The following is a 48,312-nucleotide window of genomic DNA, read 5'->3' on the forward strand; positions in this document are numbered from 1 at the left end:
CGATCAGGGCGGCGCGGCCCGCTTTGGTCACGCAGAAGCCGGGGTAGGCCGCCATTTGGGCGGATTTGACCTGACCGGCAGGCGACATCATGTATTGGATGAAGTCTTTGACCTGATCTGCTTTTTCGCTGCCTTTGCCGATGGAATAGCTTTCGGTGAACTGGATGCCGCCCTCTTTTGGGATTACGGATGCAACGGGTGCGCCGTCTTTTTCCAAAACGCCTGTGATCCAGTCGCCGATGCCAACCATGGCTTGCATTTCGCCGTTTTTCAGCCCGTTGAACGTGCCGCCGTAATCAAAGAACCCGCCGACCTGCTTGCGAAGGCCCATCGTGGTCTCTTGCACGGCGTCCCATTTGGCGTCGTCTAGATCCCAAAGGCTGGCGCCGTTGCCGTTGTACAGGCTCATCATGCCCAATGTTGGCAGATGCCAGTCAAAGTGGCCGACCTTGCCCTCCAGTTCGGGCTTCCAGAAACATTCGTAGCTTGTGGCTTCTTCTGCTGTCACAGAGTTTTTGTTGTAGGACACCCCCAAATGGCCGCCGCGCAGCATCATGGAATACATTTTTCCATCTGCCCAGTGGCCGGGGAACTGTTCAAAATCCTCGTGCAACATATCGTCCAGCGGGTAGTCCGCCGGATTCATTTCGTCGATGTAGCCGGCAAGATTCAACTGCTGCACAAATTCGCCGTCTGACAAAATCAGGTCATAGGTGCCGGGGGGTGATTGTGCGATCAGGGCCAACATGTTGTCACCGCCCGCGTAGTATTTCGGGACAAACTTGACGTTGTTGGCGGCCTCATATTCCGCGACCATGTCTGGTTCGCCGTGGCCGTACCATGCCAGCATGTTGATTTCTGTGGTGGCGGCCCAAGCGCGGCTGACAAACGGAGTTGTCAAAACGGCCGCCCCGCCTGCTTTCAGTAGTTGGCGGCGGGTTGGGGCGCTTAGAAATGATGATGATTTTGCGAGTGTCATGGTCGTCTCCCAGGTGTGGCGCCTTATCCAGAAGACGCTTCTTTTCGCTTTGCACATTCAGTGCGTTCAGTACGGATTAACTAAGACGCTATTGCAAGGGCTGCTCTATTGGAAGTTTATCGTTCCTATGCGTTTATAAGAATTTCTTATGCGAGTGCCTCTTTTAAGGTCATTTCGATCTCGTTTACGACAAGATGACCGCTTTGGCCTAACCGTGTCTGCCTGTAAAATACGCCGATGTGCAGCGGCTCCAAGTCGGGCAATCCGGTGTCGGGCGATAGTGTTTGCAAACCGTCCAGCATTGTCGGCCCGGTCAGGCAAGACACACCCAATCCGTCAACAACAGCCTGTTGCAGACTGCCAATACCCGGACTGGCAAAGGATATGCGCCACCGTCGCTTGGCCTCTTTCAACGCTTCTGTCATGCGGTCGCGATACACGCATCCATAGGGGTGGGCGACCAAAGGAAGTTCTTCGCGATCCGTAAACTCCACGCCATTCGCTGCAACCCAAACCGGTTGTTCAACCCAGTTGCGATGTAAAAACTGCTGATCCCCGCCGGGGTGCAGGCCGACGGCGATATCCAAATCGTCTTTTCGTATCCCCTCAATCAAATTGCGTGACAGGTCACACCGGATTTCTATCGTCATGTCGGGGTTCTGCTGCACAAAGCGGGTCATGCAAGATTGCAGCATGCGCACACCGAAATCGACAGGCAGGCCGATGCGCAGCCGTTTGGTATCGGCATCGTGGCCAAACTGGCTGATGGCCAAGTCATTGAGGCGCAAAATTTGACGGGCATGGACAATCAATGCGTCGCCACGTTCCGTCAGGCGCACACCGCGGCCTTTGCGCATGACCAAAGGTTGGCCAACAAGTTCTTCAAGACGTTTCATTTGCAAACTTATGGCAGGTTGCGTGCGGCCCAAAAGCGTTGCGGCGTGGGTGTAGCTTTCGACTTCGATCACGGTGACAAACGTGCGCAAAAGCTCTGTGGGAAGGTTCACTTGGCCCATGGCTCACCCATTTCAAAAACATATTCTTTCATTAGGAGTATAAATTTTTGTTATCTCAAAATCTATTCTAATTTGGCCACATGAACCGAAATCAATTCCATAAGCTGTTCAAAACGCCCGGTCCCGTTGTGTTGCCGGTCATCCATGTTCTGGACAGTGCCCGCACCAAACGAAACGTCGAAACCTTGTTGGAAGCGGGTGCCCAAGGCTGCTTTCTGATCAATCATGATTTTGCGCCAGAAAGGTTTTTGCCGATCATCCGCGACACGCGCGCGGCCTTTCCGTCGCTTTGGATGGCTGTGAATTTTCTGGGCGTAACAGGCAAGGATGCTTTCGCGGTCTTGGGGCAGTTGCAATCTGAAGGATGTCAGGTCGATGCCTATTGGGCAGATGACGCCTGTATCGATGAAGATGGCATCAACGCCGAAGCCAAGGACATTGAAGCGGCGCGCAAAAACAGCGGTTGGGACGGGCTGTATTTCGGAGGCACGGCTTTCAAAAAGCAACGCGAAGTGGCCCCTGACCGTTACGGCGATGCAGCCCGCGAAGCCTGTGCTTTTATGGATGTCATCACCACGTCCGGCGTGGCCACGGGCCAAGAAGCAGACCTTGGCAAAATCGAAACCTTCCGTGCGGCGATCGGTGATCGCCCTATGGCGCTGGCGTCCGGCATATCGCCCGACAACGCGCAGGCCTATGCCGACGTCGATTGCTTTATGGTCGCCACAGGCATCAACGAGGCCGGTAATTTTTACGACATTGATCCGACGCGATTGGCGGAATTGATGGCAATCACACGCACTCTGTCCAAAGGATCCGCACAATGACACTGCAAGACAAAGGCCCCCGCGACGATCGTTGGTATCTCAATATCATGGCGCCCAACACCAAGGGTGACAAATTTGCGTGGCTTGACCCCACTTCAATCTACATCAATGCGCAAGCTTTCAATGACTTGCTGGATGATCTTTTGGCGGACCTCAAGGCGGGTGAGGTTGAATGTGATGTTGTGGCAGGTTTGGACGCGATGGGTTTTGTGTTGGGCGCTGCTTTGGCGGCACGTCTTGGTGTCGGGTTCTTGCCGATCCGGAAGGCAGGAAAGCTATGTGTAGACACTGATAAAGTGTCCTTTGGCAACTATTCGGGCCGCACCCAAGATATGGAAATGCGCATGCCAGCCTATGGCCCCGGCACCCGTGTGCTGTTGGTCGATCAATGGGTCGAAACAGGTGGCACAATGGATGGTGCGATCCGCTTGGTTGAACGTCAAGGCGGCGTTGTGGCGGGTATGGTTGCTGTCGCCATCGAGGAAAACGAGCGCACCGATGGATACCGTGCCTCTTATCCGTGTGTGTCTGCTGTGATGCAGGGGTCGCGGTGGCAAACCGAATGCAACAGCCAGACGTTGTCCAGCTTCACAACTTACACGCCAGAGGCTGCGTTCCCCCAAACAAAACGCTAGCTTTTACAAGGGGGGCGACCTTTCGGGGGTGGTGCCACTACGGCGCATCCTCAAAGCTTTTCGGAAGAACCCTGCCCAGAATACCAATAAGATAGGCAGTGCTTATTCCAAAGGTAAGAAGGCCCGTGATCGCACAAAAGGTCGCAACAATACGCGCGTCTGCGCCCAGTACAATATCGCCATATCCCAAGGTGGTGTAGGTGACGGTCGCAAAATAGAAACTTGTTGGAAAATCCGGCAATGAACCGATCATCAGAAACACAAGGGCCCAAGTCCATATCTGGATGGTGTGGGCTGCCACCAGGATGCAAATGCCAAAAGTCAGAAACATCGCCGGTCTTAACCTTGGCCAATGATCTTTGGAAAGGCGTTGTGACAGGTGACCAAAATAGGGAATACTGGCGGCGATTGCTGCTGTGTGCACCAATGCGCTAAGCGCAAGCAGGATTGTCCCAAGCGAGATCTGCTGTATAATCCCCATAGATAAATCCCTGTTGTTCGGATGTTGATTGTTACAGTCAGTTAAATACACAGACGACGGGCAGGGGCAAACCCTTGCACAATACGTCAGTGAATGCGCACACCCTGTGCCACAATCATTTTCTGAACGGTTGGCAAGTCGATGTCGTGGAAGCCTACACCGGTTTTGACGGACCACGCGGCGGCCACTCCTGCACCTTGGCCTGCGACGGCGCAACACGCCATGTTGCGGGTGGCCGCGTGTGCAACCCGATCACCCCCCGTTGCGCGGCCCGCAACGATCAGGTTTTGCACACCCTTGGGCAGCATTGAACGGTAGGGGATGTGCATATAGCGCCCTGTGGTGGGAAGGATCAGGATGCCGTAGCCGTCGATAAATTCAGGGTAAATTCCGATGCTGTCGTCAAAACGGGCTTCGCCGCGCACGTCTGCTTCGGTCATATTGTAAACGGCGTCGATTTTTCGGGTGTCGCGGATGCCGATGGACATGCCAAAGTTACGCAAACGCACGTCTTGGCAGCCCGGCGTATAGTGACGCAGGCTTTCGATCGCATGCATGGCTTGCTTGCGGCCTTCGATCTCAAACCGGGTCATGCTGTCGGGGTCTGTGCCGTCGCAACCGGCAAGGTGGATCAGGTTCATATACGTCATTTCGCCGCTGTCATGCACCGCACCCCATGTGCCGCCAATCGTGTTCAGATGGGCAGGGATAACGCCGTCACGAATGGCCTGTTCAAAGGGCTTTCCCAGAAACGGAGAAAACATTGTGTCTTCCTTGCCGTCGGTCTCGACTTCCCATTCGCCTGTGGACCAGTCGCGGTAGGTTTGTGGGTCGGCTTTGACGCCTTCCATGAACTTGGCTTTGTTCACGCCAGCAAGGTGGAACATGACACTGGCGGCTTGCATGTCTTCCACGGGCGTTTTGACCGTTGCAGCCCCTGCGCGCTGCGCAATGTCCGCGTCCCCTGTGGCGTCAATCACGCGTTTGGCCAAGATCGCCTCGCGGCCCGATTTGGATTCGACAATGACCCCTGTGATCATGTCCCCGTCCACGATCGGTGCTACGAACTGGCGGTGCAACATCGGGTGAATGCCTGCCTCTTCCACCAGCGCGTCCGCCACCAGCTTGAACCCTTCGCTGTCCAACTCATAGCTTAAGGACTGGCTTTCGGGCACTGCCGCGCCCATGGCCTTGGCGCGCTCTTCGAACTCCCAACCAATACCACCCGCCTCAACGGTTTTGTCGTGACGGTACCACGCAAAGCCTTCGACACCGACGACGGTTATGTTGCCCCCGAAGCAGCCGAAGCGTTCCAGCAATGTGACTTCGACCCCGGCACGTGCAGCGGCCAATGCCGCAGCAAGTCCACCAGGGCCAGATCCTACCACAAGCACATCGGTTTCGTGGATTACAGGTGTTTGACGTGCGGGTTCGTGGATGGTGTGTGTGGACATGTTTGTCTTCCAAATTCGACGCAAGCGTAGGGCTACTTTTCTAAACCATCACCTGTCTAGTCAATTCTTGTAGCCTGAGGTGTTTCGACTTTACGCGAACAGGCTGTGGCAGCGTTTTGCAAACAACGGCCCACTACGATTGTCTCTGAACGCAAATTACAGTCTAAAGTGCATGGCCAATCGGTGCGAAAAACTATGCGCGAGATATTATATGAGACGACAGGCCCGCCAGCCCCGGAGCGGAAATGACGGTTGAGCCCACGCTATATTCTACCGTATCCCGGCCGTTCATCGAGGACTGGCTGCAAGCACTGCGCATGCTGTGCACGACCGCCCAATATATGTCTTTACTGGACCGTGCCGATCTGGCGTCTGGCACCGGTGATGAACAGGGACGTGTGACGCTGGATCAGATTGTCGGACTGTACCGTCTTGCAGCTGTCGAGACAGGCGACGAAATGATGGGGCTTTGGAGCCGCCCGATCCGGCCGCGCGCCTTACAACATCTGCTGACGTCGGTGCGCGAAGCGACGACACTGGCCTCTGCGTTGTACCGGTTTTCGACCTTCTGGAATTTGCTGTTGGATGATCACCAGTTCACACTGAACGAAATGGACGGCGTTTTGACGTTGGCGCTGCACCGACAAAGCGATGCACCGTCGCAACGGTTCGGGCATATGCTGATCCTGAAGCTGGCCCATGGGTTGTTGTCGTGGCTGGCACGTCAGGAAGTTCCTGTGAAAGAGGTCGGTTTCGCCTTCAAGCGTCCCGACTTTGCGCCGGACTATGCCATCATCTTCCCCGCACCCGTGCTGTTCGACTGCGCCCAAACGTCGATCTCTTTTGATCCGGGCAAGTTGGGGAATGTGCAGGTGCGCAGCACTGCCGATCTGGATATCTTTTTGGAAAACGCGCCGCGCGACTGGATTTTCACACAATCGCGCAGCCACACACAATCTTTGAGGGTGCGCAGCTATTTGGGCCGTGTCGGGTGGCAAGATGCGAACCTGACACATGCGGCGCACGCGATGCACATGACCCCGCGCACATTGATCCGCAAACTGGATGCGGATGGCACGTCGTTTCAGGGCATCAAGGACGCTCTGCGCCGCGACATTGCCATTGATGATTTGCGCAAGGGGGACAAAAGCGTTGAGGCCATTGCCCTTGATGTCGGGTTTTCTTCTTCCGCGAATTTCCATCGTGCGTTTCGTCGCTGGACGGGAAATACCCCAAGCTCATACCGCCGAAAAATGACCTGAGCGCGTCTAGGGCGGTATTCGCGCAAATTTGTCACTTTCGGACAACTCAATGTCACCTCATGAGATTGAGGAACAGGTGATCGGGCGTTTATTTCTAAAAAACAACAGAAAACCTCTTTCCATTTTCTGAAGCCGTCAATGTCCTCTTGCCACCTGTGGCGGGAACGGACAGTTCATGCCATCAACCAGGAGGCCCCCATGCCGCAAGACCTGCAAACCATCCTATCCGCCGCACACGATCACGCCACGGCTATGATTGCCCCAAATGTTGACGCTTGGAATGCGGCGGGGCAATGGCCACGCGATGCGTCTGATGCTGCAGGCGCTGCAGGTCTGACTGGGCTGTACGCCCCCGAGGAATGGGGTGGACAAGGTTTGCCCCTGTCAGAAGGCATTCAGGTGTATGAACAGCTTGGCCTTGGCGATGGCGCGTATGCTTTTGCCATTTCAATGCACAACATCTGCACGTTTGCAGGCTGCGGGTACGGCACGGACGCGTTTAAGGAAAAATGGGCGCGGGATCTGACGTCGGGACGCAAATTGGCAAACTTTGCCCTGACAGAACCGCAGTCAGGGTCCGATCCAATGCAAATGTACACCCGCGCCAAGATCAATGACGATGGCACATGGACGATCAGCGGATCGAAAGCATGGGTAAGCCTTGCGGGCGAAGCAGATCTGTATTTCACCGTGGTCAAAACAAGCGATGCGGCCGGATACAAAGATATGGCGATGATTGCGATCCCTGCAGATGCCAAGGGCGTCAGCTTTGGGCCGCGATACGACACGCCGTCCTATAATTTTCTGCCAATGTCAGAGATGTATTTGGACAATGTTGTGGTCAGCGCAGACAATATCATTCTGCCGGTCGGGCAGGGCTTTCAGGGGTCGCTGATGGCCATCGATATCGCGCGTGTTTCTATCGCGTCTGGCTGTTGCGGATTGATGCAGACTGCCCTTGACACGGCGCTGGCCTATTCGAAAAACCGGAAGATGTTTGGCGGCAAGAACCTTGATCTGGACGGCATCCAATGGATGTTGGGTGAAGTTGCAACCGACCTTGAAGCGTCGAAACTGTTGTACCGCAAAGCGGCAGAAGCCCTTGGCACGCCGGAAGGCCCGCTGATGGCTGCACATGCAAAACGGTTTGTGCCTGACGCAGCCGTGAAGGCGGCCAACACCTGCACCCAGGTTCTGGGGGGTATGGGGTTGTTGCAACCTTACGGGTTGGACCGCCTGTCGCGCTTGGCCCAGATGTTGCGGATTGTGGATGGCACCACGGAAATCAGCCGTGTCGTCATCGGACGTGCCTTGCAAAAGCGCGCAGCTACGTTGGCTGATTTACCGGTGCCACAGGGATTTCAGGAAAAAGCGGCCCCCGCTGTTGCCGCTGAATAAAGCCAAGCCTTGAACCGACCGCCAAAGGGTGGTCGGTTCTTTGCCTTAAAATATCGGTTGTGACGGGAATTTAGGGTGAGGAGCTTAAGGCAAGTCACGGCACATTTAACACATGAGTTCAGACGGTCCCTTCATATCAAAAATTTTACGTGTAATCTGTATTATGTAATTTATATGGTTTTTGACTTATTTACGTAACGTACCCTTCTTGAAATCGCATTGTGATCTGTCGGGTTCGCTGTTTAGCTTCAGCCCATTGGACTTTGGGAGGAGCACCATGGATTTTTTGCAGCTGATTATCAGCGGCCTGGCCAATGGCTGTGTCTATGGGCTGATCGCCTTGGGCTTCGTGCTGATTTACAAAGCCACAGAGGCTGTGAATTTCGCGCAAGGTGATTTCATGATGCTGGGTGCATTTGTGTGTATCGGCTTTACCAACCACGAATATATGGGGCTGAACTTTTGGTTGGCGGTGCCCTTATCGATCCTTGTGATGGGCGTCTTCGGGTATCTGTTCAACTGGGGCATCCTGCGCCACATGTTTGGTCAATCGCAAACGTCGATTGTGATCCTGACCATCGCCATGGGGTTCATCATCCGCTTCTTCGCCGGTTCCATCTGGAGTCATGAACCCACATCCCTTGAAACCCCATACGCGGGTCAGGACATCCGTAGTGGCGGGGTCGTTTTGGGCATCGACGAGGTTTTGATCGTTGTTGTCACGGGCATCTTGACGGTTCTGTTTTATCTGTTTTTCTCACGCAGTCGCATTGGACTTGCCATGCAGGCCGCGTCCCAAAACCAGCTGGCCGCCTATTACATGGGCATCCCCGTGAAACGCATTCACAGCCTTGTCTGGGGCTTGTCGGGTATGGTCGCTGCTGTCGCGGGTATCCTGTTTGCATCCAAGGGCGCGATTGATCCATCCACAGGCCTTTTGGGCATCAAGGCCTTTGCGGCGGCTGCCATCGGCGGGTTCGGGTCCCTGCCCGGCGCTTTGCTGGGTGGCTTGATCATCGGGCTGGTCGAACCCTTAGCCTCGCGCTTTGGTCCCCCCGGCGTCAGTCAGATCGCGCCATATGCGATTTTGCTTTTGATCCTCATCTTCCGCCCCGGCGGCATCTTTTCTCAGACGCAAAGAAAGAAGGTGTAAGATGCGCTTTGTCTTCAAAACGTCTTATGATGCGGACATCCGCCTGTTCAAACATCGCGCCCAAGCTGTCTGGTATGCTTTGCTTTTGCTGCTTGTGCTGGCTACGCCGCTGTATTTTGTGGCCATCGGCGACGCCTATCTTCTGGGTGAAATCACCGGTGTCCTGATTTTGGCCATCGCAGGCATGGGGCTGATGCTGCTGACCGGCCACACTGGATTGCCAAGCCTTGGCCACGCCACCTTCATGGCCATCGGCTGCTATGCAAACATCAACTTGTTGGGCGCAGGGGTGCCTTGGGTCATCGCCTTTCCTGTGTCCGGTTTGATCGCTGGCATCTTAGGCACGATGATCGCCCTGCCTGTTTTGCGCTTACACGGTGTGTATCTGGCGCTGGCCACTTTGGCTGTTTCCATCCTGACCAGCGACTTTGTTGTCATACTGGAGCCATGGACCGGCGGTATCGCGGGTGCAGCCGTGCCAGATATCAATATCTTCGGCATGGAAGTGAACCGTTATTCAACACCTTACAAATTCTACTATCTGGTGTTGTTCGTGGCCATCTTGATCGTTTGGTTCTACCGCAACCTTTTGCGCACACCGACGGGGCGCAGCTTTACGGCGGTGCGCGACAGCGAAATCTCGGCACGGGCCATGGGCATCAACCTGACGCGCACCAAGGCCACATCGTTCTTTCTATCCGCGACGGCTGCGGGATTGGCGGGGGCCTTGTTCGGACATTCCGCGGGCTACGTCACCAACGAAACCTTCGATCTGGTTATGTCGATCACGCTGCTGCTGATGATCGTCATCGGGGGGTTGGGCTTTATCCATGGTGCGTTTTTCGGGGCGATTGTCGTGGGCATCATCCCTGTGGCCATCGCCAACGGGCGGTCCTTTTTGGCGACGACCTTCGATGTGAACATCAACATTCCAGGTCTGGAAAGCGCGTTGTTCGCCTTTATCCTGATCTGCTTTATCCTGTTTGAACCCATGGGGCTTTACGGACGATGGTTAAAAATACGAACCTATTTTGAGCTGTTCCCCTTCTACCGCAAAGACATGTTCAAACGTCAGAAATCCTACCTCAAGACGGACCGTGTACAATGAGCTTGCTTGAGATTGAAAACGTCACCCTGCGCTTTGGCGGACTGGTGGCTGTCGACAACGTATCGCTGAACGTCAATGAGGGCGAAGTCTTTGCCCTTGTCGGTCCCAACGGGGCAGGCAAATCGACAATCTTCAACTTGATTTCGCGGTTCTACGACCCGGCCGAGGGGCGCATCACCTTTGATGGGAATGACCTGCTGACCCGCACATCGGATCAAGTGCCCAGCTTTGGCATCGCCCGCACATTCCAGAACATCGAACTGTTTGAACAGGCCAGCGTGTTGCAAAACCTGTTGGTGGGTCGTCACAGGCACCGGCAAACCGGCATGCTGTCCAACATCGTCTTTTCGCCCAAAGCGCACCGCGAAGAACTGCGTCACCGTGCAGCCGTGGAAGAAGTCATCGACTTTTTGAACCTGCAAGCCTACCGCGACAAGATGATTGGCGGCCTGCCCTACGGCGTGCGTAAAGTGGTCGAACTGGGCCGTGCCTTGGCGTCAGAACCCAAGCTTTTGTTGCTGGACGAACCCGCGTCGGGCCTGTCCGTCGAGGAAACCCAAGACATGGCCTTTTGGATCGAAGACATCCAGACGCAAATGGGTATTTCTGTGATGATGGTCGAACACGACATGGGGTTGGTGTCTGCGGTGTCGAACCGCGTCATGGCCCTGTCGGATGGCAAGGAACTGGCAACCGGTACCGCCGCGGAAGTGCAATCGCACCCCGCCGTGATCGAGGCCTATCTGGGCACCGGCGAAATCTCCAAAACAGGGACATCGCGCGCATGACCAACGACAGCACATCCTCAAACGTCGTTTTGCAAATCGACAACCTTGAAAGCTATTATGGCCCCATCATGGCCATTCGCGGCGTCAGCCTGAAGGTCCACGAAGGCCAGATCGTCACCGTTCTGGGGGCCAATGGCGCGGGCAAAACGACCCTGTTGAAAACCATCTCGGGTGTCATGGATCCCGAAAAAGGCAGTGTCCAGATGGAGGGCACGCCCATCCACGCGATGGAACCCGACGACATCGTGCGCCGCGGCATCGTGCACGTTCCCGAAGGCCGCGAGATCTTTCCGCTGATGACTGTGGCCGAGAACATCGCCATGGGCGCCTACACGCGAAAAGATCGCGGCAACATCGCGCGGGACGAGGAAATGGTATATTCCTATTTCCCCGTCCTTAAAGACCGTCGCGCCCAACGCGCAGGCACCCTGTCTGGCGGGCAACAGCAGATGTTGGCCATCGGTCGCGGATTGATGTCGCAGCCCAAATTGATGCTTCTGGACGAACCGTCGCTGGGTCTGTCCCCGCTTCTGACGCAGGAGATTTTTGAAATCATCGTGCGCCTGAATCGCGAACAAAAAGTCACGATGATGCTGGTGGAACAAAACGCCAAAGTGGCGTTGGATGCCGCTGACTATGGCTACGTGATGGAGCTTGGGCGCATTGTGATGGACGACAAGGCCGAGGTTCTCGCCGCGTCCAAGGACATTCAGGAATTCTATCTTGGCGTCAGTCAGGATGAAAACCAGCGCGGACAACGCCGCTGGAAACAACGCAAAACGTGGAGATAGCCCAATGACCGACACGCTTCCCCCACAGCAAACCCTGCATGGGCTGACAATCAATGCGGATCTGTCGCAGGGTCCTTTCTATATTGACGGGCAAGACACCACGCCCAAGCTGTTTCGCGCCCGCTGCAAGGAACACGGCACACGCACCGCGCACCGTGAAAAGACATTTGGCGTATGGCGATCCCATTCGTGGACGGACTATTTTGAACGGGCCAAACACCTTGGCCTTGGTCTGGTGTCGCTTGGGTTGAAGCGCGGCGAAGTCGTGTCGATCCTGTCCGAGGATAATAAGGAATGGATGTACACCGACATGGGTGTGCAGTCTGTGGGCGGCATTTGTTCAGGCATCTACACCACCGATTCCGCGTCACAGCTGGAATATCTGGTCAACAACTCTGACAGCCGGTTTCTGATTGTAGAAAACGACGAACAGCTGGACAAATTCCTGCAAGTGCGTGACGCGATGCCGGGGCTGCTGAAAGTCATCGTGATTGAACGCGACGGGCTGCACGGATTTGAAGATCCGCAGATCATCTTTTTGGATGAGCTATACGAGATTGGCAAAACCTACGACGCTGCCAACCCGACGGCCTTTGATATCTCAATCGACGCCACAAAACCCGATGATACGGCGATCTTGGTCTACACATCAGGCACCACGGGCAAGCCCAAAGGCGCAATGATCAGCCACGGCAACCTGATCTTTTCGGTGTCTGCTGGCCTGCGGGACGGCCCCGTCTTTGATACCGACGATCAGCTTTGCTTTTTGCCGCTGTGTCACATTCTGGAACGGGTGTTTTCGGTCAACGGGCCGATTGCAGCCGCCTCGACCATCAACTTTGCAGAAAGCCCCGAGACGATCTTTGACAACCTGCAAGAGGTCAGCCCGCAAACGTTTGTAGCTGTGCCTCGCCTTTGGGAAAAGATTTACAGCCAGGTGTCGATCCGCATCGGGGACGCCACAGGTCTGCAAAAATGGGCCTACGCCAAGGCCTTGGCAGCTGGCAACGCCCGTGCCGATAGCATCGCAGAAGGCAAAACACCGTCGTTTGGTACCAAGCTGTCCTACCAGTTCTGGAACTTTGCAGTGCTGCAGAACCTGCGCCGCATGATCGGCATGGACCGCTTGCGGCGCGGCGGTTCGGGTGCGGCGCCAATTTCACCGGACTTGCTGCGGTGGTATCAGTCCATCGGCGTGCCTGTGCTGGAAGGCTACGGGATGACCGAAAGCTCTGGTGTGATTTCGATCAACAACCTGACCTCTAACAAGGTCGGCACTGTGGGCGCAGCCCTGCCCGGCGCAAACATCCGCATATCCCCAGAGGGCGAAGTCCAATACAGCGCAGGCAACGTGTTCCAAGGCTATTGGAAGAACCCTGAAAAGACGGCGGAAACCTTCACCGAAGACGGCTGGTTGCGCACAGGCGACGTGGGTTTTCTGGACAACGAAGGGTTCTTGAAAATCACCGGACGGATGAAAGACATCATCATCACCGCCGGCGGCAAGAACATCACCCCCGCCGAGATCGAAAACAAGATGAAGTTCTCGCCTTATGTGTCGGACGTGGTGGTGATCGGCGACAAACGCAAATTCCTGACCTGCCTTGTGATGATCGACCAGGAAAACGTCGAGAAATTCGCACAGGACCGTCGGGTGCCATTTTCCAACTACGCATCCTTGTGTGCAGCCAGCGAAGTGCAGGACCTGATCCGCGACACCATCACGGAAGTGAACAAGGATTTCGCACGGGTCGAACAGATCAAGGATTTCCGCCTGATCGACGTGCTTCTGACCGCCGACGACGACGAACTGACACCCACGATGAAGCTGAAACGCAGCTTTGTGGAAACGAAACATGCGGGGCTGATCGGCCAGATGTATTGACATCGGGGCCTGAGGCTTTTCACATCAAAATTATAAAAAGGGAGAAGACACATGAAACATACAACAAAACTGGTGGCCGCCGCCGTCGCAGCCACAATCGCTGCCGGTCCAGCGATGGCAGAACAAGGCATCACAGACACCGAAGTCCTTATCGGGTCCAACCAGGATTTGTCCGGCCCGTTTGCAGCCTTCGGCGCACCCGCCGTCAAAGCGGCACAGCTGGTGTTTGATGAAGTCAACGAAGCTGGCGGCGTTCACGGACGCAAAATCCGCTTTATCGTGGAAGATCACGCCTATCAAATGCCCAAAGCTATCCAAGGCATGAACAAGCTGGTCAACGGCGACAAAGTCTTTGCAATGCTGTTGTCCTTGGGCACGCCGATGAACATCGCAGCCTTCAAACTGCAAGACGCCAAAAACGTGCCAAACGTGTCGCCCCTGTCTGCGGCCCGACAAATGGCAGAACCGTTTTCACCACTGCACTACGCAGGCACCGCGACATACTACGAACAAATCCGCGTTGGTGTGACGTATCTGGCTGAACAAAAGAACGTCAGCAACATCTGTGCGATGTACCTGCCAACCGACTTCGGCAAAGACATCAAAGAAGGCGCAGAAAGCATTTCCGCTGAAACAGACGGGCTGAACTTTGTCTCTGAAACAACGCACAAGCCGGACGATGCGGACTTTGTGGGCGCGTTGCAAAAGCTGAACGCCGATGGATGCGAAATCGTGGCATTGGCCTTGGGTGTGCGTCAGGCGATCACTGTGTCCGGCACAGCGAAAAAGCTGGGTTTGACCAACATGTCCTTCCTGAACTCCTCTGCGGGCTTCCACACAGTTATGGCCAAAGTGCCGGGCGGCGTCACCGAAGGCATGTATGCAGCCTCTGGTTGGGCTGATCTGTTGTCGCGTATGGACAAGCCTGAAGTGCAAAAGTTCTTCAAGCGTTTCACAGACGCGACAGGCGAAGCATTGCCGGGCTCCGGCGCATTGCTGGGCCACTCTGCTGCAGAAACAATGATCCGTGCTTTGGAAGCGGCAGGCCCTGATCTGAACGCCAAATCCTTTCAAGCCGGCATCGAAAGTTTGAACTACGAAGATGTCGTATCGGGCAACACAGTGACATATTCCGCGACAGACCACCAAGGCGCGGATGAAGTTGTGATTTCTGTCATAAAAGACGGCAACTGGATGGAAATCGCGCGCAAATAAGGCGCTTGGTTCCAGTAAAAAATCGAAAAGCGGGTCGTATCATCGGCCCGCTTTTTTTATTGCGATCCGCCTTATTCCGCAGCTGTCTGTGCAGATGGCATTTCGACAGGTGTCAGGCTGACGGGCAATCCGTTGAACGCCGCATTTCCTGTCAAAACATCGACACGTTGGTCATCGGTCAAATCATTAATCGAGGCTGTGAGGGTTTGTGTGGCCGCTGACAATTGCCCCCCGCCCTGACCCCACCCTTGCGGGATCGAAACAACACCGGGGGCCATGTCGTCTGTCACTTCTGCTGGCACCACAATATGCCCGACGCGGGACGCAACATGCACCTGTGCGCCGTCGGCAATGCCCAAGTCACCCGCATCTTGCGGATTGATTTGCACGGTACACCGATTGCGCCCCTTCACCAGACGCGGCGCGTTCTGCGTCCATGAATTGTGACTGCGCACTTGCCGGCGTCCAATCATAACATAGGGGCGATCCGTTGGCGTCTCGTGCGCCAAAAGGCGCGGCAGATCAGCGACAAATACGTCCGGGCACAAGTTCAATCGCCCATCAGGGGTCTGCAAGCGCGGTGCCAAACATGGCAAAAGCGGGCCAAGATCAAGTGACCCTTCGTGATCCTTCAACACATCCACCGACACGGCCTGTGCATGAAACCCACGCGACAACGCATGATCCAATTGCTCGGACGGTGACGGGCCAAGGTCGCGGCCACCCGTCAAAGCATTTCCAAGGCGTGCAAAGATTTCCCATTCCGGAATCATACCTTTAGGGCGATCAAACAACGCGTCTGCGTAATTTGCTGTGTTGCGCACTGCAAATGAATGGAACACCGTATCGTAAACCGGTTCTTCAAGGGCAACAGTGCCCGGCAAAATCAGGTCGGCGTGTTGCGTTGTATCATTGATATGGATGTCCACGGACACCATGAAGTCCAACGCCTTCAAGGCCTTTTCAATGCGCCGCCCATTCGGGGCCGTCAGCACAGGATTGCCCGCAACAGTGATCATTCCCTTGATTTGACCAGCACCGGGGGTTTCCATTTCCTCTGCCAACACGGCGCTTGGAAATTCCCCGTTATAAAGCGGCAAACCAGAAACACGGCTGCGTTTTTCGGGGTAGGTGCGTGGGGCACCTTTGCGCCGCGTCAATCCCACGTTGTCAAAGGCCGGGGTCGTAAACATCGCCCCCCCCAACGCATCAAAATTTCCGGTGATGATGTTCAAGGCGTTTGTCGCCCATTGGCACAGACCACCATATGATTGCGTCGACGCGCCCATACGCGAATAACACACAGCACGTTCCGCACCTGTGAAATCGGCCGCAAGTTTATGAATTGTGGTTGCGTCAATGCCAGTGTGGCTGGCTGCCAGCTCAGGCGTGAACGGCTGCACGGCATCCCGCAACGCCTCGACCCCGTTGGTCACACCCTCCAGTGCACCAAGATCCACTGCATTTTGTGCAAAGACCTCGTGGATCAAAGCAAGGATCAAAAACGCATCTGTTTCAGGCCGGATAAAGTGGTGTTCAGCGGCGCGGCGTGCTGTTTCTGTGCGGCGTGGATCAATCACGACCATACGGCCTCCGCGCGCTTGCAAATCATCGATGCGCCCGGGAAAGTCCGGTGCCGTCATCATGGATCCGTTGGACACCACAGGGTTCCCGCCAATCACCAGCAGGTAATCCGTGCGATCCAGATCAGGGATCGGCATCAGCATCGGATGGCCAAGCATATGAATAGAGGCAACATGATGCGGAATCTGGTCAGAGGTCGCAGATGAATAACGTTGCGTTGTGCCGATGGCTTTTATCAGCCGTGGCAACGTCATCAGGTTTGCAAATTTATGGGCGTTGGGATTGCCAAGATATGCCCCGAACCCGTCTTTGCCATGCACATCCTGCACCGAACGTATGCCATGGGCCGCGTAGTCAATCGCCTCATCCCAATCGACAGGCTCCCATTCCTGCCCCCGCTTGCGTAAAGGCGTTGTGACCCGGTCAGGGTCGGTGCGAAAATCCTGCAACGCGACAGCTTTCGGGCAAATATGGCCCCGCGACAACGGATCTTCTTTGTGCGGTTTGATGCTAAGAACCTGATCGCCTTCGTGTTCGATCACAAGGCCACACATCGCTTCGCAGATATTGCACGTCCGGTAATGTCGCTGCATAGCGCGTATCCTGTACTTTGGGTCAAGGTCCTTAAAGACGACGCGATTTGCGGAATCCATGCAAGGTTTGCGATGATTTACGTGACGTCCTGCTTTGACGGAAAACAAGGCTGACAGCCGCGCAGACGACATTCGCACAAAGCGTCATGGAACCATCTGATGCGCATCACGTTGTGTCCCCGACAGCGCCCGGCACCCTGCCTGGACATTCTAAATTGAAGGTTCTCATGACACATATCTCAACCATCAATCCCGCGACCGAAACGATCATCGCCCAATACGATCTGATGGGCAAAGACACGGCCTTTGAAAAGATCGAAGCCGCCCACACAGCTTTCAAAACATGGAAGCTGAAAAGCCACGCAGACCGTGCACCTTACCTGCGCGACATCGCGGCGGCATTGCGCGACAACTCTGCTGAATTGGCACAGCTCATGACCGACGAAACAGGCAAACTGTTGCGTGACGGTGCAACAGAAGTCGAACTTTGTGCACAGATTTTCGAATACACCGCCGAACATGGCCCGGATCATCTGGCGGATGAAGAGCGCACGCACAGCGGCGGCGACAAGCGCGGGATCGTCACCTATGCGCCCATCGGTGTGATTTACAGCATCCAACCATGGAATTTCCCGATATACCAACCCGCCCGCGTGCTGGCCGCCAATCTGATGGCAGGCAACGCCGTCATCCTGAAACACGCCGAAATTTGCACCGGCAGTGGCCTGATGTTGCAAGACATCTGCCGCGAGGCGGGTCTGCCAGAAGGTCTGTTCGAGGTGGTGATCATTGACCACGACACCTCTGACGAGGTGATTGCCCATGACAAGATCCGCGCGGTCACAATGACAGGCAGTGACGCCGCTGGACGCACCATCGGTGAGACGGCAACAAAACATTTGAAAAAGACAGTTCTCGAACTGGGATCAAACGACGCCTATCTGGTGCTGGAAGATGCCGACGTCGAGTTGGCGGTGAAAACCTGCGTGCAGGGGCGGTTGTACAACAACGGACAAACCTGCGTGTCAGCGAAACGCTTTGTCGTCACGGATGCTGTGTATGATGCGTTTGTCACAGCCTTTGTTGACCAAATGAAGTCTATCAAGATGGGCGATCCAACCGAAGACGACACGCAACTGGGACCTTTGTCCAGTCAGGACCAGTTCGACACAATCGAAAAGCAGGTAAAGGACAGCTTGAAAAACGGCGCAACCCTGTTGTGTGGCGGCAATCCCGACGACCGCAAAGGCGCATACTATCCGGCGACGGTGCTGGGTGACTGCAAACCGGGTGCCCCTGCCTATGACGACGAAATATTCGGGCCTGTGGCATCCATCATCAAAGCCAAAGACGATGAAGACGCTATGCGGATTGCCAATGACAGCCGCTATGGCTTGGGTGGGGGTATCTTCACAAAAGACGAAGACAAAGCGATCCGGCTGGCACGCGATCACTTCGACACAGGCATGGTGCGCATCAATTCATTTGGCGCCGCAGACCCGAACATGCCCTTTGGAGGCGTCAAAAATTCAGGCTTTGGCCGTGAACACGGCGGCTTTGGCATGATGGAATTTGTCAACGCAAAGGCAATCTATTTGCCCTGATCTTAACCGGCATCCTGCCCGGTCCCACATTTCCAAAATCACCACGCATCCACGCAAGAAAGACGACAAATGACCAATACATCACCGCTTTTCGATCCTATCCGCATGGGCGACCTGGACCTGCCCAACCGTGTTCTTATGGCCCCTTTGACACGCAACCGCGCTCAGTCCGATGGCACGCCAAGCGCCATGGCACAAACCTACTATCGGCAACGCGCTTCTGCAGGATTGATCTTCTCGGAAGCCACGCAAGTGTCCGACTTGGGCAAGGGGTATCTTGATACGCCCGGCATCTACACGGACACACATGTCGAGGGCTGGAAAAAGATCACCGATGCGGTGCATGCAGGCGGGGGGCGCATTTTTTGCCAGCTTTGGCACGTGGGGCGCATCAGCCACGTGTCATTGCTGCCCGATGGCGCATCGCCCGTGTCTTCGTCAGATTTACAAGCCGACGCGCAGACCTTTACGGCCAACGGGTTCGAGCCGTGTTCAAAGCCCGAAGCGTTGACCATTGATGGCATCCAGAAAACCGTCGCCGATTACGTACACGCAGCGCAATGCGCCAAAAATGCGGGCTTTGACGGGATCGAAGTGCACGCGGCCAACGGCTACTTGCTGGATCAGTTTCTGCAAGACGGCGTAAACACACGCAGCGACACCTACGGCGGGTCACTGGAAAACCGCATGCGTTTGCTTGAGGACATTCTTGACGCTGTCAAAGACATCTGGCCCGCAGGTCGCATCGGCGTGCGCTTGTCGCCGCTTGGACAAGCCGGTGACATTTCCGATAGCGATCCCGAAGCCTTATTCACCGCCGTTTACAAGATGCTGGACGCCCGGAAGCTGGCCTATCTGCATGTGGTCGAGGCATTTCCAGGCGGCGAAGACAATTCCGACGGAAAAGAACTGCTGGCACGGTTGCGCAGCCACTACAGCGGCTTTTTCATCGGGAATGGTGGATATGATGCGGAACGCGCGACACAAGCGATCGCGGACACGACCGCCCACGCCATCAGCTTTGGGCGTCCCTTCATCGCCAACCCCGATTTACCCAACCGCATGCGTTTGAACGCTGAAATGACAAAGCCGGACGGCGACACATTTTATGGCGGCGACGAAAAAGGGTATACGGATTACCCGTTTCTCGACGACTGACAATTCGCTCCGCAGCAAACATAACGGCGCACAGAGGGTCCCTGTGCGCCGTCTTTACCTGTGCAGCCCGTGTGGCAATCAGTTGGTTAGAATATAGTAGCTGTTGCGCACATTGCCTTGGTTGGCGACAGCAACCACAAAATACCCGTCCCAGCGTGGTGTGAATTCACAATAAATCACGTCAGAATAGCTGCGATCAAGACACACAGTATTGCCGTTTTCGTCTGTCACCAGCAAATCCAGATCGCTATCGCCGTCACCTGCGATGCCTATTTCAGCATGGCGGCCGCCATAAAACGGAACTTTGAAAATATCGACTTTGCCACCCGGCAAACGCGATAAGGTTCTTGATGCGCCGCCGATGCGACCACGTGCGCCTTCGGCCTCTGCGTCTTCAATCAATCCAACAACTGAAGGATCACCACCGGCGAACTCTTTGGCCGCAGCCAACATCGCCATGGCATCAGCAGGGGCATCGGACGCATCTGTGCCGCCCTCTGCGACAGCGCTCTCATTGTCTTTTGTTTCTTTGTCACGCTCAACATCCGTCATGTCGATGGACATCATAATTTGCGCAGCAGCCAATGCTGCAACGGCGTTCTTGGTGGCTGTTGCATGGGAAAACAGGTCTTGGGCAAGCGCCGCTTTGGCAACAGGGCTGCTTTCGGTGGACGCACTGACCTCAGCACGGTTTTCGCCAGATTTATCTTCGGCCGAAACAGCCATCGGGGCCATCGTCAGGGCCGTTGCGCTCATAAGGGCAAACATCAAATTACGTGTCATCGTTGAATTCCTTTCACAGTGATACCTGCTTGGTACCAAAGAAACATGACCAGCCAAAGTCTTGAATTCCATACCTTTTTTATGACAAATGCTGTTAGGAACCGATCTGTAGGTACAGTTTTCATCGATACGTGCACAGCCGTTCGAAAATCAACGGCGCAACAAATCTGCCAAAGCTAGGATCGGGAACCGGCCAAAAACCGATCCCCGAAACCCGTAATGATCCAACCGTCGATAAGATCAGTTGGATGCGATCATCTGTTCCAGCCACCCCAAGTAATTGGACACACGGGTGTAGGCTGCGAATTGAGCCGTCTCAAGGCATGACTTGGTTGAGGTGTTGGACAAACCCCAGCTGACAACGCCAGCCTGAATGAATTCGCCGTTTTTCAAAGGCACAACCAAAGGTCCCCCGCTGTCGCCTGAACACGATCCTTTGCCGCCCTCGAACGTACCGGAGCACAGCATGTTTTTGGTCATCGGGGCGCGCACGTGGCTGATCAATTCCTGCCAGACCGCTTCAGCCTCGGGCTGCTTCAACCCAAAGGCTGACGCGGCATAAGCGATCCCTTCGGACGCTGCTTTGGCACGCGAATCCAGCATGACTTCGTTACAGTTTTCACGGCTTAACATTTGGATTTCAGCCTGTCGCATTTCCGCGGTGCGTTGCGCACCTTCGATCAAACCCCATCCCGTCACGACGGTGCGTACACCGGGCGTGTCCAACTGGTCGCCAAATTCCGCATCCGGCACTTGAATGGTTTTGAAAGGCACGGTTGGCGCGCGGGACAGTTTGATCAACGCAATGTCATTGTCGAAATCTTCACCAACGTAAGCCGGGTGGCGGATAATCTTTTCAACAGAAATGGCATCGCCCTGCCCCTCAGCCAGCAGGTTGGTGCCGACCAGCACGGAAATCGCTTGCGGGTTCAAATCACGATAGACCCCGTTCGCATCCGCCATGTGGATGCAATGTGCCGCTGTCAAAACCCAAGTGTCCAAGATCATTGATCCGCCACAAAACTGCGCATCTGGCGTCACCGGCTGACCTGCAATCAGCAAAGCAACCTGCCATGGCCATGCACCCTGGTCCGCGATTTCTCCACCGATGACGCGCCCTGCACTGTCGGCCTGTTCCGCTTCTTCGGCGCGTGTCGCTTTGGCGCCGCTTTCAGCAAAGGCAAAAGGCGATGCAGCGCCCGCGGGTTGCTCTGGCAAAGTGAGTGTTTGCGCCAGCAGCTTGGGGGCCGCAAAGGTCGCAACCGAAGCTGCCACAATGGCAAACGTCGCTGTTAAGGTTTTAAAGGTCATTCTTGGTGTCTCCTTGAGAATTTTGTTAAAAGTTTAGTGTTCTGGATCGGGTGTCAGCGTCAGATCCAACCGCGTCACGGCAAGCCCGCCGCCCCCTTTGGGCGCCAGTGAAAAACCCCGCGATGTGGCGGGATCCGTCAGATTGCCCAGAAATGCGGCCATCGGCGGTTCATTGGTTGCGCGCTTGGCAGCGCTGGTGCCCAAGGCGGCAAAGCGGGTGCGCGGGCTGCCAGGCGTGGCTGGCACCGACAACACTATGACGCTTTCGTAAATCGGGGTTGATCCATCGTTGCGCAATCCAAAGCGCAAGGTTTTCTGAGCACCGCTTTCCAGTCGGTTCGACAGGTTTTGTGGCGGCCACAGCATCGAAATAGCACTTTCAGCATCGATATAAAGCACCGTCATATCCACCATTCCCGCGGTTGGGTTTTTCAGCGTCACTTGCAAAATGTCGCAATGACTGGCAGTGGCATTGCCCTTGGCATCAAGCCTTGGGCCGCTTGGGTTGGCGCAACGCCGCTGCGGACCTGTTTCGCCAACTTGCAACTTGAAAGCAGCGCTCGGTTTTGACGAAGGCAGGGAAAACCCGCCGATGCGGCTGCCTTGCCCCAGCTGCGCCAAAGCCCGTTCCAACCGAATACGGCCGGCCACTTGGGTCAAGCGCATGGCAAGAACATCCGCATCACCTGACCCCAGACGGGGTGAGGCACCAGCCCCCTGCCCGTCCAGCACCCCATCGCGGCCCACCAGCGCCAAACGGTCGCCCGTCCACACAACGCGGTGTGTCGGATCAGCGCTGGTCACATCAAAGTCAACACGCGCGGTCAATGCCCCGATACCGCCGCGTATATGCGTTGTCGCATCTTGCGTGATGGAAACAGAAAAACTGGCGTCGACTGCGCGATTTGCAATCTGGGCGTAGGCGACTTTTACCGTCGGGAAAGGGTCCAGATAGCGCAGCACAGCATCGTTCGCGTTCACCTTTTCCACAACCGCTTGCCCGACGGGTTCGGAATCCAAAAGCCCTGCAAACAAATCAAGCGTACTGTTGGCAGTCACATCGTCCAAAAGCCCCGCCTTCAACGTCTGTCCGGCTACCGCAATCCGCGACACGCCGGGCGCATCGCCGCCAAAAACAGGCGTATCTGCCATGGGTCCTTCAACATCAGGTGTTTGCACCGCTTGGCCCGCTTTGCTTTGCATGCGTTGTGCGGCGGCCTGAACCAGTTGCGTATAGGTCAGATCGGGCACTTCGCGCATGAGCCCCGTCAAAGCCCGCGTAAAATCACCATGCCACTGACGTTCCGTGCCCACGGGGTATTCAAAAGCCCGCTGGTCGCTTTGCGCGGCATAAAGATACACAAAATCACCCTCAACCTCGGGGGGTGCGGCCCCTTCGCCTTGCGCCACCTGATCAGGCACACCAAGCGCCGCAGGACTGATGTAGCGCGCCCGTGCAGCATCATCACCCAAAGCACGAAATCCGGTGCCCGAATGGCAGGCATCCAAAATTGCAACCAAGGCGACACCCTTGGCCGCAGCCGCACGGGCCACTTGCGCAAAGTCATCGTCCAGAATTGCGTTTTCGACATCTCCGGTGGCGCTGTTCCACCCCTTGGCATCACGCGGCAGAAAAATCTCGTCCAGCCCACCGCCTTCGTCGCCGTCCTTGTCAGGGGCCTGTGCGCCATGGCCTGAAAAGTAAAAAATCAAAGTGTCACCCTGCGCCGCCTGTTCGATCGAGGCATCCAAAGTCGCCAAGATCGTCGCGCGATCAGGGACAGCGCGCACAACACCTACAGGCAGCACCGCATCGCTTTCGGACAGCACCGTGATATCTGGCGCCGCGATCCCGCGCATCATCAAGGTGCGCGCCATCAAACCCACGTCATTCTTAGGGCCTTCAAGATCGGCATCCAGATACAGATAGTCGCTGACGCCCACCAAAACTGCACGCATCTGTTGCGCAAACACTGGCTGAGCCGCGAAATGGGCCGCACAAAAAACAGCGGCAAACAGGAACTTGGTCTTTAACATATCTAGCAAGGTACGGCCCAACATTTTGCAGAGCAACGAAAGGTTAATTTATGACAGCATTATTCATCAATTGGACGGGGTGATACGCCGCGGCGTGATCCGACTGGCTGTGGTCGGCGTCTCGATCGCATCAATGGACCGTAGAAACCCATTGAAATCGGAATTCAGGCGCGTGGCGTCGGTGCCAGCGGCAATGACCAAATCCACCTGATCCTCGGGCAAACGCAACCGTGTCGGCACCTCGTCCAGCTTGGCACGGCGATCCGCGTCAAACACATCAAAGGCCACCTGCCCCACGAAAAGCTTCACATCTCGACAGTCCCATCCCGCCAAGGTCCCGCGCAAAGCCCGCACGCGAGACGCAGGCAACCCACATCGCCATTCGATCAAATCTTCGGCGTAATCATCCAACGTCAAACGCAAAACATCGTACCCAACGCGGGTTGCGGCCCCCATAGATGAATTGGCAATGGCAAGACCCAACTGAATGCCCCCCGGTCCCTTCAACCGTTGGGTCCATTTGTAATCTTGTTGCGTGCCTGCGTTGGCGACCAAAAACAACATGCGGTTGACGCGCACTGCCTGTTCTTCGGACATCGGGCCAAAGGGCGTTTCGGACTTTGCCCGCGCCACAGACATGCCTGTGGTGCCAAAGTTGTCTGTGATTGCGCCGTCCAGCAGCTTCACCAGCTTGACCTTTTCAGGGTCACGGTACGTTTCAAGCATTTGCCCATAGGCTTTTAACGCGCTTGTGCTTTCGGGGTTGAACCGTGCCGACGTCAACCAATCTGGTTCTGAATAGGCGCACCCTTCGTTGTGCACCTTCAATGTGATGGGCGTAAACACCAACGGAAACGCGGCAGAGGCTGCAACGGCTTCGCTTAGGGGCAATCCGGCCAAATCAGAGCACAGCGCATCAAAGGTTTCTTTGCTGAACAGGAAAGGCGTGTTGTTGGCAACATCGGACGCATTGATCCAAGTCGTGGCATGATCTGCGGCCCACAAATCCTTGAAGGTGGCATTGCCCAGAATGCTTTCGTCCAGAAAACGCGCAAATGTCTTGCGCGAATTGACACCGCCCGCCAGACCACGCGCCAGAACCAACGGGTTCCACGCCGCCGTTGCCATATATTTTTCGGCGTTCTTAACAAGATAGATGTCACGGTAAGCATCAACACCTTTCGGACCGTGCAGCCCGAAGTACGCCGCCGTAACAGAGCCCCCGGAAACGCCCGTGACCAGCCGCACATGGCGCAGCAAACCGTCGGGATTGTCGTCGCTTTGCGTCGCGTGCTGCAACGCCTGCAACATACCGTGGGAAAACGCCGATGCGCGTGTCCCGCCACCCGAAAACGCCAACCCGATAAACACGTCATCACGGCCCAGAACTTCACCACCGAATGCGGGTTCTGCCGCTGTATCCTCTTGCAAAGCTGCTGGATTTATCGGCGCATTCCATGCTGCACAAGCCGCGAGGCAAAAGGCGCATAAAACAGTTAGAAACGCTTTCATTAAGAACTCTCTGAAATTCGATCGCCAGAATGCATGGAAAGGTGGAGCCAATCGATTTCTATTGCAAACCCTTTTTCAACCTCTGCAACCCTTGGTCGTGCGCCATGCCGCAATGCGATCGCCCGCACCAAAGACAGCCCCAAACCATGGCCCGGTGTTTTCTGCGTATTTGCCCCACGCGCAAACGGCGTAAACAGATCCGCCTTTAAGTCAGCTTGAATGCCCGGCCCCGTGTCCGCCACACGCGATATGATCCGTTGGTCAGTGCGGGTCAGAGTTACGGAAATCGTATCGCCCGGACGGGTATATTTCAGCCCGTTTTCGATCAGGTTTGAAAACAATTGGGTCAACAAATCGGGATCGCCCAACAACATCATATCCACACCAGCCTCTACCTCCAGATGGCGTGACGCATCTTCGGCAACAGGGTCATATAGCTGCTGCAGGCCGCGCAAAATTGCGGACAGATCCACCGGAACAAGCCCCTCTGAGCGCCCCGCCTCCGCATCCATTTGCGCAATCGACAAAAGACTGTCGAACAGTCGAATGGTGTTGCGGATTTCCTCGTCCAACCCTGCGCGGGACACATCGTCCAGATCAAGACGGTCCAGCTGCGTCCGGATACGCGACAACGGTGTGCGCATTTCGTGTGCCACGACATTTCCAAGGCGTTGATGCGCATCAAACAGATGCGAAATCCGGTCCAGCATCGCATTTATATGTCCCACCAACGCGCTTTGTTCGCTTGTTCCATCAAGCCCCCCAAGCCGCGCGGCCACCCCCCCTGCACCGCCAATGCGCGATAGATCAGCGTTCATTGCAGCAATCCGGTTGCGGGCCGCGCTTGCGGTCAACCATGCCGCACACAAACCGGCCATCAGCATCGCCAAACCAAACCCGCAAAGCACCCAAAGCATGCGTGTTAGGGTCTGATCGACAGGGTTCAAGCTGACGCCAACAAGCACAGGGAATCCGCCCCGCAGCCCTTGAGAGGACACCAGATGGTCCCCCCCTGCCCCGACAGCCACACGGTCGCCTTGTGTCGGTCCGGTGCCTTCTTCGGGCACTTTGACCCCTGCAGGCCAATCCGCCAGATTGCCAGCCAGCATCTTTCCATTGCGGTCCAATAAAACGTAAATACTGCCGGCCGGATCACCCTTGTCGGCACGGTACGCGATGGCCTCTCGCAACGATACGATGCGACGCTGATCATAAAGCGCGGCGAACCCCTGCACCTCTGCCTGCAACCGGTCTTCGGTGGCGCGGATCAGCCGGTTTTCCAAAACTCCATACACCACCCAAACCCCAAGCACGGCCAGCCCAAGCGGCACGCAAGCCACAATCAACGCGGTGCGAAACGGGCTGCCAGAAAACAGGCCTGTCATGGGCGACTTTCAGGGGCCGGCCCAAACCAATACCCTGTGCCCCGCGCCGTGTGTATCCAATCCCGCCCCGTTTGGCTTTCCAACTTGCGCCGCAACCGACCTACGTGGACATCCACAACATTGGTCTGGGGATCAAAATTCAGGTTCCAGACGTGTTCCAAAAGCTGCATGCGACTAAGAGGCGTCCCTGCATTTTGGGCGAAATACAAAAGCAGATCGAACTCTTTGGGGGAAATGGGAATATGGGTTTGACCGTGATGCACCGTGCGGGCACGCATGCGAATTTCCAATGCTCCGAACACCAGAAAATCGTTGCCTGTGTTTTCCGATCGCCCGCGCCGCATCAAAGCCCGGATGCGGGCCCGCAATTCTTCCGCATCAAACGGTTTCGCCAGATAATCATCCGCCCCACGATCCAAACCATGGCTGCGATGGCCAGCATGGGCCAGTGCAGACACCATAAGGACAACAGGCACCTGGCCTAGCGCCCGTAATTCCCCGATCATGTCCACTGAATCGCCATCCGGAAGCAAGCGGTCGACGATAGCCAGAGCCACAGGATGGGCCTGCGCGATGGCAAGCCCTTGTGCAAAGGTCGTGGCCTCAAAAGCGGACAGTCCAAGATCATCGCAGGCGTCGCACAAAGCGCACATCATTTCGGGATCGTCTTCAATAACAAGAACTGTGGCACTGCGATCAGTCAAAACTTACCACCTCTTGATCCAACACATTCGCACCACTGGACGGACGCAACCCCACACCGTCATCCCAAGGATCCAGCATGTAATGCTGCGTGGCCCCGTCGGGCAGAACGATACGCAACAAAAGCGGTTCGTCAAACTGAAAGGTTTGCGGCCAATCCGGACCGAAGGTTTCCACCCCCCGCCCGTTGATTGCATCAATGCGGTCGCCTTTGCTCAGGCCGACGAAGAACCCTGTCCCGTTTGATGACACTGCATCAATTGTGCCCATGACATTGATCGTCAGACCCATGTCTGCAAATCCGTAGGTCTCTATCGCCTCAGCGGCGTTTGTGGTCATCGCGTTCAAACTGGCCGGCAACGGTGTGCGGTCCACCGTCAAAGTGATGGTACGATTTTCGCGGATGACCTCAATATCAGTGTCTATATTGGACTTTCGCAGCGCAAATGCCAAATCACCGGGCGTTGTGATTTGCGTGGCACCGTACACCGTCAGAATATCGCCAGCCTGCATCCCTGCCCGTGACGCGGGACTGTTTGGACGCACAAGATCAACCAGAACCCCCTGCCCCTCAAAGCCAAGCGCCGTACGGATGCGGGGCGAAAACGGACGTACCTTCATTCCCGGCGCCAAAATTTCGGGCCCTGGTTCCCGAGATAGAAACTCGCTTACGTCAGCTGCTGATATGGCGTAAGCGATGCCCACGAAAAAACGCGACCCATCGCTGATGCGGGTGTTTACGCCCAACACCCCGCCCTGAAAATTCAACAATGGCCCACCGCTTGAACCTGGATTAACGGACGCGGAGTGCTGAACGTAAAGCAGCGGTTGCGTGGCGTCGACCTGACGTGCGCGTGCTGACACGATACCCGCCGTCAAACTGAAACCCGCCTCCAAGGGGGCGCCAGTGGCATAAACAGTGTGACCGGGATGTACAGCGCCGACATCCAACTGCAAAGGGTCGACAGACGTCGCTTTTTCAGTCTCTAACACTGACAAGTCTAGCATTTTGTCGATACGCATCACCCGCGCCGCCATACGCGTTCCGTCTTGAAACACCAGCATGACACGGCCCGCATTTCCAATCACATGCGCATTCGACACAACTGTTTTTTTATCGCGGACAACAAATCCAGACCCCAAGAAGCGGTTCCTTCCATCGTCACTGCGCACAATGACAGTGGACGCTAAAACGCGGTCCGTCGTGGCCTTTGTCATATTTGTCGCGCGGGCCGCATCAGGCGCAAACCACCCGAGCGTTATAAAAATAGCTAATGTTATCAAACGCATAAATCACCTTCTTCGTTACTGACATCAACTTAGACCCTCCGTTTTATGAAAACCCGTGAAAAATGCTGTCATGTTTGAATTGGGCGCTTGGCAGAGCAACTGGCCGCTACTACCCTTTGATGCAATTCGGTTCATTCAACGAGGATATTATGCGCTTTTTAATGACAGCCTTTTTCACAGCAACCCTGTCCCTGCCCGCTTCCACATTGTCGGCACAGGCCACACAAAGCGCCATCAAACGCGCCGAAGCCAGTCGCGTGTTGTTTGACATTGGCTTGGAACAGCGCGACGCCCTTATGGTTCTGGCCGCCGCAAAATTGCGCAGCACCTTGAACCTGACACCGTCGGATCGCACACCAGACGGCGGCACGCCTGATGACACCGGCAGTGTTCTTGACCCTGAACAAATGCTGCAATTTGCCTACGACTTCGCCGCAAGTGATCCATTGCTGCTGGGCGTGATCGAAGATGCCGCGGCCGAAACCACCAAAGGCGTAACCGGTGGGCCGGTGTTCAATACTGCCACCATCGCCCCCAAGAAAACCGACACCTATGGTGCTGTGCCCTTCGATGCGGGCGTATACGCGGAAATCTACGTCGAAGCCAAAGACAGCAGCGACCTGAACCTGACCATCCGTGACGCCCAAGGCCGTCTTGTATGTTCGGACACCGACACCAGCGCAATCGCCTATTGCGGATGGCAGCCCCGCACCGCAGGGGATTTCAGTATCAATGTGCAAAATATGTCAGGGCGTTCGGTTCAATACTCCCTCATCACCAACTGATAGGACGCACACATGCGATGTAATTTGATGCGGCGCTTGGGTGCTGCGGCCATTTTGATGCTGACGGCACACCCTTTGTGGGCAGACAATCACGCGCTTGTTGTGGGCGCGTCGACTTACACCAATCTGGACGAAAAATTCTGGCTGCGGGGTCCGGCCAACGATGCTGTCCTGGTTAAGACCTATCTGACCACCACCGCCCCGGTCCCCTTCCCCGAAGGCAATGTGATCATGTTGGCAGATGGTGTCACAGCATCTGACGGCGATCCGACCTTGCAAGGTATTCGAGACGCTTTTGCGACGTTGCAGGCCAAACTGCAGCCGGGCGATTTCGTCTACCTGCACTTTTCCGGTCATGGCACACAAACACCAGCAGCGGATCCAGACAGCGAAACTGACGGGTTGGATGAGATGTTTCTGCCCATCGATATCGGACCATGGGATGATACAATCGGCTCCGTCGAAAATGGGTTGGTCGACGATGAAATCGGTGCGCTTATTGCAGGATTACGTAATACAGGCGCCACAGTTTGGGCTGTTTTCGACGCCTGCCATTCGGGCACAGTGACGCGGGGCGCCCCAGCGGACGCAGACGACGTCAGGTTGCGCAAACTGGCACCGGATTCCTTGGGTGTGCCAGCCAGCGCGTTGATGGCGGCGGACACCGCCGCATCACGCGGCCTGCCCTCGAATCCGCGCAACCGCCCCCCCAGCCCCGTCGCAGATGCCGTTGCTGCTGGCCAAGATGCTGGTGCGTTCGTTGCGTTCTACGCCGCACAGACAAATGAAACGACCCCTGAAAAGCGCCTGCCGCGCGGCGACCCCGAACGCAAAAGTCTTGGTGTTTTCACCTACACCTTGTTTGAGACCATGGCCGAAAATCCAAACCTGACATATCGGCAATTGGGGCAAGAAGTTTTGCGTAAATACGCCGTTCAAAACCTCGCCTTGTCCACGCCAATGTTCGAGGGAGATTTGGACGCGCATATCTTTTCGGGAACTCCCGGTGAAAAGGTTTTGCAGTGGCCCGTGCGCGAAGGTGAATTTGGTTTATCCTTGAATGCTGGCGCGTTGCATGGCTTAAAGACAGGTGAAATTCTTGCCGTTCTGCCCACCGCCGCAAGCGCCACAATGGATGCGATTGGCTATGTTGAAGTTCTATCTACAGATACGTTTTCAACTGAATTGAACCCTATCACGCACGCAGAACTGGCGGCCTTTGATCCATATGATCTTCCGACTGGCAGCTTTGCACGTAAGCTTTCAAGTCGCGTGGATTTTACCCTGCGCGTCGCCCGCCCAAAAGGCATCTTAAGCGCGGATGTCACCGACGCATTGGTGCAGATCGAAAAAGATTTCAATGGGCGCCTTTTGATGGTTGACCCCGGACTGGATGCTGATGTGCGATTGTCTATCATGCCCGACAGCTCCCGCCCTGACGCTATCTGGATGCTGTCCGGCTCTGGTCTGTTTTCTTCGGATCAAGAAATGTCGATACCATCGGTCGGCACTGCAAACCGAAGTGGGGCGGAAATCGCGACGCTTTTGCTGGACAATCTGGAACGCATGGGACGTGCCATCAACCTAATGCGCATGGGCGGGCATTTCGACAACGCGGAACTTGGTGTTGAATTAGAACTGCAAACCAAAAACCGACAGGAACCCGACTTGCGCACTTTGGATACCACAGCCGTACCGATCCTTGTGCCAAATGACCAGGTGCACGTTCTGGCACACAACGGCGAAGCCTTTCCGATAGATGCCAATATTTTGCATATTGGCGTGGACTATTCGATCACCCATTTTTTCCGCGGTCGGTTACAACCCGGTGACACCCTAAAAAAGGGGCTGTTTCGCGTCACGAACGACACATTTGGCCGCGATCGTGTTGTGGTGATTTTGTCCCCGGCAGAAGCCCAATCAGAGATCGAGGATCTTAGGTTTCTGGGCCAAAGCGCCGTAGAGATTTTGCGCGGAACAGAGGAACAAGGTTCCGACTTTGCCAATGCCCTGCGGACGGCAGGATTTGGCCAAACGACCCGAGGCGCGGTTTCACTTGATGAAGACAGCGGACCGGAACCTGTGATTTTGCAGTTCGAGATCGATACTGTGCCAGATACCAAAAAATGAAAATTGCCCATGGGCAACTTCCTCACCTTCACCCATTAGGAACGAAAATTGCCCATGGGCAATTTTCTATTTCCGGTCATCCAAGAAGCTTTCCAAAGCAGCCCGCAAAGCAGCACTTCCTATTGAGCTGTCAAATTCTACCACAGTGCGACGGCCTTTGTTGCGGACAGTGATCGGAACATCACCCGCCGTACGACGATAGGTTTTTTCATGGGTCGGCTTTGACCCAGTGGCAGGCTTGCAGGCCGCCTTGAGACGCTTCATGACTTCAACACCATCCAAAGGGCGGCCCATCCCATTGCGCGCGTCTTCTTGCGCTTGAGCGATTGAATTTGACGTCTCTATCAAAACGCTTAAAGACTTTTTTTCGGCAATCAGCGGCTTCAAATCACGCGCATGGCGTTCTTTGATATCACGAATAGATGCGAAGGCTGCAACGATTTGAGACGGCAAATTTGCCAGTGATAAATAGCGGCTTAACCAGGGGGGGCTGACCTCTAGCCGTTCTGCCATCGCCTTTTGTTTACCACCATAATAACGCGCGATCGCATCCGCATAATCAATGGCGCGTTCATAATCAGAGATGTCTTCGCGGTCACGGTTTTCAATGTCTGCCAGACGAAACGCTTGTTCGTCGGTCATTTCACGGACATCGACCAGATACTTGAATTGCAGATAGTTATGCGCCCGCAACCAACTTACAGCAAAATGACGACGGGCCCCGCAAATCACTTCGTAGCGTAGCGGTCCATCGGGTAGGGGACGCACAATGGCCGCGAATTCCTGCCGGCCTTGTGACCGAATACCATCAATTAAATCGCGGCAGTTTTCTTCGGTCAAAAGGGCGTAGTCGCGGTTGTGACGTTCCCACATCTGACACTCTGCGGGGTCCACCCATCGCAGTGTTTTTTCTTCTATATCGCCTGCAACCTGATCTGCAATCGTAGTAGATCTTTTCAAAAAACGACTGGATCGTGCGGCAGATTTTGAAGGGGCCATGTCGTCCAGCCCACCCAACACATCGTCGTAAAGTGCGTCGTGTTTTTTGTTCATAACAGTCCTTCCTTTCGCAAAGCGGGATAGTGACTTGGCCATGTTTTACGGATCAGAACTTCGATCTCGCGGTTCACCGCATCCAGATAAGCCCGGCATCGTTTGTGCGTTTCTGTGCGTGTCGCCGGCCCAGTGGTTTCGTAGACCGTCGATAGGTTTGCAGAGGCGTTGTCGATTTCCGCGCTGTCTTTCAAAACGGCCTGCATCATGTCCATAGGGAACACAGCGTCCATCATCCGTTTGATAGCGACATGCGCCGACTTATTGTCGTTCATTTTAGTCCCCAAAATGCGCAAAAATGCATATTCGCGGGCACCACCAGCCTGTGCCAGTTCATGCATCGTCGCACCCATCATCTTAAGGAAATGCGCTGTTGATCCAAAATCAATATTGTTCGGAGGTGCTGGGATCACCAAGGCATTGGCCGCACGCAACACAGACAACGACAACATGCCAAGGGCAGGGGGCGGATCCAGAAGAATGACGTCGAACTGATCCTTGATGGTATCTATGCCAGAACGCAAACGGTCCAGAACAAAACTTTGTTCGCGCACCATGCGGGCAGCGAATTCATATTCGGCGTCATAAAGGCCAAGGTTCGCAGGAATAAGCGCGACATTCGGCCAGTAGGTTGCACGTAAAGCATAGTGTAAAGACGATGGGCCGCCGTGACGGAAAAACGGGTAAAGGGTGTCTTCGTCTTCGTCGACATCCACGTCAGGGTTCAATCCAAAAACGCTTGTTGTGCTGGCTTGACTGTCGCAATCAATCACGCACACCCGATATCCTTTAAGCGCAAGATACTGCGCAAGATGACAAACTACCGTTGATTTGCCCACGCCGCCTTTGAAATTTTGGATTGCCAAAACAAGGGCCTCATCGGTATCGGCCCGATGTGGCAATGTTCCAAACAAAGTGCGCATACGGTTGATATCGGTTAGCGCGTATCCGGTGCGACGATTTGTGGTTGGGTCTTTATCAGGTTCAGGCAAGCGCCCGTCATCTTCAGCATCACGGATTGCTTTTTCACTGCGACCGACCATTTCCGCGGCTTTGCGCATGTTGAACCGCAAGTCCAATGTCTTGTCAGCCCCCGGGGCATACACGCGTTCCCGCAGCCGTCCGATGACGGTTGATGCGCGTGTCGCGAGGGTTTCCAGATCATCTAAAGTGACAGGGGGCAGGGCAGGGTTTTGCATCTATGTTACCATCTTGGAAGTGTCCTTCGAATCATGGTGATAAATGGTTCTTGGGTAAAGTGCGAATTCTTAGGCATGTTTGTCCAAAAACCGCACCTTGCAGGTGTGGCACCACAGTGTTGGAAATTCGCGTGGTACCGGAGCAAAAGATGGAGCTTTATTGCCCGATAGGCAGCTTGTTGCCCAATTTGTAAGTTTCGGCTGATCGTAACGGGGTTTGTAATATGAATCGGTCAATCCAAAAATCTTTTAAAACCAAATTTGAAAAACCAGTCTTTTCTAATTCATATAGTTCTAGTTCATACAGTGTAAGTATCTGTTATAAAGACGAAAAACCCTTTATCTCTTACGTATTGGGCTGGCTTGGCATACGTAATGGGATGTTTGACCTTACGCAGTGGGATCGCTGTTCTTACGTTTAGGATGCACTTTAACTCTTACCTATTGGGTGGTTCAGTATAGGGGATTTTACAGCAAAAAAAGTGTATTCTTATCAAAGCATTGCGATTCGGCTTCCGAATCAGTCGCTATTTAAAACTTACGTTTTGGGTGATTTACCAAGACCTCTATTTCTGATATCTTACACTTAACAGCATACAAAAGTAAGCGAACACAGGTAAGAGATGGCGCCCAAAGATCGCCCCATACGCACGGTCGATGCCAGACCAAACGCAGAGACGCTGGTAAAACCCGGCGAGTTGGTTGATCTTGTTGAGGTCACGCCTCTGACTTTGGCAGACCGCCGTATTTATAACCAGCTGCTGGAAAACGCGTGGGACGCGATTGAACGCCCTGTGACCCATATGATTTCCAAAAGTGACTTGCGGGGCTCTCATAATTCAAATGACCGGGTTGGTGAATCCATCGAACGGTTGATGGCTTCCATCGTCAAGGTGCGTGTGATGCGCGACGGGGAACCCGCGATTGAACGCGTGCAGCTGTTGGGCGGCAACATCGAAACAACACGGCGCGACGGGTTGTTTGAATATGAAATTCCATCGCGGCTGCGCAATATCATCAAAGATAGCACCGTTTTTGCACGGCTTCAGCGCGAAGTGATGTTTGCGCTAAGTTCGAAATACGCCCTGACCTTGTACGAGATGATCCAGAAGCGTGGCAAGTTGCGCTGGCGGTCGTCTGAAAAATTCAGCCTTGAGGATTTGCGCGGCGTTCTGGGTGTTCCGAAAGGCAAGCTGGCCAGCTGGTCCAACCTTAAATTGCGTGCGATTGATCCTGCCTTGGAAGAAGTGAACGCGCTCAGCGATTATGTTGTTGCTGTTGAACCGGTTAAAACGGGACGGCGTGTCACCCATGTGGAATTGCGGTGGTGGACCAAAGACGCCAAAAGCACAGCAGAAGCCGAACGCGAATTGAGCTTTTCCAAAGTAGGGCGCAAAGCCCGCACCAAAGGTAAAGTTGAAGACATAAAGCCGCGTCCGGCGTGGTTGGACAAGAAGGGGCCAAGCCTGCGATCCGAGACGTATGAAACAGCGCGACTGCGGTATGCAGGTTATGATATTTATCATGTGGAAGGTGAGTGGCGGGCATGGTCTGCAGGCAAAGATGCGCCACAAGACCCGGATCGCGCGTTTCTGGCATTTTTCAGGAAATTCGCTGAAGCCAATCCCATATAGGCTCTACTTCGCGGCTTAGAGTAGCAGAATTTACTGGGGCAGCTGCAAAACTGCGGTGCAGACTTCAATTCCGATGATATCCTGGCACAATCCGGGTGGGCCCTCTGATCCGTCCAATGGCGAAAGCATCGCGTCAAATCCGGTCTGCACTGTCAAAGACCCCGCGTTGCGCCAATATTGTGCCTGAACGCTGATGGCTTCGCCCGATTGATCGGCGCGTCTGCTCAGTGCTTGCACCCAATCATGCAAAGCGACGCCCACAATATTGGCAAGATGGAAATGTCCGGCCTGATCAAAGGTGACAAGAATTTCGGAAGCGATGGCGGAGCGCGCAAAGATTTGCATGCTGTCTTCATTAAACACATTCACAAAGGCAGTGGTCAGCGCATCATGATCAATTGCTGCACCGCGCTGTATGGCGGCTTTGGCCCGCAAAATTTGAACGTCGGCTTCCAGTCTAAGGCGGTCTTCAAGGTCCAACCCGTCTGCGTCCAACGCTTGTAAGCTTAAATTAGCGGCGCGGTCCCACTGTCGGGCCTCGCGGGCGTGTCGTATCCGGGTTTCTAGGTTAAGATCGGCTTGCGCTGCAAGACCATCAGACGCCTGCGTCATCCAGCGCTGCAAAAGTATTCCGCGGGGGCTGTCTGCGGCAGTGTTCGCTGCAAGTATGCTAATGGCGCTGGCCAGTAGATCACGCACAGCGGGATCATTCAGAAGTTCGGGGCGCAGGGCAGGGGCGGTGGACTTGGGATCGACCAGATCGTGAAAGGCGGTGTCGTAGTGCTGGCCGGCCTGATTGTCGCCTTGAACTTGGGCGTAGATGGCCATCATTGCGCTTTGGATTGCGTTCGAAACCCGGACCATGGGATCATCATCTAGCGGCGGGGGCATACGCAGTCCGCGCAACAGTGATGTTGCCTGTTCGTAGTCGCCTGTTTCAAACACATCCGAAGATTCGCGCATCAGCTCGGTTGCGCGTGTGAAACCGGGGCTTTCGTTCGGGGCCACAGGGGCATCCAGCAACGTGCGCAGTTCGTTTCTTTCGGGCTCAATCAGAACGTCAAGCGGATGGACAGCCATCTGCGCCACAATTGCCTGCGCTGCCGCGTCATTTCCGAACCACGCGTGATAATATGCCATATAGCTTAGGATGGCGTCGCGTGTGTCGGTATCGCCTGACTGTTTCGCAAGTGCGGCCCCTTCATCCAGCAAGCCCATGCCGCGTTCGTAGCGGGCCAGCCCCGACAGGATCAAAACACCGTTTACCAGCATAACGCGCGCCCAAAGCGGATCTTTCAGTGTCCCTTGCGCTTTGGCCTCGCGCAGTGATTGCGTCAGATAGGCGTCCATACGCAGCGCCCCTTTGTCGTCGATTTCTGCGTCGAAACGGTCAAGCACATCCTGTGCTGTCAGGGTCTGGGCAACAGCGGCTGTAGACATTGCTAAGACCAGCACCATGGAAACAAGAAACCGCATCACGAGTTCCCCACCATAAAGAACGGCGCCCACGCAAAGGGATGGGCCAAGGTCGGGTCACTGTCATCTTCCATAAGCGTCAACATGGACCTACGCAGGGCTTCTGCTTTGCGCAGATCCGGGGTCTTGCGCATCTGTGCGAATGCCCCGGCTGTCAGCCGCGCTGCGGCATCGTCACGTACGGGCCAATGGCTCACCAAAAGCGCTTCGGCGCCGGCTGCGAAAAAAGCACTGGCCAACCCTGATAGTCCTTCTGCGCCTTCGCCGTCACCGGCTGCTGTATTGCACGCAGACAAAACCACCCATTCCGCGTTCAACGTAAGTCCGGCGATTTCGCCTGCTTTCAACAATCCATCGTCGCCGGGTGTCGGCTCAAGCGGGGGTGTTAATGCAAGGGCGGGTTCATCCAAACCTTGCAATTCGCCCGATATCAATCCGTGTGTGGCGAAAACAACGACGTCTTGGGTGCTGAGGTCGATAGCGTTCAACGCGGTTTCTGAAGCCTGCGCACCCAATAAGACCTGCGCTTTATCGGGCGCAAACGTTGCAGCGATGGCACGTACTTCGCGGCGTGTGCCGGGCAGGGGGGCCAATGCGGTGATGTCGATTTTATCGTCACCGCTGCGTGCAACGTCTGCCGCTGAGGACGTGCCTTGAAATACGGGATCGCCCAACGCCAAAAGGGTTGGCGTTGGCAGATTTCCCGGATCGGATGCTGCAGATTTGACAGCAAGCAAAGACACCACAGAGGGCATCAAAGTGATCGCATGGGTGCGTGCCACCCAGCTTGCGTCGCGTAAATCCTGCGCAGTGGGATTTTCGATTGTGTCTTCGATGTCTGTCAAAAGAGCAGCAAACGGCAGTCCGATCCACGCCGCATCTGGCACAATGCGCAGGTGGTTGATGGTTTGCAACTGATCCCAATAGGGACCAAAAATCAGCTGGTGAATGTTGTGCGCAAGGGATGTATTGAACCCGCGGCGCAGCGTGACGTCTTGCGGGTCATCCGCCCCGTCTTCGGCGCCGTCTTCCGCGTCGTCATCCAATGCCGCAGCACCACGAAGCACCCCACCATCCAGCCCCATTTCTTGCCGGAACCGGCCCACCAGATCAGCGGCGTCGCCTGATGTTGCGGGCACTCGTTGCCACAACAATAGATCGCGCCCCATGACCCAGATGAATAGGTTCTGCGGGGCTTGGTGCAGCAAGATTAACGCCTCGTCGGGGTCCAATGCCGCTTGAACTTGCGCCACGGTCAAAGGCACAGGGGCGATAATGTCGTTGTAGCCGGGGAAGGCCTCTGCCAGATCCAGACCATTGGCGCGAATGGCCACATCCAGTTCGTTCAGCCGCAAGCGCCGCGCGGTGGGATCCAGATCGGGATCAGCCCGAATGTGTTCGCGTTCCTGGGTCAGGTCGCGTCGGGCAATCGCAAGGTCTTGCGCCCCGGCTTCACGGGCCGCGATGCGCAATGCAATTTGTTGCACAGCCCGCGCGGCCCGAGAGGTTTGCACAGCCTGTGCGACCTGAAACATTTTGTCGGCTTGCCCGTAGGCATCTGCCCCGTCTTGCGCAAAAGCAGACATGGCGTGGCAGGCGAAAATAACAGCAACAATAAACTTTTTCATACCAAAGTATTCAAAGCGTGTCGGGCTTGGTCAAGTGACAAATCCGGTTAGTCGGAGTGCGGCTTGACGCTACTGGGCCATTTGCTTGTCGACCTGTTGTTCTTCGTTGATCATGGCTTGCAATTGCCGCCGAAACCGCAATTGCCCGCCATCAATGGGCAAATCGATGTGCGGCGTGGTTTTGTCCGTCATGCCTTTTTGCACCTCGTTCAGCACTGCGCGGTCTTCTTCAAAGGCGTGTTGCACGTCCTCGGTCATCATTTTGGACAAGGCTTCGTCTTCGGGGCGAATATTGCGCAGTTGGAACCAATAGTAGCGGGTTTGGCTTTCGGTTGTGGGCGTCATGAAATTGTAGCTGTCCATGATGAAGGTCTTTTCGTGCAACGGGCCATCTGCCCCGCCAGTGCCCGCAGGTGTGAACACAGCCTTGATCAAAGCATGGGACGGGTAGCGCACTTCGTAATGCTGCAAGCGGTCGCAATTGCCCTCAAATTCCACGACCTTTTTGTAAAATGGCGCAGGTTCGTGATCCATCATCCAGCGATGCACAATGACGCCGTCGTCGTTTTTCTTGATCCGCAAGGGGGTGTCCTTGGTTGCATCGGTGGCAAAGCTGCTTTGGTGCACCCATGCGACATGGGTCGGGTCCAGCAGGTTGTCGCACATCAACAGATAATTGCAGTCCAATTCCATCGCGGCCCCGCGATTGATGCCCCACGCGGGGTCGTCGTAGTGTTCGATTTCAAATATTTCGGAAGGGTCTGCCAGCGCAGGGTTGCCCATCCAGATCCAGACCAGCCCGTATTTCTCGTGCAAGGGATAGGCGTGCACTTTTGCGTTTGATGGAATGCCACCCGATCCGGGTGCCCACACGCATTGGCCCACACAATTGAAGGTCAGCCCGTGGTATCCGCATTCGACGGTATCGCCTTTGATGCGGCCTTTGGACAAAGGCAGCTTGCGATGGGGGCAAGCGTCTTCCAATGCGACCAGATCATCGTTCTGCGTACGGAAAACACAGATTTTTTCACCCAGCACCATCACTTGCTGCAAGTCGCGCGTGATCTCATGATCCCATGCGGCGACATACCAGGCATTTTTCAAAAACATGTGTGGGCTCCTTTGATCCGTGGCGCTGTGATCTCACCAGCAGCCAGCGTGATCCACAAGCTGTTTCTTGGCCTGTGTAGGTAGTTATTCAATGCCGCTGAGGCCCTTGTTCCGTTTACGATTGCCGATATGATCGCTGGGATGTTGATCTTGTTGTTCCATATCATGTCAATCGGTCCGGTTGGGCGGTGTTGACAGGGTGGGGCGTGAAAGAGGATGGGGCCCTTGAGCAAAGACAAAAGCTTAGACGCATGGCAGATGCAGGCGGTTACTGTCGCGTCGGCGTTCAAAGCCGCGGCACAGCACGCACCGGACGCAATGTACTGCAAAAGCGCTGCAGGGGCACTTAATTACGGTCAAGCAGCGGGCGCCATTCAAACCCTTGCGGACGAATTACGCGAGGACGTGCAGGGCAGGGCGGTTGCTTTGATCCTGCCCAATTCGCCTGCGTTTCTAATCGCGTATTTCGCAATCCTCTTTGCAGGTGGCAAACCTGCTTTGATCAACCATGGGCATCCCGACAGCACCATCGCCAAATTGTTGGGCGATTTGGATGCCGCAGTCATCCTGTCTGATCGCGTACATCCCGGCGCAAAAACCCGCATCCTGACCGAAGGGGCGTTGAATGATTTATTCGCCCCCGTCGGTATAGCCCCCGTCGACATGGCCCGTTTAATCGACCCCACAGAACCGGATGATATTGCGGCGATCTTGTATTCGGGCGGCACGACGGGGCTGCCCAAACAAGTGCCACATTCTAATGCCGCTATCGTTGCCACGATGGAACGCGGTGACTGGGGGTGGCGCACGGGGGCGGATGAAATCTGGTTGCCCGTCGCGCCATTCACGCACATTTACGGGTTTTTAATGGGGCTGACCAACCCGATCATTCGCGCAGGTGGCGTTGTGATCCCCGACCGGTTTCAGCCGGATTTGATCGTGGACATGCTGGTCAACGAAGGCGTTACGATCTTTGGTGGCGGGCCTCCGGCTATTTATCAGGGCGTGATGTCGTCTGCGAAATTCGCAGACGCGACGTTCCCAAAGTTGCGGATTTGTCCGGGCGGCGGCGCACCCTTTCCATTGGATGTTCACAGACGGTGGGAAGCGGCGACAGATTTGAAGATTTACGAAGGCTACGGCATGACCGAAATCGCGCCTATTTCGATCAACACCGAAGCACATGGCATCCTGCGCGGATCGGCAGGCAAGGCGGTGCCTGACACGGTGATTGAAATCGTTGATCTTGAAACAGGCGATACCGTGCTTGAGGTCGGAGAGGCGGGTGAAATCCGCGTCAAAGGCCCGCATATGATGACCGGTTACACCGGCGACATGGATGAAACCGCCATCGCGCTGCGACATGGCTTTGTCTACACTGGCGATATTGGCACATTGGATGCTGACGGCTTTCTAACGATCACGGATCGCAAGAAGAACGTGATTTTTGTCAGCGGGTTCAATGTGTTTCCCAGAGAGGTCGAAGAGCTGTTGTTGACCCATCCTGCCGTGTCCGGGGCTTGTGTTGTTGCGCGTGCGCACCCGCGATCTGGCGAGGTTCCGGTGGCTTTTATCACATTGCGGTCGCATGTTTCCGCAGACGACGTCGCATCGTTTTGCCGTGACAATCTGATTGCATACAAGCAACCTGCCGAAGTTGTAATACTGCCGGAAATGCCCCTCACACCTGCTGGAAAAGTGGACCGAAGCGCTTTGCAAAGCGGCCTGAAAGCGACGTAGAATTTGAAGTGAAAGCCTGTAAATGACTGCCAAAATCGACGGAATGAAATCGCGTATGGTGCTGCCTGCAATTGCTGCACCCATGTTTCTGGTATCCAACCCGCAAACGGTGATCGCGGCCTGCAAGGCGGGCGTTATGGGGTCTTTTCCAGGCCCGAATGCACGCACGGCAGCGGACTTGCGTAACTGGTTGACCCAAATCACCAGCAGTGTCGGACCTAAAGATGCGCCTTGGGCGATGAACATGATCACCCACAGCAGCTATGGCCGGTTTGACGACGAGATTGCGTTGGTTGAAGAATTCCAACCCGATCTGGTGATCACAGCCTTGGGGGGCCCACACCGCGTCACCCGCGAGGTTCATGCCTATGGCGGTCTGGTTTTTGCGGATGTGACATCGCCAAAATTCGCCCGCAAAGCGTTGGACAAAGGGGCCGATGGGTTGGTGCTGGTATGCGCGGGGGCCGGTGGACACACAGGTGAATACGCGATGCTGCCTTTCATCGAAGAAGTGCGCGGCTTTTTCGATGGTCCATTGATCGTCGGCGGCGGCATTGGCACAGGCCGTGCCATTCGCGCTGTTGAAAATCTGGGTGTTGATTTTGCCTATCTTGGCACACGGCTTCTGGCGACGCAGGAAACCATGATCCCCGACGCGTACCGCGAAATGGTATGGCAAAGCACGATGGAAGACTTAATCGCATCCCGCGCTATCACAGGGGCTTTGGGCAATTGGATGCGCGCCAGCGTTGAGGCAGCCGGCATAGCAATCGAAGACATGAGCGCGGCTGCCACGCTTGATTTTTCAGGTGACATGCATGCAGGGTCCAAAGCGTGGAAACATGTTTGGAGTGCAGGGCAAGGCGTGGGCGGGATCACCCGCGCCGAAACCGTTGCCGAAGCGGTCGAAACTTTGGTGATGCAATATAACAAAGCCGTGGCCGATCAAAGCCGCGGCAGCCGCTTTGGTGGCGCACAAACATTGACGAACGGGGAGACATGAACATGGGTATCAGCACTGAAGAAACGCAGATCATCAAAGACATCCTGGCGCATGTGGAACAGGGCACCACCGACATGCAGCCCGAATTGATGCGCAATCCTGTCTCGACATACACAGATCCCGACGTGCTGGCCAAAGAAATGGATACCCTGTTTCGCAAGTTCCCGATCATCATGGGCCATTCAGAACAACTGCCCGAACCTGCGTCTTACTTCACCAACGATGAACTTGGTGTGCCGTTGCTGATCACACGCAACAATGACGGTGTGGTCAAGGCGTTCATGAACGTCTGCCGTCACCGTGGTGCGCGTCTGACGGATGGGGCTTGCGGCAAGGTCAAGACGTTTTCCTGCCCTTATCACAAATGGACCTATGATCTGAACGGCGCCTTGCGGGGTTTGCCCCATGCTGCGGGTTTTGGCGACATCGACAAAGGCGATCTGGGACTGATCGAATTGCCCGCCTTCGAGCGGTTCGGCCTGATCTGGGTGCGCCCGTCTGCCAGCGAAGACGAGATCGACATCGACGCATGGCTTGCCCCTATGGCCGAGCAGCTGGGGGGCTTGGGGCTTGAATCCCATACCGTGTTCAAAGCATGGTCATTGGACCGCAAAATGAATTGGCATCTGGCGCTTGAGGGCTTTCAGGAATCCTATCACTTTTGTGGCGCGCACGAACACACGGCTTGTTCTGCCTATCTCGACAATCAAAGTTCTTGGGTCGATAAATATCCGCATGTACGTCATTCCGTGCCCCTGCCGACCATTGAAGAACTGAAAGGCAAAGCGCCCGAAGACTGGCAGCACCGTCCCTATTTCATGACGCAAAATTATCTGTTTCCCTGCAACTATGTGCAGGTGATGACGGATCACGTCTACATTCACACCATCATTCCGACAGGGGTGGATACGTGTATTTTCAAATGTATGATGCTGATCCCCGAAGCCCCGCAATCCGACAAGGCGGAGCGCTATTGGGAAAAGAATTACCAAGTGATCCGCACCGTGTTTGGCGAAGACTTCGAGATCGGTGAAAACATCCAAAAGGGTTTGAACACAGGCGCTAACACCGAATTTCTGTTCGGACGTTACGAGACCGGTTTGCAATTGGGCACAAAAGCCATCCACGATGCCTTGGACGGGCGATTGACAGCGTAGCGTCGCGTTTATTCGGCGATGTCTTCGGCCCACAGCTCGGGCTTTTCTTCAATGAACCGCTGCATCAAAGCAGTGCAGTCCGGGTCGTCTGCGATGATGACTTCAACGCCTTTGGAGCGCAGGAAATCTTCGTTGCCGCCAAACGTGTTATTTTCCCCGATCACCACGCGCGGGATGCCAAATTGGATGATGGTGCCTGAACACATCATGCAAGGGCTTAGTGACGTATAAAGTGTGGTGTCCCGGTAGGTCTTTTGCCGCCCCGCCTTGCGCAGCGCATCCATTTCGCCGTGTGCGATGGGGTCGCCTTTTTGCACACGCTGGTTGCGGCCTTGTGAAACAACTTCGCCCCCGCGCGCCAGCACTGAACCGATGGGGCAGCCGCCTTCATCAAAACCGGCTTTTGCCTCTTCATAGGCGATGCGCAGCAGGCGGGTGTCGTCAGCGTTCATTTGGGCGTATCCTTCAGAATGGGGCCATCGTAATAGGGCAAGCGGTCCACGAACGGGCGCCACAGACCCTGTTTTTGCAAGTTGTCCATATGATCTGCGATTTCGTCCAAAGTCGCAAACCAAACATCTTTCGTCTCGCGCGTTTTGGCGATCCAGGCTTCTACCTGCTTCCATCGCGCCAGACGGCCCGTGAGGAACGGGTGAATGATCAGCATAAAGAATCCGCCCGCATCATACTGCGCCTCGAATTCTTCCCAGAACCCGGAAAGGCCGTGCGATGGCCCAGCCACCGGCATCATATACCCGATTTCGTCGTAATGTGCGAAGAGCGGCCAATCATCGGTGCCCCAATGGACAGGCATTTCATAAAGCGCCCCCTGTTTGGTTTGTAGCTGGTAGGGAATGTCATCGCCCATCATTGAACTGTCATAGCGCATCCCGTGTTCGATCATCAGATCAACGACCTCTTGGGTGATGTTGTAGACGGGTGCACGGTAGCCGGTGGGGTGTTGACCGCAAATTCGTTGATGCACGTCCAATGTGCGTTCAAACCATGTGCGCTGCTGCCCGCGTGTCTTGATGGGGTCTTCGTGCAGATAGCCGTGGTGTCCGATTTCATGGCCGTCTTTCAGGATGGCCTCGGCGACATCGGGGTAGGTTTCCAGACACCAACCGGGGATGAAAAACGACTGCTTCAGCTCAAACCTACGATAGGTGTCGAGGATGCGGGGCAGGGCGACCATTGGCCCGTAGCGTCCCATGGAAATAGGATAGAGCCGGTCGTGGCTGTCTTCGGGTTTTGCGATGTGGATCAGGCTGTCGGCGTCCATATCAAACGTGATTGCAACGGCGCATTTGGCCCCGTTTGGCCAAGGGATCGGATTGCGGATCATGTTTCGTTCAAGACGTGTGCGCTGGCGGTGTCCCATGACAGCCAAATTTCGTCACCGCTGTGCAAGTCGAATTTTGACAGTTCGCGTTCTTGCATCTGCACTTTGAATTCCTGACCTTCGGCGTCTTCAAGGAACAGTGTGACCATGGAGCCTACGAACTCTTCCGAGATCAGTTTGCAGAACGCTTTGTTTTCGCCCGTCGGTTCTTTCATCGAGATGTGGACCAGATCGGCGGAAATCACGAAGCTGGCAGGGTGGTCTTGAACCAATGCCACGTCATTTGTTGGCACAGTGAAATCACCCGATGCGGTGGCAATGCGGGCTGTACTGTCTTTCACGGATGCGACGGTGCCGGTCAGGATGTTATTGCGGCCCACGAATTCCGCCACGAACTGGTTTGCAGGCGCGCGATAGATGTCTTTTGGGGTGCCAATCTGGGCAATTTCGCCTTTGCCCATGATAATGACGCGATCGGCCATGGCGAAGGCCTCGGACTGCGAATGGGTGACGTAGACAAAGGTGATGCCAAGTTCGCGTTGCAGATCGGTCAGGACGGCTTGCATACGGATGACCAGATGCGCATCAAGGGCTGATAGCGGTTCGTCCAGAAGCAGAATTTGCGGCTCCATCACCAGCGACCGCGCAAGCGCCACGCGCTGCTTTTGCCCGCCCGACAGGGTGGAAATGTCGCGGTCTGCAAACTCCAGAATGCCCATCTTTTCCAGCCATTTCAGTGCGCGCGTTTTGCGTTCCTCTTTGCCAACGCCGCGCATCTTCAGGCCAAACTCCACGTTTTCCTGTGCGCTGAGAAAGGGAAACAAAGCCAGCGATTGCCAGACCAGCGGTGTGTCGCGTTCATGCGGGGGCACATCGTTCATCAGCTGGCCGTTCAGGCGGATTTCGCCTTTGCTGGGGGCGTCCAAGCCCGCCAACATGCGCAGCGTTGTGGTTTTACCACAGCCCGAGGGCCCCATAATGGCTAAAAATTCGCCTTCGCGGATTTCAAAGTCCAGTTCTTTAACGGCGACGAAGCTGTCAAAGCTTTTTTGGACTTTATCAAAGACGACAAGAGGTTCTGTCATGGGCGGATGCTTTTCAGTTGGCGGCCGGCAAAGAATACTTGTGCCAGCACGACGAGGGTCATGGAAATAAGAAACACAAATGTGCCAATGGCGTTGACTTGTGGATCGATGTTGCCTTGCACGATCTCAAGAACAACCACAGGCAGGGTTTTGTTCAGGCCCGAGACAAACCACGACACAGCAAATTCATCAAATGAGACGGCGGCTGTCAGAAACAAAGCGGACGCAATCGCGGGTTTGCAAAACGGGATGATGACATGGCGCATGGTTTGCCATTCAGATCCGCCAAGATTCCAAGCTGCGGCTTCCAAGTCGGGGTCCATCTGGTTCAGCCGCAGCCGGATTACAGCCATCGCAAAAGGGGCCGTCAGAACGCTGTGCGCGATGACGATGGAATAAAGCTGCCCTGACATGCCGATTTTGGAAAACCACGCCAGCATGGCCAACGCCATGATGATCAGGGGAATGGTGGGGGGCAACAGGATCAACGCAAGGTAAGGGCCTTTGAAACGAAAGTTGTAGCGAAAGTCCGAATAGGCCGTGCAAAACCCAAGAAACGTGGCAATCAGGGCCGTAGACGTAGACACAATCAAGCTGTTTAGAGCCGCTTCCCACACGTCCGGGTCTGCAAAAATCTTTTCGTACCATTCGGTCGAAAAGTCGCCCAGAGGGATCGTTGGGAAGCGTTGCGAGTTGAATGAAAAGATCATGCTGAAGATGATCGGCGCAAACACAAAGGCAAAGACCAATGCCACGTATAGGCCAAGCATCACATTGACAGGACGGCTTGTGTTCATTTCGCGCCCTTTCGCTTGCGGTAGGCCAGCGCGATGCCGGTGAAAGCGATGGCAAACAATGTTCCCATCATCATGATCGCCACCACGGCAGCCCGCGGCCATTGCTGCCCTGATTTGGTTGTATCAAGAATCAGGATCGGCAATGTCGGTTCTTGTGACCCGCCCAGATAGAAGGGGGCCACGAAATCCCCGAACGACAGGATAAAGCAAAAGATCGCGGCAATGATCAGCCCCGTTTTCGACAGCGGAAGGATCACCTGCCAGATCGTCGCCAAGGGTTTGCAGCCCAGATTGCGCGCCGCCTCGATCAGGTTTTTGTCGATGTTGGCCATCGTCACAGTTTGCAAGATCACAACCAGCGGCAAGGTCAGCGTCATATACCCCACAAGCGTACCGAAATTGGTGTTCAGCATCGTATAGGGCCCAAGGCCGACGTACCCCAGCATCCCGTTCACCACGCCGCTCTCTGACAAAATCACAAACCATGAAAAGGTGCGCACCAGATAGCTTGTGAAGAAGGGAATAATCAGCAGGAAGATCGCCCAACGTCGGGTGGCGTCACTGGCGCGAAACGCCAATGCAAACGCGGCAGGAAAGGCGATACACATCGCGCAAACTGTCGCTGCTGCGGCAATGAAAATGGTGTACCAATAGCTGTCCCAGAAGTATCCGCGCGACAGCATCTTTGACCAGTTCACAAATTCGAACGCCTCTGTCATGCGGTAGTTTCTCACCAGGAAAAACGACATCGCCACCATGAACAGAACGGGGCCCACAAAGAAGATAAACTGCCAGATGATGATCGGCAGACGCCACGTTATGGCATACAAGCTGAAAAGGCGGCGCGGTTTGGCAGGCATAAAAGACACTCAGTCTATGGGTCAAAAAGAGGCAACGCTATGGTTGCCTGCTTTCCAGTTTTTCGGAACCCAAATCAGGCGTTTTTATATTCGGACCAGAAGTCGTTCCAATCCTCAAGACCCTGCTGTTGCGGGATGTCGCGGTAGTGGATGCGGCCTTCCTTGATCAGCGTGATGGGGTCTTGCGGATCACCATCAATCTGGTGGGACCGAGTGGCTTCGGCCAAATCAGCTTCGATCAGGGCGGCGCGGCCCGCTTTGGTCACGCAGAAGCCGGGGTAGGCCGCCATTTGGGCGGATTTGACCTGACCGGCAGGCGACATCATGTATTGGATGAAGTCTTTGACCTGATCTGCTTTTTC

At 55.2% G+C, this 48,312-nt stretch carries 40 protein-coding genes and 1 pseudogene; 18 read left to right on the forward strand and 23 right to left on the reverse strand.

What is annotated here, in order from left to right:
* Both ASD8599_RS19720 and ASD8599_RS19725 read right to left on the reverse strand, forming a co-directional pair.
* On the reverse strand, positions 1-979 hold a 979-nt coding region (locus tag ASD8599_RS19720), incomplete at its 3' end, for an ABC transporter substrate-binding protein (protein WP_108830500.1).
* Positions 980-1,125: 146 nt separating this feature from the next.
* On the reverse strand, positions 1,126-1,995 hold the full coding sequence (locus ASD8599_RS19725; protein WP_108830501.1) for a LysR family transcriptional regulator: 870 nt from the start codon (positions 1,993-1,995) through the stop codon (positions 1,126-1,128).
* Between the two features lie 80 nt (positions 1,996-2,075).
* Here ASD8599_RS19725 and ASD8599_RS19730 point away from each other — a divergent pair, with 80 nt between their 5' ends.
* Both ASD8599_RS19730 and ASD8599_RS19735 read left to right on the forward strand, forming a co-directional pair.
* On the forward strand, positions 2,076-2,822 hold the full coding sequence (locus ASD8599_RS19730; protein WP_108830502.1) for a BtpA/SgcQ family protein: 747 nt from the start codon (positions 2,076-2,078) through the stop codon (positions 2,820-2,822).
* Entirely contained in the window at positions 2,819-3,457 is a 639-nt protein-coding gene (locus ASD8599_RS19735) for a phosphoribosyltransferase family protein (protein ID WP_108830503.1), read from the forward strand. The genes ASD8599_RS19730 and ASD8599_RS19735 overlap by 4 nt, the downstream gene beginning before the upstream one ends.
* A 37-nt stretch (positions 3,458-3,494) precedes the next feature.
* Here the strand turns inward: ASD8599_RS19735 and ASD8599_RS19740 are convergent, their stop codons facing one another.
* Together ASD8599_RS19740 and ASD8599_RS19745 are read right to left on the reverse strand one after the other, a co-directional pair.
* The gene (locus ASD8599_RS19740; RefSeq protein ID WP_108830504.1) at positions 3,495-3,938 is read right to left on the reverse strand and encodes a potassium channel family protein; all 444 of its coding nucleotides are present in this window, start codon (positions 3,936-3,938) and stop codon (positions 3,495-3,497) included.
* An 86-nt stretch (positions 3,939-4,024) separates the two neighbouring features.
* The gene (locus ASD8599_RS19745; protein WP_108830505.1) at positions 4,025-5,392 is read right to left on the reverse strand and encodes an FAD-dependent oxidoreductase; all 1,368 of its coding nucleotides are present in this window, start codon (positions 5,390-5,392) and stop codon (positions 4,025-4,027) included.
* A gap of 245 nt (positions 5,393-5,637) precedes the next feature.
* On the opposite strand from ASD8599_RS19745, the gene ASD8599_RS19750 reads away from it, so the two are divergent.
* The 8 genes from ASD8599_RS19750 (at position 5,638) to ASD8599_RS19785 (ending at position 14,992) form a co-directional block, all read left to right on the forward strand.
* Positions 5,638-6,654, forward strand: a complete 1,017-nt coding sequence (locus ASD8599_RS19750) for an AraC family transcriptional regulator (protein WP_108830506.1) — start codon at positions 5,638-5,640, stop codon at positions 6,652-6,654.
* A 198-nt stretch (positions 6,655-6,852) separates the two neighbouring features.
* On the forward strand, positions 6,853-8,052 hold the full coding sequence (locus ASD8599_RS19755; RefSeq protein ID WP_108830507.1) for an acyl-CoA dehydrogenase family protein: 1,200 nt from the start codon (positions 6,853-6,855) through the stop codon (positions 8,050-8,052).
* Between the two features lie 277 nt (positions 8,053-8,329).
* Positions 8,330-9,205, forward strand: a complete 876-nt coding sequence (locus ASD8599_RS19760) for a branched-chain amino acid ABC transporter permease (protein ID WP_108830508.1) — start codon at positions 8,330-8,332, stop codon at positions 9,203-9,205.
* A gap of 1 nt (position 9,206) precedes the next feature.
* Positions 9,207-10,313 (forward strand): branched-chain amino acid ABC transporter permease, encoded by a 1,107-nt coding sequence (locus tag ASD8599_RS19765; RefSeq protein WP_108830509.1) that lies wholly within the window; start codon positions 9,207-9,209, stop codon positions 10,311-10,313.
* Positions 10,310-11,101: an ABC transporter ATP-binding protein gene (locus ASD8599_RS19770; RefSeq protein ID WP_108830510.1), complete on the forward strand. Its 792-nt coding sequence runs from the start codon at positions 10,310-10,312 to the stop codon at positions 11,099-11,101. Before ASD8599_RS19765 ends, ASD8599_RS19770 begins: the two co-directional genes overlap by 4 nt.
* A complete protein-coding gene (locus ASD8599_RS19775) occupies positions 11,098-11,892 on the forward strand; it encodes an ABC transporter ATP-binding protein (protein ID WP_108830511.1) in 795 nt (264 codons plus the stop codon). Before ASD8599_RS19770 ends, ASD8599_RS19775 begins: the two co-directional genes overlap by 4 nt.
* 4 nt (positions 11,893-11,896) lie before the next feature.
* Positions 11,897-13,777 carry an AMP-dependent synthetase/ligase gene (locus ASD8599_RS19780; protein WP_108830535.1) on the forward strand — a complete coding sequence of 627 codons (1,881 nt, stop codon included), beginning with the start codon at positions 11,897-11,899 and terminating at the stop codon, positions 13,775-13,777.
* A 51-nt stretch (positions 13,778-13,828) separates the two neighbouring features.
* Positions 13,829-14,992: an ABC transporter substrate-binding protein gene (locus ASD8599_RS19785; protein WP_108830512.1), complete on the forward strand. Its 1,164-nt coding sequence runs from the start codon at positions 13,829-13,831 to the stop codon at positions 14,990-14,992.
* Between the two features lie 71 nt (positions 14,993-15,063).
* Here ASD8599_RS19785 and ASD8599_RS19790 read toward each other — a convergent pair whose 3' ends face one another.
* Positions 15,064-17,169 (reverse strand): molybdopterin-dependent oxidoreductase, encoded by a 2,106-nt coding sequence (locus ASD8599_RS19790; protein ID WP_108830513.1) that lies wholly within the window; start codon positions 17,167-17,169, stop codon positions 15,064-15,066.
* Positions 17,170-17,396: 227 nt separating this feature from the next.
* Between ASD8599_RS19790 and ASD8599_RS19795 the strand changes: the two genes are divergently transcribed.
* Positions 17,397-18,773, forward strand: coding sequence for an NAD-dependent succinate-semialdehyde dehydrogenase (locus tag ASD8599_RS19795; protein ID WP_108830536.1), 1,377 nt, complete (start codon positions 17,397-17,399; stop codon positions 18,771-18,773).
* A gap of 69 nt (positions 18,774-18,842) precedes the next feature.
* Complete coding sequence (locus ASD8599_RS19800; protein ID WP_108830514.1) at positions 18,843-19,931, forward strand: alkene reductase; 1,089 nt, start codon at positions 18,843-18,845, stop codon at positions 19,929-19,931.
* Positions 19,932-20,009: 78 nt separating this feature from the next.
* Here ASD8599_RS19800 and ASD8599_RS19805 read toward each other — a convergent pair whose 3' ends face one another.
* From ASD8599_RS19805 to ASD8599_RS19835, 7 genes are all read right to left on the reverse strand, one after another.
* Positions 20,010-20,714: a hypothetical protein gene (locus tag ASD8599_RS19805; protein WP_108830515.1), complete on the reverse strand. Its 705-nt coding sequence runs from the start codon at positions 20,712-20,714 to the stop codon at positions 20,010-20,012.
* A 240-nt stretch (positions 20,715-20,954) separates the two neighbouring features.
* Entirely contained in the window at positions 20,955-22,025 is a 1,071-nt protein-coding gene (locus ASD8599_RS19810) for a S1 family serine peptidase (RefSeq protein WP_108830516.1), read from the reverse strand.
* Positions 22,026-22,058: 33 nt separating this feature from the next.
* Positions 22,059-24,062, reverse strand: coding sequence for a caspase family protein (locus tag ASD8599_RS19815; protein ID WP_245926172.1), 2,004 nt, complete (start codon positions 24,060-24,062; stop codon positions 22,059-22,061).
* 66 nt (positions 24,063-24,128) lie between these two features.
* On the reverse strand, positions 24,129-25,574 hold the full coding sequence (locus ASD8599_RS19820; RefSeq protein ID WP_108830518.1) for a patatin-like phospholipase family protein: 1,446 nt from the start codon (positions 25,572-25,574) through the stop codon (positions 24,129-24,131).
* A complete protein-coding gene (locus ASD8599_RS19825) occupies positions 25,574-26,959 on the reverse strand; it encodes a sensor histidine kinase (RefSeq protein WP_108830519.1) in 1,386 nt (461 codons plus the stop codon). Before ASD8599_RS19825 ends, ASD8599_RS19820 begins: the two co-directional genes overlap by 1 nt.
* Positions 26,956-27,663 carry a response regulator transcription factor gene (locus ASD8599_RS19830; protein WP_245926170.1) on the reverse strand — a complete coding sequence of 236 codons (708 nt, stop codon included), beginning with the start codon at positions 27,661-27,663 and terminating at the stop codon, positions 26,956-26,958. The genes ASD8599_RS19825 and ASD8599_RS19830 overlap by 4 nt, the downstream gene beginning before the upstream one ends.
* Entirely contained in the window at positions 27,656-28,951 is a 1,296-nt protein-coding gene (locus ASD8599_RS19835) for a S1C family serine protease (protein ID WP_108830520.1), read from the reverse strand. The genes ASD8599_RS19830 and ASD8599_RS19835 overlap by 8 nt, the downstream gene beginning before the upstream one ends.
* A gap of 149 nt (positions 28,952-29,100) precedes the next feature.
* Between ASD8599_RS19835 and ASD8599_RS19840 the strand changes: the two genes are divergently transcribed.
* Positions 29,101-29,736 carry a hypothetical protein gene (locus tag ASD8599_RS19840; protein WP_146188252.1) on the forward strand — a complete coding sequence of 212 codons (636 nt, stop codon included), beginning with the start codon at positions 29,101-29,103 and terminating at the stop codon, positions 29,734-29,736.
* Positions 29,737-29,748: 12 nt separating this feature from the next.
* Complete coding sequence (locus ASD8599_RS19845; RefSeq protein WP_108830522.1) at positions 29,749-31,866, forward strand: caspase family protein; 2,118 nt, start codon at positions 29,749-29,751, stop codon at positions 31,864-31,866.
* Between the two features lie 66 nt (positions 31,867-31,932).
* Here the strand turns inward: ASD8599_RS19845 and ASD8599_RS19850 are convergent, their stop codons facing one another.
* Positions 31,933-32,919, reverse strand: a complete 987-nt coding sequence (locus tag ASD8599_RS19850; protein ID WP_108830523.1) for a ParB/RepB/Spo0J family partition protein — start codon at positions 32,917-32,919, stop codon at positions 31,933-31,935.
* A complete protein-coding gene (locus ASD8599_RS19855; protein ID WP_108830524.1) occupies positions 32,916-34,118 on the reverse strand; it encodes an AAA family ATPase in 1,203 nt (400 codons plus the stop codon). Before ASD8599_RS19855 ends, ASD8599_RS19850 begins: the two co-directional genes overlap by 4 nt.
* A gap of 623 nt (positions 34,119-34,741) precedes the next feature.
* On the opposite strand from ASD8599_RS19855, the gene ASD8599_RS19860 reads away from it, so the two are divergent.
* Entirely contained in the window at positions 34,742-35,752 is a 1,011-nt protein-coding gene (locus tag ASD8599_RS19860) for a replication initiation protein (RefSeq protein ID WP_108830525.1), read from the forward strand.
* A 30-nt stretch (positions 35,753-35,782) separates the two neighbouring features.
* Here ASD8599_RS19860 and ASD8599_RS19865 read toward each other — a convergent pair whose 3' ends face one another.
* The 3 genes from ASD8599_RS19865 to ASD8599_RS19875 all read right to left on the reverse strand — a co-directional run bounded on the left by ASD8599_RS19865 (position 35,783) and on the right by ASD8599_RS19875 (position 39,966).
* Positions 35,783-37,228, reverse strand: coding sequence for a hypothetical protein (locus ASD8599_RS19865; RefSeq protein WP_108830526.1), 1,446 nt, complete (start codon positions 37,226-37,228; stop codon positions 35,783-35,785).
* Entirely contained in the window at positions 37,228-38,856 is a 1,629-nt protein-coding gene (locus ASD8599_RS19870; protein ID WP_108830527.1) for a CHAT domain-containing protein, read from the reverse strand. The genes ASD8599_RS19865 and ASD8599_RS19870 overlap by 1 nt, the downstream gene beginning before the upstream one ends.
* Before the next feature lie 69 nt (positions 38,857-38,925).
* Positions 38,926-39,966 (reverse strand): aromatic ring-hydroxylating dioxygenase subunit alpha, encoded by a 1,041-nt coding sequence (locus ASD8599_RS19875; RefSeq protein WP_108830528.1) that lies wholly within the window; start codon positions 39,964-39,966, stop codon positions 38,926-38,928.
* 225 nt (positions 39,967-40,191) lie between these two features.
* Between ASD8599_RS19875 and ASD8599_RS19880 the strand changes: the two genes are divergently transcribed.
* From ASD8599_RS19880 to ASD8599_RS19890, 3 genes are read left to right on the forward strand one after another with little or no spacing between them, the layout of a single operon-like run.
* Positions 40,192-41,706, forward strand: coding sequence for a class I adenylate-forming enzyme family protein (locus tag ASD8599_RS19880; protein WP_245926171.1), 1,515 nt, complete (start codon positions 40,192-40,194; stop codon positions 41,704-41,706).
* 22 nt (positions 41,707-41,728) lie between these two features.
* Positions 41,729-42,709 (forward strand): NAD(P)H-dependent flavin oxidoreductase, encoded by a 981-nt coding sequence (locus ASD8599_RS19885; RefSeq protein WP_108830529.1) that lies wholly within the window; start codon positions 41,729-41,731, stop codon positions 42,707-42,709.
* Positions 42,710-42,711: 2 nt separating this feature from the next.
* Entirely contained in the window at positions 42,712-43,866 is a 1,155-nt protein-coding gene (locus ASD8599_RS19890; RefSeq protein WP_108830539.1) for an aromatic ring-hydroxylating oxygenase subunit alpha, read from the forward strand.
* Between the two features lie 8 nt (positions 43,867-43,874).
* Here the strand turns inward: ASD8599_RS19890 and ASD8599_RS19895 are convergent, their stop codons facing one another.
* The 6 genes and pseudogenes from ASD8599_RS19895 to ASD8599_RS19920 form a co-directional block, all read right to left on the reverse strand.
* Positions 43,875-44,318 (reverse strand): nucleoside deaminase, encoded by a 444-nt coding sequence (locus ASD8599_RS19895; protein WP_108830530.1) that lies wholly within the window; start codon positions 44,316-44,318, stop codon positions 43,875-43,877.
* The gene (locus tag ASD8599_RS19900; RefSeq protein ID WP_108830531.1) at positions 44,315-45,211 is read right to left on the reverse strand and encodes a polysaccharide deacetylase family protein; all 897 of its coding nucleotides are present in this window, start codon (positions 45,209-45,211) and stop codon (positions 44,315-44,317) included. Before ASD8599_RS19900 ends, ASD8599_RS19895 begins: the two co-directional genes overlap by 4 nt.
* Positions 45,208-46,293 (reverse strand): ABC transporter ATP-binding protein, encoded by a 1,086-nt coding sequence (locus tag ASD8599_RS19905; protein ID WP_108830532.1) that lies wholly within the window; start codon positions 46,291-46,293, stop codon positions 45,208-45,210. Before ASD8599_RS19905 ends, ASD8599_RS19900 begins: the two co-directional genes overlap by 4 nt.
* A complete protein-coding gene (locus ASD8599_RS19910; protein ID WP_108830533.1) occupies positions 46,290-47,090 on the reverse strand; it encodes an ABC transporter permease in 801 nt (266 codons plus the stop codon). The genes ASD8599_RS19905 and ASD8599_RS19910 overlap by 4 nt, the downstream gene beginning before the upstream one ends.
* Entirely contained in the window at positions 47,087-47,950 is an 864-nt protein-coding gene (locus ASD8599_RS19915) for an ABC transporter permease (protein WP_108830534.1), read from the reverse strand. The genes ASD8599_RS19910 and ASD8599_RS19915 overlap by 4 nt, the downstream gene beginning before the upstream one ends.
* Before the next feature lie 74 nt (positions 47,951-48,024).
* Positions 48,025-48,312, reverse strand: a pseudogene (locus tag ASD8599_RS19920) (spermidine/putrescine ABC transporter substrate-binding protein); the annotation flags it as partial.

The sequence above is a fragment of the Ascidiaceihabitans donghaensis genome (assembly GCF_900302465.1).
GTDB classification, from domain to species: domain Bacteria; phylum Pseudomonadota; class Alphaproteobacteria; order Rhodobacterales; family Rhodobacteraceae; genus Ascidiaceihabitans; species Ascidiaceihabitans donghaensis.

Coding starts and splice junctions, on each gene's coding strand:
- ASD8599_RS19725 (WP_108830501.1), bottom strand. CDS start 1,995: ATGGGCCAAGTGAACCTTCCCACAGAGCTTTTGCGCACGTTTGTCACC.
- ASD8599_RS19730 (WP_108830502.1), top strand. CDS start 2,076: ATGAACCGAAATCAATTCCATAAGCTGTTCAAAACGCCCGGTCCCGTT.
- ASD8599_RS19735 (WP_108830503.1), top strand. CDS start 2,819: ATGACACTGCAAGACAAAGGCCCCCGCGACGATCGTTGGTATCTCAAT.
- ASD8599_RS19740 (WP_108830504.1), bottom strand. CDS start 3,938: ATGGGGATTATACAGCAGATCTCGCTTGGGACAATCCTGCTTGCGCTT.
- ASD8599_RS19745 (WP_108830505.1), bottom strand. CDS start 5,392: ATGTCCACACACACCATCCACGAACCCGCACGTCAAACACCTGTAATC.
- ASD8599_RS19750 (WP_108830506.1), top strand. CDS start 5,638: ATGACGGTTGAGCCCACGCTATATTCTACCGTATCCCGGCCGTTCATC.
- ASD8599_RS19755 (WP_108830507.1), top strand. CDS start 6,853: ATGCCGCAAGACCTGCAAACCATCCTATCCGCCGCACACGATCACGCC.
- ASD8599_RS19760 (WP_108830508.1), top strand. CDS start 8,330: ATGGATTTTTTGCAGCTGATTATCAGCGGCCTGGCCAATGGCTGTGTC.
- ASD8599_RS19765 (WP_108830509.1), top strand. CDS start 9,207: ATGCGCTTTGTCTTCAAAACGTCTTATGATGCGGACATCCGCCTGTTC.
- ASD8599_RS19770 (WP_108830510.1), top strand. CDS start 10,310: ATGAGCTTGCTTGAGATTGAAAACGTCACCCTGCGCTTTGGCGGACTG.
- ASD8599_RS19775 (WP_108830511.1), top strand. CDS start 11,098: ATGACCAACGACAGCACATCCTCAAACGTCGTTTTGCAAATCGACAAC.
- ASD8599_RS19780 (WP_108830535.1), top strand. CDS start 11,897: ATGACCGACACGCTTCCCCCACAGCAAACCCTGCATGGGCTGACAATC.
- ASD8599_RS19785 (WP_108830512.1), top strand. CDS start 13,829: ATGAAACATACAACAAAACTGGTGGCCGCCGCCGTCGCAGCCACAATC.
- ASD8599_RS19790 (WP_108830513.1), bottom strand. CDS start 17,169: ATGCAGCGACATTACCGGACGTGCAATATCTGCGAAGCGATGTGTGGC.
- ASD8599_RS19795 (WP_108830536.1), top strand. CDS start 17,397: ATGACACATATCTCAACCATCAATCCCGCGACCGAAACGATCATCGCC.
- ASD8599_RS19800 (WP_108830514.1), top strand. CDS start 18,843: ATGACCAATACATCACCGCTTTTCGATCCTATCCGCATGGGCGACCTG.
- ASD8599_RS19805 (WP_108830515.1), bottom strand. CDS start 20,714: ATGACACGTAATTTGATGTTTGCCCTTATGAGCGCAACGGCCCTGACG.
- ASD8599_RS19810 (WP_108830516.1), bottom strand. CDS start 22,025: ATGACCTTTAAAACCTTAACAGCGACGTTTGCCATTGTGGCAGCTTCG.
- ASD8599_RS19815 (WP_245926172.1), bottom strand. CDS start 24,062: ATGTTAAAGACCAAGTTCCTGTTTGCCGCTGTTTTTTGTGCGGCCCAT.
- ASD8599_RS19820 (WP_108830518.1), bottom strand. CDS start 25,574: ATGAAAGCGTTTCTAACTGTTTTATGCGCCTTTTGCCTCGCGGCTTGT.
- ASD8599_RS19825 (WP_108830519.1), bottom strand. CDS start 26,959: ATGACAGGCCTGTTTTCTGGCAGCCCGTTTCGCACCGCGTTGATTGTG.
- ASD8599_RS19835 (WP_108830520.1), bottom strand. CDS start 28,951: ATGCGTTTGATAACATTAGCTATTTTTATAACGCTCGGGTGGTTTGCG.
- ASD8599_RS19840 (WP_146188252.1), top strand. CDS start 29,101: ATGCGCTTTTTAATGACAGCCTTTTTCACAGCAACCCTGTCCCTGCCC.
- ASD8599_RS19845 (WP_108830522.1), top strand. CDS start 29,749: ATGCGATGTAATTTGATGCGGCGCTTGGGTGCTGCGGCCATTTTGATG.
- ASD8599_RS19850 (WP_108830523.1), bottom strand. CDS start 32,919: ATGAACAAAAAACACGACGCACTTTACGACGATGTGTTGGGTGGGCTG.
- ASD8599_RS19855 (WP_108830524.1), bottom strand. CDS start 34,118: ATGCAAAACCCTGCCCTGCCCCCTGTCACTTTAGATGATCTGGAAACC.
- ASD8599_RS19860 (WP_108830525.1), top strand. CDS start 34,742: ATGGCGCCCAAAGATCGCCCCATACGCACGGTCGATGCCAGACCAAAC.
- ASD8599_RS19865 (WP_108830526.1), bottom strand. CDS start 37,228: ATGCGGTTTCTTGTTTCCATGGTGCTGGTCTTAGCAATGTCTACAGCC.
- ASD8599_RS19870 (WP_108830527.1), bottom strand. CDS start 38,856: ATGAAAAAGTTTATTGTTGCTGTTATTTTCGCCTGCCACGCCATGTCT.
- ASD8599_RS19875 (WP_108830528.1), bottom strand. CDS start 39,966: ATGTTTTTGAAAAATGCCTGGTATGTCGCCGCATGGGATCATGAGATC.
- ASD8599_RS19885 (WP_108830529.1), top strand. CDS start 41,729: ATGACTGCCAAAATCGACGGAATGAAATCGCGTATGGTGCTGCCTGCA.
- ASD8599_RS19890 (WP_108830539.1), top strand. CDS start 42,712: ATGGGTATCAGCACTGAAGAAACGCAGATCATCAAAGACATCCTGGCG.
- ASD8599_RS19895 (WP_108830530.1), bottom strand. CDS start 44,318: ATGAACGCTGACGACACCCGCCTGCTGCGCATCGCCTATGAAGAGGCA.
- ASD8599_RS19900 (WP_108830531.1), bottom strand. CDS start 45,211: ATGATCCGCAATCCGATCCCTTGGCCAAACGGGGCCAAATGCGCCGTT.
- ASD8599_RS19905 (WP_108830532.1), bottom strand. CDS start 46,293: ATGACAGAACCTCTTGTCGTCTTTGATAAAGTCCAAAAAAGCTTTGAC.
- ASD8599_RS19910 (WP_108830533.1), bottom strand. CDS start 47,090: ATGAACACAAGCCGTCCTGTCAATGTGATGCTTGGCCTATACGTGGCA.
- ASD8599_RS19915 (WP_108830534.1), bottom strand. CDS start 47,950: ATGCCTGCCAAACCGCGCCGCCTTTTCAGCTTGTATGCCATAACGTGG.